Here is a 57,671-nt window from a genome sequence, read left to right on the forward strand (position 1 = left end):
TAAGTAATGAAGGTAAATTTATTTGCCCCCGGAGTGGTGGAGATGGACCTGTACGACGCTGGGCCGTATCCCCCTCTCTGGGGGTACGAAGATAATTGCAGTGAATAGCGTCGGGATTTAAGATTCCGGCGCTTTTCTGTTTTCCACCAGAATCATGCACATCGCATTCGTATCCCGCTGTCGCCAAGACAGCCGCACACCACGGTTGCCAGTTCCGACGAAGATGTCATGGCACCGTGGCGAAACGGCAATAATCTTTCCACTGTTTGGCTTCTGATTATCATTCGAATTCGAAGCCAAACAGCGAAGAAGGAGTTGTACTGCCGGGAGGAACGACATGGCCAGCAAAGTACGGCTAGTAGATTGGCTGAGGCAGGAACGCGACCAGCACGTAGGCGGCGGCCTGTACTACAACACCCAGATTCTGTTCGCCTACAACTCGAATCATATGGAGGGCTCCACACTCTCCCCCGAGCAGACCGCGCAGCTGTACAATACCGGAGCCCTTCTGCCCCACGATTCCGACGACGAAATCCGCGCCGATGACGTGGTCGAGACACGGAACCATTTCCGCACGTTCAACTGGATACTCGACCATGTTGACGACCCCGTTGACAAGGACATGGTCTGCGATCTACACGCGATGCTCAAACGCGGCACCAGCCAGGAACTCGACCCGAATCGCAACGTAGGTGGCTACAAAATCCTGCCGAACGTCATCAGCGAAATCCTGGAAGTGCATACCGCCCTGCCGCAAGACGTACCCGCTGCCATGGAGCATGTGTTCGAATTGTATCGAACTCTAAAGGATGACCCGTTCCTCATAGCAAACGCCCACTGGATGTTCGAAACCACGCACCCATTCTCCGATGGTAACGGGCGCATCGGTCGTCTGATCATGTTCAAGGAACTGCTACGGCTAGACAGCGTCCCTGTGATCATCCATGACTCCCGCAAGAACTTCTACGTGCGAGGCCTGGACCGTTTCCCGGATGAACCCGGATATCTCATCGATACGCTACTGTCCGAACGAGACACCTATCAGTCCATAATCGAACGTCTCGCCCCGGACGCATCTCATATTCATACGTATCCGAATGGAACCGGAGCGAGGTGGAGGACCGCATCCATCAAACGCCTATCTCGAATCCTTACGTGAAGCAGGACTGGACCGACGCGGACATTCGAGGAGAATCCGGCCGGGCACAATGATGAGCACACGCCTGAGACCGCAACGGAAACAACACGTTCAGTTATGTTCATAGCCATGGTCTCATTCCCCGACCATTTTCAATGTCTTTCACCAGCGTATTTGTTTCTTAGACGGACGTGGATATCATCGCCGAAGCCCTCGCCGGCGAGGTGTCCTTGACGCTCGGGGAACATACACGCTCCCAGCTTCTGCAGGATGAGCGGCTTATCGCGGATTTCGGGCTTTATCAGGACGAGTAGCCGGCGACTCCCCATCGCATAGACGACAAACACCTCGCATACCCCCATACCTCCACCGCGGGCGTTATCCTTGACAGGTTGTTTGAGCAGCTCGACGGCATGCATGAGAGCGACACTTCTCGCTCTCGTAGCACAGTCGCTGACTGCAAGATAGGCCGATGCCGTGTTCCGTAGGCACCGCAAAGGCTTGACGGAGAGGAGGATTCAGGATGGCCACCACCACTTCAGTGTCGGCTGAAGCACCTGTGCACGATAGTCAGGATTCGATTGGTACCGTTCCCGATCCCACCCAATCCCCGCGCATCGCGGCGCTGAAGGCCGCGTTCCCGCTGACCGTGCCGATCTGCATGGGATTCCTGTTCCTCGGGGCCTCCTACGGCATGCTCATGGGCACGAAGGGCTTCTCCTTCGTCTGGCCGATGTGCATGAGCGCGTTCATCTTCGCAGGCTCGATGGAGTTCGTCACGGTGAACCTGCTGCTTTCCGCGTTCAACCCGATCGCCGCGTTCCTGCTGGCCCTGATGGTCAATGCGCGCCACCTGTTCTACGGCCTGTCCATGCTCGGCCCGTTCAAGGGTCTTGGCTGGAAGCGCCCGTACCTCATCTTCGGCATGTGCGACGAGACCTTCGCCATCAACTCCTCCGCCCGCATCCCGAACGGCGTCGACCGCGGTTGGTTCTACCTGTGGGTCACGCTGTTCAATCAGTCGTATTGGGTGATCGGCGCCACGATTGGCGGCCTGATCGGATCCCATCTCGATTTCAACACCGACGGTCTCGAATTCGTGCTCACCGCGCTCTTCCTGGTAATCTTCCTCGACCAGTGGCTCGGTGGCAAGCATCGCGAGCGCCTGTCCGCCGTCATCGGCGTGCTGGCCTCGCTCGCATGTCTCGTGGTGTTCGGCTCGGACGATTTCATGATTCCCTCGCTGATTGCGATGCTGGTGCTGTTCATGGTGCTGCGCCCGTATCTGGATACACTCAAGTCCGATGCCGCCGACATCGCCGACGATGGCAGTGACGGCAATGACACCGTAGCCAATGTACGCAACGCCGGCGATCAGCCCACCGCCACCGCGGCCGCCGAGACCAAGGAGGAACGTTAATCATGACCATGACCGTCTGGCAGGGTGTGCTCACCGTTGTCGCCGTGGTGATCGGCACCATGCTCACGCGATTCCTGCCGTTCATCGTGTTCCCGGAGTCCAAGCAGCCGCCGCGTCTCGTCGAATACCTTGGCTCCGTGCTGCCGTACGCCATGACCGGTCTGCTGGTGGTGTATTCGCTGCGTAATACGCCGATTCTCACCGGCTCGCACGGCGTCCCCGAACTCATCGCCTGCGCGACGATCGTGTTGCTGCACTACTGGAAGCGCAACATGCTGCTGTCAATCGCCGGCGGCACCATCGTGTACATGCTGTTGGTGCAGTTGGTGTTCTGATACATGTTCTGATGCAATAAGGTCTTCGTCCCTGCAAAGAGACGAAGACCTTAGTCAATATGGAATGAGACACACCCGATATGACGGGTGCTCCCCTCAGTCCGCTTTGCGGCCAGCTCCCCTCAGGCGGGGAGCCAAAAACCACTCATAAGCCAGCAAACAACGGACGTACCTAGTCCTTGAGCTGCTTCTCCACCCAGTCCACGATGTACGGCGCGACCTCCTCGATTTGGTCGATGGCCACCTCAAACTCGTGCTGGCCTCCATACCACGGATCCACCAGGTCAATCTGGTCCTCGTGACCCGGCTTCGGCTTGGGCAGGTTCGGATCGAAGCTGCGGTACATGTGCACTTCGGCACGCTTGCCGGGCGGCAGCATGCGCAACAGGGAGCGCATGTGGGATGCGGTCATCGGCAGGAACAGATCCGTGCGCTCGATCTCGTCGCGGGAGATGCGGTGGGCGAAGTGGTCTCGCGGGATCTCGTCGCCATAACCGCGTTCGCGCAGCACGCGCACGGCTCGCGGGTCGATCGGATGGCTCCACTCCTCGTCGGACACGCCGCTGGATTCCACGTTCACGCGGTCGGACAGGCCGCGCTCGTCGAAGAAATGGCGCAGGATGATCTCGCCCATGGGAGAACGGCAGATGTTGCCAGTGCATACGGTCATGACGGTGTAGGGCTTGTTGGTGCTCATATCACCTTTCATAGGTCGGGAAACGGATATAACGGACGTAGCGGACGTGGCACGGACGCAACCGCCATTCGAAAGACTGACCCCGGCAACGGAACGGCAATCGTCCGCATGCCAGGGTCTGTCGATTCTCTCGTTTTTTACTTGGTCTTCGTCAGCAGGACGAATCGGTAGGCGTCGATGCCGCTCTTCGGATTGGCGGGCGTGTGCCACTCCCCCACTTCGGTCTCCTGCCACAGTCCGGCTTCGACCAGCGCGGCCATGTCCGGAGCGTAGGTGTCGGCGTCCACGTTCGCGGCCAGCATCGTGATGTAGGCCTTGTCCGCGAACGGCAGGGCCTCGGAGAACAGCTGCGCGCCGCCGATGATCCAGATTTCGGAACGATCCAGACCATCGTCCGGAATCGCCTCCTGACGGGCCATATCGAGCGCATCGTCAAGACTGGTGACCACCGTGGCACCCGGCGCACGGTACAGCGGGTCACGCGAGACCACAATGTTGTCTCGGTTCGGCAGCGGACGGTACTTGAGATCCAGCGACTCCCAGGTCTTGCGGCCCATGATCACCGGATGGGATACGGTCAGCTCCTTGAAATGCTTCATATCCTCGGACAGATGCCAAGGCATGCCGCCGTTGAGACCGATGGCACCGGCGCGACCTTCCTTGTCGCGGGCTTCGGCCCAGATCAGATTCACCGAGAAGGTCTTGGGGAAATCGTCACCCCAGTCCTCCTCAGCGGCAGACAGCCCGGCAGATCCGGGCTCGGGTTCGTGATAGCCACTACGGCTACTGTCATGCTCCATTTCGCTTACTCCTCCTGGATTGCGGAACTGCCCTTAGTGTAGTGGGTATGTCAGACGGCCCGTTGTCGTAGGCGCACCATGGCACGAATGGCTCCCCGGCGAGGGGGAGCCGAGCCGATATCAGACGGCGACCGGTGCCTTGATGGTGGGGTGATGCTGGTATCCGACGATGGTGAAGTCGTCGTAGTCGTAGTCGAAGAGCGAATCGGCCTTGCGAATCTCGATCTGCGGGTACGGGTACGGCTCACGCGAGAGCTGTTCGAGCACCTGGTCGATGTGGTTGTCGTAGACGTGGCAGTCGCCGCCGGTCCACACGAATTCGCCGGGCTCCAGGCCGGCCTGCTGGGCCATCATCAGCGTGAGCAGCGAATAGGACGCGATGTTGAACGGCACGCCGAGGAACATGTCGCACGAACGCTGGTACAGCTGGCAGGAGAGCCGGCCGTCCGCCACATAGAACTGGAACAGCGCATGGCAGGGAGGCAGGGCCATCTGCTCCACTTCGGCAGGATTCCATGCGGAGACCACCATGCGGCGGGAATCCGGGTGGTGCTTGATGAGGTCCATCACATTGCTGATCTGGTCGATGGTACGGGTCGGGTCCTCCGGCGTGGGGGCCGGCCAGGAACGCCACTGCACGCCGTAGACCGGGCCGAGGTCGCCGTTGGCGTCCGCCCATTCGTCCCAGATATGCACGCCGTGCTCCTGCAGCCAGCGCACGTTGGACGAGCCCTTGAGGAACCACAGCAGTTCGTAGGCCAGTCCCTTGAAGAAGACCGTCTTGGTGGTCAGCAGCGGGAAGTACTGCGAAAGATCGAATCGCATCTGCTGGCCGAACAGGGAGATGGTGCCCGTGCCGGTGCGGTCGGACTTCAAGGTGCCTTCGGTCAGGATCTTGCGCACCAGGTCCTCGTACGGCATCGGAATGGCCGTTTCGGGGCGCGCGGGGATACGGGTACGGATGTCTGCGAGCTGTTCTTCGGTCAAAGCCATGCGCAACATGGTATCTGCAGAGCCCTACCTAGGCTGTCGCACTGATGTAGCGACCCCACGGAAAGCCTCATTTTCCGGCCATTCGAGCCGTAAGCGTAACGAACGCGATGCATAGGGGCATAATGGAGAGGTCAACAATGCCATGAGATGCCGTAAGGAGGCACACTATGGGTAAGCGACTGTGGGTTGAGCGCAACAAGGACGGTTCGTGGGATGCTTTCAGCGATGACGGCGCTCACATCAAGTTCGGTAAGGATCGCGGCCAGTTCACGCCGGGCGATCTGATGAAGGTCGCGCTGGCCGGTTGCGCGGCGCTGTCCAGCCAATTCGCCATTGAGCATACGCTTGGCGAGGGCAAGGGTGCCAAGATCGTGGTGGACGGCTCCTACGACCCCGAGAACGACGCCTACACCGCCTTCGAGGAGCATGTCGTGGTGGATGCCGCCGACGCTGGCCTGTCCGAGGAGGACGCCGCGAAGCTCAAGGAGCGCATCACCCGTCACATCGAAAAGGGCTGCACGGTGAAGCACACGTACGTGCAGGAGACCCCGGTCCGCATGGATGTGACCATCAAGCACTGATTTTTGCCGTGCGACATACGGCTCTTTTGCCGTAAGACAGCACATACGCTACTGGCTCCCCTCTTGGAGGACATTGCCGTGAAGCGAACAGCAGAGCTGTTTGTAGGCAATGTGCGAGACGACAGTCGAGCCAGAAAAACGCGAACGAAGTTCGTCCGTAATTGCCGGACGAGCTGTCGAACGAAGTGAGACTGAGGGGAGCACCACGGTTATCCGCGACTCCCCTCAGTCAGCTCCGCTGACAGCTCCCCTCGGCGAGGGGAGCCAGTTTCTTATTGTTTTAAACCCATCAATCACTGCCTATCAGGATCGATGGTCTTTTCGATCTGCTGGGCCACTTCCGGCTCGGCCTTATCCACCGGGATCTCCTCGACGCCGGCGATGTCCTCCAAGGACTTGGTCGGCACTTCGGCGGGCGAGCTCGGCACGGTGTCGAGGCGGGATTCCGCGGCCTCCACGTACTTGCGCGGCACCACGTACACCGGACCCACCGCATGCTGCAGCAGTCCCTGGCTCGTGGAGCCCAGCAGCAGGCCGGTGAATCCGCCGCGGCCACGCGAGCCCACGACCACCACGTCATGGTCGTAGCTGGCCTTGGTCAGGGCGCTCACGGCCGGTCCGGACACGATCTGCTTGTTGATCTTCAAGTCCGGATGCGATTCCTGCAGCGGCTTGATACGAACGTCAAGGTCTTCCTTGTAGGACTCCATCACGGCATCCTCGCCATCCACGCCCTTGAGGTTCGGCACGGCGGAGATCACGTCGAGTTCGGCGCCCCAGCAGGAGGCGAAGTCGGCGGCGATGTCCAAGGCCTTGAGTCCCCACTTGGATTCGTCGGAGCCCACGGCCACCTTGGTGATGGTGTTGTTGAGGTGCATGAGGTTGCCGTCGTCGTCGGTGTAGGGCACCACCACGATCGGACAGTAGGCGTACGCCGGCAGCGAGGAGGACGTGGTGCCGAGCAGTCGTTCGGCCAGACCGCCCTTGCCGCGGTTGCCGATGACGATGAGGTTGTAGTTGCGGGACAATTCCACGAACACGGACGCCGGGTCTCCGGTGACGATCAGCGTGGCTGCCTCCACACCCTGTTCGTCCGCGATGGCCTTGGCCTTGGACAGGATCTCCTGGGCATCGGAATGCGCGGCGTTGTCATCCCCCATCGCCGTGTATGTGGCATCGAACGAGACGGCGGCGTAGCTCGGCAGGGAATACGCGCAGACGATCTGCAGCGTGAGTCCGGCATGCTTGGCATAATTCGCGGCCCACCATGTTGCCTTGTAGCTGGCATGCGACCCGTCAACGCCGACGAGTATGGCCTTGTCGTTAATCATGACGACCTCCTTGAAGTTATTACGGGATAGCCCCGCACATCACCAACAATACCCCGCGACACTCGGTTTCGGCGGTAGCCTACGCGCAAAAAGAACAGGCAGATATGCAAAAAGGCGCGCCCGCAATGGGACGCGCCTTGGCATAACGTTAGGCAGTTCTAAATGGTTTCCAGTTGATTTCGGCGACCTGCATGACCCGCCGGAATCGACTACAGGAGACGGCGAATGGCGTATCCGGCGCCGCCGAAGACGGAGACGTCGACGATCTGCGTGCCCTGCACCGGGTTCATGGCGTTGACCACCATGCCGTTGCCGATGTAGATGGCGGCGTGGGTGCCGTTGGCCAGGATATCGCCCGGCTGGGCCTCGGCGAGGCTGGCGACCGGCGTACCCATGGCGGCCTGCGCACCGGAGGAATGAGGCAGGGAGATGCCGAACTGGGCGTACACGTACTGCACGAAACCGGAGCAATCCCAACCGGCCGGGGTGTTGCCGCCGGCGACGTACGGATAGCCGGTGAACTGGCTGGCGTAACGGGCGAGGTCGGCGCTGCTGCCGGTCATGGATCCCAGATCAATCTGCGGGATGGCGGTGCGCTGCTCGGAACGGCTGGCCGCGTATTCCTGGGTTTGGGCCTTGGCGGCCTCATCGGCGGCTTTCTGCGCGGCTTCGGCGTCCTTTTCGGACTGGGACTTGGTCTGCGGCACGTTCAGTGTCTCGATGCCGCCCCAATCGGAATTCTCATCCACCGAGGTGGAGGTGGACTCTGCCAGAAGGTTCGCCTTGGCGGCGGAGGCCTTCGGGAAGGAACGGGAGGACACTACTGCGGTGGTGGTGCTGGCGGTGTCTGCGGCATTGGCGGCAGGCACTACGCCGGCGAAGAGAGTGGCGGCCGCTACGACCGCGACGGAAGTGGAAAGAATCTGCTTAACGTTCATCATCAACGCACCACCTTACCACAGACGCTGACGCTTTCCCCGGCCTGCTTCCGCACAGCACAAAGCCCCGGACACATCCGTGCCGGGGCCTTGGGAAGAGCCTGTTAAACCAGGATTGGCATGTCCCCATTCTCGGCTCCCCTTGTCAGGACATTGCCGCAAAGCAAACAGCGGAGCTGTTTGCAGGCAATGTGCGAGACGACAGTCGAGCCAGCAAAACACGAACGAAGTTCGTCCATAATTACAGGACGAGCTGTCGGCGAAGCCGACTGAGGGGTAGTCCGATGGAATTTTGTCAATCTTGGTTTAACGGAGCCTGGAGAAATCCATATGTAGTTCAGCGCAGGTGCGCCACGTGCATCACGGGATGCGCACCACGATGGTCACCTGGTTGAGCATGGCATCGGCCAGCGCCACGGTGTAGCCGTTCCAGCCGCCGTGCACGGCCTGGCCGTTGCCCACGTACAGCGCCACATGATCATAATGGGCGCCGCCGTTCCAGCCGCCGGTGTTGGCGTAGATGAGGATGTCGCCGGGCTGCAGGGAGCCGTCGGTGACGATCTGGCCGCCGGGCACGTTGGCGTACTCCTCGGGCCAGCCATGGAAGTTGATGCCGCGCGCGGCAAGTGCGTAGCTCACCAGAGCAGTGCAGTCCATGCTCTGGCCGATGAGCGAATATGCACGATCGATGGATGCGGCGGCGCCGGCAGATACGGAACCGTCCGTTTCGGTGTAAGACAGGGTGCTGCGGGCCTGGCCGCGGCTGGCGGATTCCATCTGGCTCTGCACCTGGGCCGCTTCGGCCTCGTCCTGGACCTTCTTGGCCGCTTCGGCGGCGGCCGCGTCCTTCTCGGCCTGGGAAGCGGTCTGCGGTACGTTCAAAGTCTCGATGCCACCCCAGCTGGAGTCGCCCTCGACCTCGGTAGCAGTGGATTCGGCGGTCAGGTTCTCACGGGTCTGGCTGCTCGTGGGGAACGACTTGATAGAAGTGACGATACCCTCATCGGCATTGGCCGCGGGGGCGAAGGCAAGCAGGCTGGCCGTGGCTGTGCACGCGGCGATTGCTGAAGCGATTCGGGGAAAAGTCCTCATGAAACCTGAACGCTAGCCGGCAAACATGAACAGAAGCTGGGAGTCAATGGACAAATCCGCACAATAATGGGGATTATGTCGGCGTGTCGCTAATTGACAATCACCAAAAATACACTTCGTTTTTCAACAAAACGGTGACCGGCGTCACATAAGACAAACTCGCGAATCAGTAGTGCACGTACTGGAACTTCGCGGCCTCGTCGGCGGTGAAGGTGCGGTGGGAAATCACGCCAAGGCCCTTGGCGTTGGACTCGGAGATCTCGATAGAGCCGTCCGCGTTGATCTTCTCCAGCACGGCCACATGGCCATAGACGGGATCGGCGTTGGCCTGGCCCTGCGTGAAGACCACGGCATCGCCCACGTGGCGGGGCGTGTTGTCCACCCAGTAGCCCAGGGCACGGGCGGAATCGGCCCAAGCGCCACCGTTGCCGAAGTTGCCGCTGCTCGGCAGGCCGAGCTCGGCGCGGCGGTTGTACGCATACCACGTGCACTGGCCCCACGGGTAGTTGTTGCCGCTGGTGCCGATGTCATGATTCGGATTGAAACCGGCCGGAAGTGCCGCGGAATCCTGGTCCATAAGCACGGAGACCACCGGGTTGTTCGCGGTGTTGCGGTTCATCAGCGTGGTGTTCAAGGAGCTTTCGGAGTTGCTCAGCCCCCAGCCGCCTTCATTGGTGGACTGCTCGGTCACGGAAGAATTGAGTTCGGTACGGGCCTCGGAACGGGAAGCGGAGGTCACGTCGCTCACGCGCTTGATTTGCGTGGTCGTGGTGGCCGGATCGGCGAACACGGTGGTGGTGTCGTCGTTCTGGGCGAAGGCCATGGAGGTGGCCGCGGTACCCACCAGTGCCGCAAGGGACGCGGAAGCAAGGATATGGCTGCGACGTTCGGCCGCGCGAGCGGCCTCGCGAATGGAACGACGGGTCTGCGGGGCGATTTCGTTGATCTTTTCGGCCACAGCGGGATCAAGACCCAGCGCGATGGCATCGCCGCCGGCGGCCTGAGCCGCACGGACCGCACGAACGGAGTGGGAACCCTTTCCGGAGGCGAAGAGAGCCTTCGCTAAGCTGAACTTCTGGCGTGAGACCTTGGTCGCTTTATGCGAGGCATGCTTCATAACTGATTAACTCCTTGGATGGGTCGGACGCCTCTTCGTGAGAGCGTCGCCGTACCGTCACAATTGCCCACTGTACAACGTGAGTATGTCAATTGCCAACCTGACGAGGGGCCGTCCGGGCGTGTCAATCGATTGACGTACGCCCGTTCTCCCCGGAAAGCCACCGGTGTTTCACGGTCTGTTTCATGGTTTTTCACGGCGATTTTCCGCTGTATTCCCGCGCATTTCCGGGCTTGCGGCAAGATTGCCGATACCGCTTCGGAGCCGACATAATCAACCGGAACACTATTGCATTCCTCACATACCGTATATATAGGTATTTTCTATGCCCGGCTATGACCGGGCTGTCGGGTTCCTCTGGAATCGTCGGCCGCACCGATCGACAGCCCGCTTGCCGCGCCAGTTGCCCGGTGCCACCTTCCCGAGTACAGGACTCACCCCAATCAGAGGGACGCCCCGCCCCGTGGTCCCTTCCCGGTACGGAAAACCCGTTTCTGGAGTCAAATGACCGCAAATTCCTCTCCCCTGTCAGGACATTGTCGCGACAAAAGAAGATGAGCAATACACGGCAGAATCGCATCATTCCTTGGCTGGATAAGAGTAAGCGCAGACCCCCATTCCGGGATTCAAGAGATATTAGGGAATGGGGGCAAGCGCTTTAGTACACAGTTTCAGGCCCGAAAACCGAAAACGGCTTAATTCCAAGGATTTGACGGAACACCGACTTGTCCCTATCCGCGTATCAACCGATTGACGCCACAATGGTGGCACAGCGTCTTGCCACCAGTTCCGCAAAGAGCCAATCCAAACAAATGGGGACACGTTTTCTTGCCGTCATCTCACAAGAAAACGGTTTCAGAGCAAACAGGGACAAACTTCAACAGCAACAACATCGATTTCACGCGAAGACGCACATGAATCGACCATCGCATAACAGCATCACGCCCAATCCAAGCCAGAAACAAAACAAACGGCTCTGTTAAACCAAGGTTGACATGAATTCCCTTGGACTACCCCTCAGTCGGCTTCGCCGCCAGCTCGTCCTGTAATTATGGACGAACTTCGTTCGTGTTTTGCTGGCTCGACTGTCGTCTCGCACATTGCCTACAAACAGCTCCGCTGTTTGCTTTGCGGCAATGTCCTGACAAGGGGAGCCAAGAATAAGGGGGCATGTCAATCTTGGTTTAACAGAGCCTAACGAATTGTCATGAGTAAGTCCCCGGCCACGAATCCCGCCAATCAGTCCCCTCGGAAGCCCACCCAAGCGCCATGCTCCCGCCACGCCCGCCCATCACAGCACGAACGACGCCCCCTCAACCAGTGCATCCACGAAAATCCGGCAGTCGGGAGATTGCCTGCATTCGTTGCCGGCACGGGCTAGCCTTGGAGGCATGACTGTGAGCATTACCATTCCTGAATCGTTGAAGCCCGAGGACGGCCGTTTCGGATCGGGCCCGAGCAAGATCCGCCCCGAGCAGATCGCCGCGTTGGATGCCGGCGCCACCACACTGCTGGGCACCTCGCACCGCCAGAGCCCGGTCAAGCAGGTGGTCGGCTCCATCCGCGAAGGCCTCGCCGAGTTCTTCCATCTACCCGACGGCTATGAGGTGGCATTGGGCAACGGCGGCGCCAGCGCGTTCTGGGAAGTGGCCTGTGCCTCATTGATCACCCGTCAGGCCGCATTCGGCACCTACGGCTCGTTCAGCGCCAAGTTCGCCGCGTCCGCCGCCAACACGCCGTTCCTGGAGAAGCCGGTGATCTTCGAGGGCGAGCCAGGTACGTACCGCCTACCCGAACTCACCGAGGGCGTGGACACCTACTGCTGGGCCCATAACGAGACCTCCACCGGCGTGGCCGCCCCGATTCGCCGCGTGCCCGGCAGCCGTGAGGCCGGCGCCCTGACCGTCATCGACGGCACGAGCGCAGCCGGCGCCCTGCCCATCGACATCGCGCAGACCGACGTCTACTACTTCTCCCCGCAGAAGGCCTTCGGCTCCGACGGCGGCCTGTGGGTGGCCATCCTCTCCCCCGAAGCCATCGACCGCGCGGCCGGCGTGGAGTCCAGCGCCCATCTGGAGGGCGCACGCCGCTGGGTGCCACCGTTCCTCTCGCTGACCTCCGCGCTGAACAACTCACGCAAGGACCAGACGCTCAACACCCCGGCTGTGGCCACGCTGATCATGATGGCCAACCAGATCAGCTGGCTCAACGGCAACGGCGGCCTGGCGTGGGCCGCCGCCCGCTGCGCCAAGTCCGCATCCATCCTGTACACGTGGGCCGAACGCTCCGAGTATGCGCATCCGTTCGTCACCGATCCGGGCGCACGCTCGAACGCCGTGGTCACCATCGACTTGGATGAAAACGTCTCGGCCAGCCAAGTACTCGCGATTCTGCGCGAAAACGGCATCGTGGACGCCGCAGGCTACCGTAAGCTTGGCCGCAACCAGCTGCGCGTGGGCGTGTTCCCGTCCGTGGAGCCGTCCGATGTGATCGCCTTCACCAAATGCGTGGATTACGTGGTGGAGCACCTGCAGTAAGACAGGATTTCCCCGTCAATATCATTTATCCATCGGTCAATCGCCGCGTATCGCATCGTCGTGCGCGGCGATTGACGTTCCTGTTGACTACAGTGCATGACTATGAAGTTCGCGCCCATCATCGATCCCGCCGTCCGCAAGCCCACCCCGAAGCCAGTGCGCGTGGATCTGCGCAAGGTGTTCGGCATCGGCACCGGCCTATGGGCCGTGGCTTTGATCGTCGCGTTGATACTGACGACGCTCGACCATGACTTCGAACCGTTGGTGATCATGTGCTCGTCCGGCGTGATCATCGGACTGCTGCTGCTGATCTGGGAGTTCTTCGACCGCTGGGATTACCGGAGATTGGGTTTGTAGCCAAAGATGAGGTCACTGCGCCAAGGGCAAGGTGAGGGTGAAGGTGCTGCCCTGGCCGGGGGTGCTCCAGACGGCGATGTCGCCATGATGGGTCAGCGCCACGTGCTTGGCGATGGCCAGGCCCAGACCCACACCGTCCGCCGTGCGTTCGCTCTGGCCGGCACCGCGGTAGAACCGTTCGAAGATGCGCGCCTGGTCCTTCTTGGCGATGCCCACACCCTGATCGATCACTCGAATCGAGGCGCGGCCGCCGTCCTGGGTCTTGGAGGCGGACACGCTCACCACGCCACCCTCCTTTGAATAGCCGATGGCGTTCTCGATGAGTTTGGTCACCGCACTGTCGATCTGGCCGCCCTCGTCATTGACGACCAACGTATCGTCGCCACTCAGACGCAGCATGACGCCGGCTTGCTCGGCCTGTGGCGTGAGCCTATCCACGGTCTTGCGCAACTGATCCATGACCGCAAGACGATTCGCCGAGGACGGCGTGATTGGCTCCTGCGCGCGGATGAGCAGCAGCAAATCGGACACCATGTGATTGAGCTTGCCGCAACTGGACCGTACCTGACGGGCGTCCTCGGCGATGCGCTCACGGTCGGGCTCGCCCTGCTCCAGCGAATCGGCGAGCTTGGCGAGGGCCTCGGTCGGGCCAAGCAACTGCTCGGACACGTTGGTGATGAAAGCGTCACGTACTTGGGCGAAGCGGACCGAATCGCTGACGTCCTCCACCAGCACGATCACGAACTGCGCGTTGATGCGCCCCACCGTGACCTTCAGCCAGTTGGGCCGGCGCACGGACTGAGTCTTGACCGCACTCCCCTTGTCTCGTTCCGCCGCATACCGTTCAGGGGTGTCGGTGGTCAGGTCGAACTGGCGTTTGCCGCCGCGGGCGCGCGTCTCGTGAATCGCGTCCAGTATCTCCTTGCCTACGATGGCGTCCTCCTGGACCACGCCCAGACGGTAGGCACCGGGACTGCAACGGACCACCTCATCCTGCTCGTCCACCAGAATCGAGATATCCGGGAGCATGGACAGCAATGTGGAGGCCTCGTCCGGCAACTCCTCGTCATCCGGGTCGCCATCCCCCGCAGGCCGCCCGGACACACGCACACGGCGCGTCGCCACGCCGATAATCAGAACAACACCAACAACCACCAGCAACACGGCGGCCACGATCAGCGCGATCAGGGCCGCAATCGGCATTTCAGTCATGGCTCCTATTCTCCCACACCACACGGCACGCCGAGAACACGCCGAAAACATGAATTCGGGGTGAACAACCCAATGAACTTTGCAACAACTTGAGGTTGCCATTGTCTACGTTGAAGTGGCGCGTGAAAGCTGGAATAATACACTGAGAGAGGTTGCAATACCAAAAGCATGAAAGGCTAGAGAAATGCGCGTTATTTTCAACGAGGAGCTGAAGCAGGTTGCCGACGACCTCGACCATATGGCGCAGGACGTGCGTAAGGCGATCAACGGCGCCGGAGAGGCTTTGCTGAAGCAGGATGTCGAGGCCGCGCAGACCGTCATCGATGGCGACATCGAGATCGACGCCCTGGAGTCCTCCGTCATCGACCAGTGCGTGAAGCTGCTGGCCAAGCAGAACCCGGTGGCCACCGACCTTCGCGTGGTCGTCTCCACCATGCGCCTGGCCTCCACCTTCGAGCGTATGGGCGATCTGGCCCGTCACGTGGCCGAGGCCGCACGCCGCACCTACCCGGCGTCCCCGCTGCCTGAGGCCGCTCAGCCCGTGTTCGCCCAGATGATCGACTTCCTGAGCAACACCGCGGACCAGCTCATCGCCATGCTCTCCGATCGTGACGCCAAGACCGCCGAGCACATCATCCTCAACGATGACACGCTGGACGAGCTGCACCACAAGACCTTCGAGCTGGCGCTCTCCGACGACATCACCCGTCAGCAGACCGTGGACATCGTGCTGCTGGGCCGCTTCCTGGAGCGTCTTGGAGACCACGCCGTCTCCTCCGCCCGCCGCGTGGTGTACATCGTCTCCGGCTTCGATCCCTCCAAGAAGCCCTCGCGCGACGAAGGCACCGACATCGACTGATCGTTTCGATCCGTCGATACATGATTCCTATCCCCTCGGGGATGCCTGAAACGGCGATCCGGTTGCGACTGGTCGCCGTTTTCTTATGCCATTTTCGCACCGAATCTAGTCGAAAGATACGGAAAAGGGTACGAAAAAGGGAGCCGCACGGTGAGGTGCGACTCCCTATGATGCGTGTTCGACGCGGCTAGCCTATCGGTTTAGGCTCACTTCTGGCCCTGAGCGGCGACGGCGGCGGCACCGGCGGCGGCGGCCTCCGGATCCAGGTACTCGCCACGCGGCTTAATCGGCTTGAAGTTCTCATCCAGCTCGTAGAGCAGCGGGATGGCGGTCGGGATGTTGACCTTGGCGATCTCTTCCTCGGACAGGTTGTCGAGCATCTTGACGATGGCACGCAGCGAGTTGCCGTGAGCGGCGATCAGGACGGTCTTGCCGGCCTTGAGCTGCGGCTCGATGTCGGACTTGAAGTACGGCTCAACGCGCTTGACCACGTCGGCCAGGCACTCGGCTTCCGGAACCGGGTCGCCCGTGTAACGCGGGTCGTGGTTCTGGGCGTACTGATCGTTCGGATCGATCTCGGGCGGCGGGGTGGCGTAGGAGCGGCGCCACAGCATGAACTTCTCGTCGCCGTACTCCTCGCGGATCTCGGTCTTGTTCTTGCCCTGCAGAGCGCCGTAGTGACGCTCGTTGAGACGCCAGTTGCGCTCGACCGGGATCCACAGACGATCCGCGGCGTCCAGCGCGATGTTGGCGGTGTTGATGGCGCGACGCAGCAGGGAGGTGAACACGATGTCCGGAAGGACGTTCTTCTCCTTGAGCAGCTCGCCGCCACGCTTGGCTTCGGCTTCACCCTGCTCGGTCAGCGGGACGTCGACCCAGCCGGTGAACTGATTGGTTTTGTTCCATGCGCTCTGTCCGTGACGGAGCAGTACTAGTTTGTAAGACATACGGCCAGTCTACCGCCCGAACGCGCCAAACGCGACTGCGAATCTTACGTTTTGCGCATCGATTGGATAACGGTTGACGTTGCTGGACCAGAGCCAACATGCTCGTGAGGGACTACCCCTCAGTCGGCTACGCCGACGGCTCCCCTGACAAGGGGAGCCAAGGAAAGGAATAGATTGGATAACGGTTGACGTCACACGGCTGCGGCGATCACAACCACGACGGCGAAGAGCAGCGTCTGGAAACCGGCGTCGCTCAGGGCGGTGCGGAATCGGCGCTTGGGCACGCTGGACACCATGCGCACCGGCACGCCCACGCCGGAGATCAACAGCACACCGCCCCACGGCAGCCACAGCGTCATGCAGACGAACAGGCCGAGCACCCACGCCGCGATGCAGCAGGCGGTGAACAACACGGTGGCGCGTCGCTCGCCCAACCGCACGGCCAGCGTGCGCTTGCCATGACGCTCGTCCTCGACGATGTCGCGCAGATTATTGACCATGAGCAGCATCACGGCGTTGAGTCCGCAGCAGACGGCCGCCGCCACGCCCATCGCATCGATTCCACCGGCCAGCGCGTATTCGGTGCCGAGCACCGCGGCCAGACCGAAGAACAGGAACACCGCGACCTCACCAAGGCCCGCGTATCCGTACGGGTGTTTGCCGCCGGTGTAGAACCAGCCGGCGAGGAGGCTCAAAGCGCCCACGGCCAGCAGCCACCACGCCTGTGAAACGACGACCGCGGCCAAGCCGCAGATGGCGGCGAGCGCCGCGGCGATGCCGGCTGCGGCAAGCACATGCTTCGGCGGCACCCCGGAGGCCACCAGGCGACGAGGCTTGGAGATTCCGCCGCCCCGTTGGGCGTCCGGCTCCGGCTCCGATTCCGCCATGTCCCGGCCTTCATCGGTGCCACGAATGCCGTCGGAGTAATCGTTGGCGAAATTGACCGCGATCTGCAGGAACACCGCCACGAGCATGCACAGTATGGCCACCGGCCAGAAATGGGCCTGCAACGTCTCGGCTATGGCCTGATTGGCAACGCATTCCTGCGGCACGGGATGGATTTCGACGCAGGTGCCGAGCTGGTCGATATGGCGGGACGCCAATGCCGCGCCGACCAGCACCGGGGCGATCGAGGCGGGCAGGGTCTTGGGGCGAAGTCCAGTCAGCCACAAACGTAGATCCACGGGAGATTCCCCTTTCCGTTACAAAGACGGCAGGCAATGCCTTTATGCCAAGACTTTGTTAAACCAAGATTGACGTGAATTCGATTGGACTACCCCTCAGTCGCTTTCAGCGACAGCTCGTCCTGCAATTGAGAACGAACTTCGTTCGTGTTCTGTTGGCTCGACTGTCGTCTCGCACATTGCCTACAAACAGCTCCGCTGTTTGCTTCACGGCAATGTCCTGACAAGGGGAGCCAAGAATGAGCGCCATGTCAATCTCGGTTTAACAGAGCCTATGTCGAACCGTCAGCAGTGCACATACGTCTCTGGCTCTCCTCAGAGAGGGGAGCCGATTTATCTCGCTTATTGAAAAAGGCTCCCTTCAGGGAAGGGAGCCGAAACAATCGCAGACAATCAGTTGAGCGGCTTGACCAGCGGGAAGGTGATGGTCTCGCGGATCGTGGCGCCGGTCAGGGCGATGAGCAGTCGGTCGATGCCCATGCCCATGCCACCTGCCGGCGGCATGCCCACGCCGAGGGCCTCCAGGAAGTCCTCATCGATGTCGCAGGCCTCCTCGTCGCCCGCCAGCGCGTCCTTAGCCTGGGCCACGAAACGCTCGCGCTGCACGACCGGGTCGTTGAGCTCGGAGTAGCCGGTGGCCAGCTCGAAGCCGCGCACGTAGAGATCCCACTTCTCCACCACGCCGGGCTTGGTGCGGTGGCCCTTGACCAGCGGGCTGGTCTCGACCGGGAAGTCACGCACGAAGGTCGGCTCGTAGAGCTTGTCCTCGTAGAAGTGCTCCCACAGGTGCTCGACGAGCTTGCCGTGGTTCTCCACGTCGTCGCGCTCCACGCCGAGCTTGTCGGCGATCTCACCGAGGTGCTCCACGGAGGTGCCGGGGTGCTCGGGGCCGCCATTCGGCACGATCTCCTCGCCGAGGGCCTCGGACAGGGAGTCGTACATGCTGATGGTCTTCCATTCGCCGCCGAAGTCGTATTCGGTGCCGTCCAGCAGCGTGACCTTGTGCGAGCCGTAGACGTCCATGGCGGTCTTCTGCACGAGCTCCTTGACCAGCTGGCCGATGGAATCGTAGGTGCCGTACGCCTGGTAGGCCTCGACCATGGTGAACTCGGGGGCGTGCGTGGCGTCGACGCCCTCGTTGCGGAAGTCGCGGTTGATCTCGAACACGCGGTCGATGCCGCCGACCAGGCAGCGCTTGAGGAACAGCTCCGGGGCGATGCGCAGGTAGAGGTCCAGGTCGAAGGCGTTCATGTGCGTGGTGAACGGACGGGCCGCGGCACCGCCGTGCAGGGTCTGCAGCATCGGGGTCTCGACCTCGAGGAAGCCGTGGTCGTCGAAGGTACGGCGCAGGGAGGCCACGGCCTTGGAACGGTTGCGGACCATGTTGCGGATCTTCTCGTCCGCGATCATGCCGATGTACGGCTTACGGGTGCGGGTGTCCTCGTTGAGCTCCTTGTGCAGGGCCGGCAGCGGCTGCAGCGCCTTGGAGGCGATGGCCCACTCGGTGGCGAACACGGACAGCTCGCCGGTCTTGGAGGCGATCACGCGGCCCTTCAGGTACAGGTGGTCGCCGAGGTCCACGAGCTGCTTGAACTGCTTCAAGGAGTCGGCGCCGATCTCCTTCTTGGAGATCATGCCCTGGATCTTGGTGCCATCGCCGGCGGAGAGCTGCACGAAGCACAGGCCGCCCGCGTTACGCAGGAACAGCACACGGCCGGCGATGCCGACCATGTCCTCGGTCTCCTGACCGGCCTCGAGCTTGCCGTCGTACTTGGCACGCACATCCTCGATAGTGTCGGTCACATCCAGGTGGACCGGGTAGGGGGCGATGCCGGCCTCAAGCATCATGGCGCGCTTGGCCACGCGCATCTGCACCTGCTCGGGGTGCGCCAGCGGGCCGAACTCCTTGTTGGAGGGGTCCACAGCCTCGTCCAGCGTGGCGCCGGACTTGATCTTCTCGGTGATGGTGGCGTCCTGCTTGAGCAGCATTTCCGCACGCTCGACGGTGCTCATCTGCGGGACGGCCGGGGTTTCGTTCTCGGTATTCTCAGTGTTTTCAACAACTTCAGCCATGGTTCTTCAGTGTACGCAAGACCGGCGAATTCTCTTGCCGAATCTTTTCGGCACCTCTAATCGGCCTTTATTCCGGCTCCTCTCGCTGAGGGAGCCCCACCATACGCCGAATCGGTCACTCCCCTCAGTCGGCTTCGCCGACAGCTCCCCTCAGAGAGGGGAGCCAAAAAAGAAGACTCATTAAACCAGGATCGACATGCCCCTTATTTTTGGCTCCCCTTGTCAGGGGAGCTGTCGGCGAAGCCGACTGAGGGGTAGTCCAAGGGAATTCACGTCAATCTTGGTTTAACAAAGCCAAACGAAACTGCCACCATTCACCGCAATCAGCCATGAAACCGTTGGAATTCCGCGCGACACGCCGTGGTTTGCATAATCAGGCACCCTTATCGTAAGCTATACGACGTTGCCAAAACGGGCTGTAGCGCAGCTTGGTAGCGCGCTTCGTTCGGGACGAAGAGGCCGCGGGTTCAAATCCCGCCAGCCCGACTGCAATAAGGGAATCAGTGGTTACCGCTGGTTCCCTTTCTTTTTGCCTGAACCGCGGTATCCCATCGCCGATCGCCGCGCGAAGGCACGAGTGGAGGCAAGAGTACCGATGAAGAAAAGTCTGCTCGCGCTCGCTTCGGGCGCGTTCATCCTCGGCGCCGCGGAATTCGTGATGATGGGCATCCTGCCGCAGGCCGCCGCCGCGACCGGCGTGGACATCCCCACCGCTGGCCATTACATTTCCGCCTACGCCTTCGGCGTGTGCTTCGGCACGCTGATTCTGGTGTTCGGCCGCAAGGTGCCGCCGAAGAACCTCATCATCCTGTTCATGGCCATCGCGCTGACCGGCAATCTGCTGTCCGCGGTCTCCGTCAACGGTCCGATGCTGCTCGTCGCGCGCTTCATCTCCGGCCTGCCGCATGGTGCGTTCTTCGGCACGGCCACGCTCATCGCCAAGACCTTGGCGGACAAGGGCAAGGAGGCGCAGTCAGTCGCCGCGATGGTGACCGGCCAGACCGTAGCCAACATGCTGGGCGTTCCCGCCGGCACGCTGATGGCCGAATTCCTGTCCTGGCGTCTCGCGTTCGGTTTCCTCGCCGCATGGGCCGCGATGACCATCGTGCTTGCGCTGACGTGGATCCCGTACGTCGCCCCCATCAAGGACGCGGGCATCGCCGGCCAGTTCCGTTTCCTGACCCGTCGCGGCCCGTGGGTGATCCTGGCCGCCGTGTTCACCGGCAACGCCGGCGTGTTCTGCTGGTGGAGCTACGTCTCCCCGTGGCTGCAGAAGTCCGGCGGTTGGTCGTCCGACCTGGTGCCGCTGCTGATGATGCTCGCCGGCTTCGGCATGGTGGTGGGCGGCCTGATCGGCGGCCGTATCACCGATCGCTGGCGTCACGCCGGTACCGCGGCCCTGGGTCAGGCGATCTCCTGCCTCGGTCTGATTATGGTGTTCCTCGTGCCCGCCAATCTGGTGACCACCGCCATCCTGACGTTCTGGATCGCGTTCGGCCTGTTCTTCATCTCCGCGCCGCAGCAGCTGCTCATGACCGAAGCCGGTCAGGGCGGTGGCGAGCTCATCGCCGGCGCGGCCGTGCAGGTGGCGTTCAACTTCGGCAACGCCGTGGGCTCCATCGTGGGTGGTGCCATGCTCAACGCTTTCGCCATGCAGTACCGGTTCACCGGTCTGGGCGGCGTACCGCTAGCGCTGACGGCCGTGGGGCTGCTCGCGTTCTACTCGTGGCGCTGCGAGACGAACACCGACGCCATCCACCGCATGCGCGAAGTGAAGGTGGACTGATTACGGCTGACTTCTCCCGGAGTGTCTAAAGAAATCGCTCCCTTCAACGTTGGCGTCGCTCTTTGAGGGGAGCCAATGTATATGAACAATCGCCTGCTGAGAGCAAACTCACAGGCGATTTTTCGTATGCGCCGGCCGCCTTGCCCATAGACTGTTACAGGAATCTGTTCAAGGAGGTACACGGTGGTTGACGAAGACGCGCTGCTCAGGCAATTCGCCGCACAATTCGCGCACGGACCGGAGGACGGCGACGACACGGACGAGGTGGCCGCCGCGCAATCGGCCATCGATGACGACGAGAACGGCGAGACGCCCGCGGACTTCGACGTCGATGACTTCCTGAAAGGTCTGGACGACATCTTCAACCGTCATGCGGCATCCACCGAAGCCGGCCCGTATCTTGAACAGGCCGCGGTGGATGCGGAGAACGCGGGCGACGCGGCCGGCCTGCTGACCGTGCTCAACGAGACGATGGGCTTCTACCGTTCCCAAGGGCGCCACAAGGAGAACCAGTGGATCGTGCAGCGGGCGCTGGAACTGGCCGCCCGCATGGGCCTGACCACCGGCACGTCCGAGGCGTGGGCCACCACACTCATCAATTGCGCTACCGCCATGCGCGCGGCCAAGCAGTACGACCAGGCCAAGGACCTCTACCATCAGGCGCAGGACGTGTGCCAGCGTGCCTTCTCCCCCACCGACCGCAGACTCGCGGCACTGCATAACAACCTCTCCATGCTCTACAGCGAGACCGACCGTTTGGACAAGGCGGAAACCGAGCTGCGCGAGGCCCTGCGCATCATCGAGGCGTCCAGCGTGAATCCGGATGCGGACATCGACGTGGCCAGTTCGCACACCAATCTGGCGTTGACGCTTCTCGCCGAACGCAAGTTGGAAGGCGCGCACTGGCATGCGGCCAAAGCGCTGGAGATCTACAAGACGGGCCATCTGGAGCATTCCGCGCACTTCGCCTCCGCTTTGGCAGGTTTCGCACAGGTATGCTTCGCTGAGAAACGGTATGCGGACGCGGTGGACGGCTATCGCCGGGCGCTCAAGGTCATCGAGGAATGCTACGGCAGGAACACCGATTACTGGCACATCACCGAGGAGAACCTGCACGAGGCCGAACGTCAGGCCGAGGCGCACGGCGAGCGTATCCAGCCGGCCGGAAACACGGCAGACGAAGCCATGGAGGCCGGCACCGATTCCGCGACCATTGGAATGGCCGATGACACCGGCCTGTCCGCAGTGGACCGCACATCTGAAACTTCCACCCACATTCCCATCGATGGCGAGGCGGGGACGAATCCGCTTACCGAGACCGTGGACGAATCCGCTCCCGCGACTGCCGGCGACGTCACGGACTCCCAGGTCTGTCCGGTGTCCGGCCTAAAACTTACGCGCGCGTTCTGGACGCAGGTAGTCCGACCGATGATCGAGGCGAAGCATCCGCAGTACGCGGGCCGCATCGCCGCCGGACTGGTGGGCCATGGGTCCGAATGCTACGGTTTCGACGACGCCTATTCGCAGGATCATGACTTCGGCCCGCGTTGCTGCCTGTGGCTTGCGGACGAGGATTACGCGGCGATCGGCGACCGTTTGCAGGCCGATTACGCGGCGTTGCCACGCGACTTCACCGTGGACGGACAGGGTCACGTCACGTTTGCGGCCACGGAGACCGGCGGCGAACCGGTGACGGAAGCAACGCGACGCTTCTCCCCCGTCACCCCTCGCGCGCAGGGCACCAACCGTCGTGACGGTGTGTTCCGCATCGGCGATTTCTTCACCGCCATCACCGGCTATCCTGCCGCTCCCGCGCCCACTGCAGCGCACGAATGGCTGATGCTTGACGAGGCCACGCTGGCAGCTGCCACCAACGGCGAGGTGTTCCAGGACCCCACCGGCATGTTCTCCAAGACACGTCAGGGCTTCAAGGACATGCCGGATGATGTGCGACTGGCGCTCATCTCCAAGCGTCTCGGCATGATCGCGCAGGCCGGCCAGTACAACCTGCCGCGGTCGCTGAAGCGCGGGGACGCCGCGGCCGCGTGGCTTTCCATCCGTGAGTTTGTGAACGCCACGGCGTCGCTGGTGTTTCTCATCAATGTGCCGATGGTGGTGGGGTACATGCCGTATTACAAGTGGCAGTTCGCGGCCCTGCGCAAGATGTCCGGTTCGATGTTCGCGCTGCTGCCGGGCGTGTGCGGACAGTTGGAGACCGTGATGCGGCTGAGTTCGGCGGCCTGCTATGGCGGCGCGGGATTCGGCGAGGGCGGCAAGGGCTCCGCGCCGGCCATCGAGCAGATCAACGGCATCGTGGAGGAGATCGCGCAGGCCATCGTCAAGGAGCTGCTGCGCGAGCATCTGACCACGTCCAACGAGACGTTCCTGGAATGGCAGCGTCCTTACGTGGAGGACCATATCGCTTCGGACGATCCGATTCTCAAGAGCCTGTAGAGGCCCAGCCGCGAATCGGATATCCGGGGAGAAGCTGCCCTCCCTCAGCCGGCTCTCTCTGTCAACTCCCTGGCAGGGGGAGCCGGCGGCAATACCTCTTATATGTCCGCGAACCCGCAAAGGAGCTTGAGATGACGGCGGAACAGAGCAATGCCTTGGATGAATTGCGCGAGGCCATCGTGCGGCATGAATGGGACCAGTTCCAGCGCACCAACAACGAGGGCGGCCGGGCGGCCTGCCAGGGCAACTGGCCGGTGTTTCATCAGATGCGGCTGGCCCAGTTCCTCACGTGGGAGCACCCGTTGCTGGCATTCTATGCGGCCGATCTTGACGAGGCGGACCACGTGGGCCGCAATCTCGTCACGGAAAAGTACGGCCGTATGATGGCCTCCACCGCACCGGCCGAATACGCGGCGAACATCGAACCGTACATTCCGAAGCTCACCAAGGACCGCGCGGCCCGGCAGGAACAGGTGATCACGCAACAAGTGTCGTGGGCCTCCGATTTCCGCGCCCGCTACCCCAAGCTGGGCGAGGCCATGCGCGTGCTCACCACCGCGGAGGACACCCCCACTGCCACATCGTTCGAAACCTATCTGCGCGGCGAACTGGGCACCTACTCCCCCGCCACCTTCGACCTGTATGAAGCGATGATCCGCGAGCGCGCCGATGCCGACCCACAGCGCAACATCACCGAAGAAACCTTGCTCAACACCGTGCGACTTGGCGGATTCAGCGATCTCGATGAGGCCGAAGCCGCGCAACAGGCCGCCTAACGCTTGGTGAGCGGGGTTAAACAGGCAGATACTCCCCGTTTCCCCTGCTTGCAAAGGCTCTGTTAAACCAAGATTGACATGCCCCTATTCTTGGCTCCCCTTGTCAGGACATTGCCGTGAAGCAAACAGCAGGGCTGTTTGTAGGCGATGTGCGAGACGACAGTCGAGCCAACAGAATGCGAACGAAGTTCGTCCTCAATTGCAGGACGAGCTGGCGGCGAAGCCGTCTGAGGGGTAGTCCCATCGGATTCACGTCAATCTTGGTTTAACAGAGCCTTTGCAAAAGGCCAGTCACTAGAACGGTATGGAGAAGAGTCCCCAGAAGGCCAGTGAGGTCAGGGATGCGAGTGCGGCGAGCGCCGTCACACCGCAAATGATCCGCCGCATACCGGTGATGCAGCAGCGGTATCGCCAGCAGTATTCCAATTGGCCGGCGAATACGATGACCAACAGCACGGTCAGCACCTGCAACACCGTCCAACCGGTGCCGAACAGTCGCGGGAACGGCCGGGCGTATACGGATGCCAATCCCACGGCAGTCAGATAGCCGTACGCCAGCATGGTGATCACCGTCGATGCGATGCCGAGCAGCCAGCACGGTCCGGCGATACCCGGCGATGTGACCGTCCAGCCGGCGGTTGCATACGCTCGCACTGCCGGGATACCGGTACCGGCTGATGCCGCATGTGCGCCGCCGGGCAGCATGCCAGGCCGGATATGCAAGGCCGCACGCTTGCCTTTGACGCGCACCTTCGACCCGTAATCCCGTATCAATGCCGCCGCCATCGAACCGAGTCCCAGCAGCGACGCGACAATCAGCAGCACCGGCCCCGCCGCCATGATGCCGACCAGCACGCCCAGCGAGCCGATGATGCCGGAATCGGTGCGTGTCGGCGCGGCAAACCGCTGATGCGGCTGCGCGCCGGCGATCTGCGGCGTGGCCCATGTTCCCGCCGCAGCCCAGGTTTTCGAGGTGTCGTTCACGGCGATGGCGGCAGGGCTGACGGCATCACCGGCGTTCTTCTCAGCAACATCGGTAACGTCGGTAACATCGGCAACATCGGCGGCATCAGCAGCTCCGGCACGGGCATCACGCACGCTTGCGTTCGCAACGCCCGTCCCGAGCTCGACCGCCACGCCGTTGATCCAGTTCTCCAACGCCTGCGTGTATCCGTCCGCCAGCGGCAGACCCGGCGTGAAGAGGCCCTGTCCGGCACGCATCTGATGGTTGCCGGCAAAGTAGCGTATGGTCACGTCGTCGTTACCCGCACGATGCGCTGCGGACATGATGCGTTGCGCGCCCTGTTCGATGGGCATGGCCGTGTCGTAGGTGCCGTAGCTGACGAGCAGTGGCATGGTCAGCGTCGACAGGTACCGGTCGGCGTCGAAGTCGGCGTAGGCCAGGTCGAAAGGCGCGTAGTCGAGCGACATGAGCTTGGCCATGTCCTTGATGACCGGCTTCGGCGCCCCGGCCTGCTTGGCATAGGCGCTGACGGCCATTGCCATCTGTTCGCGCCCTTTGAACACGGGTGCGGAGGTCAGTGCGGCGAAGGCGATGTCCTTGCGGGAGGAGGCCAGGATCGTGGCGATCCACGTGCCCTCGGATTCGGCGTAGATTCCGGTGGCGGCGGGGTTCACGCCGTCCGTGCCGCGCAGCACATCCAGTGCCCTGCTATATTCGCGGGCGAATCGTGCGTAGTCGCGGTGGAGCACGGTGTAGTCGTCGTTGCGTTTGGCGGGAACCAGGGTCACGATGCCGGCTGAGGCCATGGCGTTGGCGATATCGCCGAAATCCTCGGCCCCGCTGGTGCCGGAGCCGTGGATGAACAGGCAGGCGGGGCGCGGTCCGGGCGCGTCCACCGGTTCGCGCAGCACGGCGGGCAGTTTCACATCGTCGCCCACGTCCACGGAGATGTCGGTTTCCCTTGTCCGATACCGTCCCTCGTGCGGGATGCCGGCATTGGCGGGTTCGATATCGGGGTCGCTGGTGGCGACCGTGAGATGGTTGGTGTAAGGACGGATATCCCAGCGGGGCATCATCGCCCAGCCGAGTGCGGAGAACACCAGCAGCAGTGCCAGGGCGACCACCGTGATGCGCGCTATCCGTTTCATCCATCCTCCCGATCATTCAGATCCATCACACCGGCGAGCCGACCGTCCATACCGCGCTCGCCCATTGTCTATGGGCGGTCCGGGCCCCGAACGGTTCAGCTCTGTGAGGCCACCGACCACGACCCCAATAGGTGTACTCGCATCACTGCCCAGCCTGGGTTTTCCGCTGTTTCGCGGCTCCCATCACGGCCCAGACGATGGCCACGATCACCAGAATCACGCCGATGGAGCCGCATGCGATGGCCACCACCAGCTGCGGATCCGCGGCGAAGGTCGGAATCAGCGTGTTGGGGAACACCAGTCCGAACGCCAGCGCCGTCACTCCGATGATCAGGCCCAGTACGCCGAAGATGACCGTGAGCACGCTCACCCCGCGCTTGGCTTCGGGAGCGGCGGGCTTCCGGCCGGCAGCCGGCTCGCCGTACATCGGGACGTCGGTCGCGGGCGGGATCGCATCACCGTGCAGCGGTAGCTCACCGACCGGCATGCTCTTGGGATCGGGCTGCGCATCCGACGGTGTCGCCTTGGGCTCGGGCATAGGTCCGGCCGCCAGCTCCGCTGCAGGGCTGACGGTTTCGCGCGTGGGGGCATCGATGCCGGTGTCACCGTCAAAGGTCTCGGCCGGTTGCTGGGCAGACGCATCGTCGGTCGATTCGTCAGGCGAGTCGCTGGCCGGGTCGTCGGCCGATTCGCGGGCCGGGTCGTCGGCGGTCGTCTCGGCCGGTTCCTCGACGACATCGGCCACGGATTCCAACGCGATGGTCCGGGGTTCTTCGCCGCCGGACACGGGAGCCAACGTCTCGGTCACGGTGCCGTCCTGCACACCGTCCTGCACGGTGGGCATCGCCGTGGTCGCCACCGCATCCTCGGGCACCGGCAACACCGCGGTCGCATCCGGTTCGGTCACCGGCATCACTTTGGTTTCGGGTACGCTGTCAGGCATGGTTTCAGTCGCAGAGCCAGTCACGGGTGCGATGGTTTCGGTATCGGCCACCGGCATCACCGCGGTGTTCTCCACCGGCATCGCCTTGGTTTCGGTCACATCCTCGATGGTGTGGAACCGCTTGGTATCGCTGTTCATTGCTGTTCTCCTACTGATTCTGGTTGGAGTCTTCGGCATCGGGTCCGGGAGCGCCGCCCATCCATTCGGACGACATTCAACGGGGTCTACCGTCGTTCCTCACGGCCGGCCTCGGTGCTGTGCAGGTTCTCGTACTGGCTGAAGGTGAATCCCTCCCAGTTCGAGATGTACGTGACGTTCACCCGCGCCTCCAGCGCATAGGGCACGTCGATAAGCAGTTCCGGACCGTTGACCGGCGTGCTCTCGTAATTGTTGAGCCAGTCGTACTCGGAACCGCTCATGCCGGTGCCGTAGGTGAGCGGGGAGCTGGTCAGGGCCGTGGGCGTCATCGACATGATGCTGTAGCTGGTGCTCGTGGCGTCGTATTTGCCGCCGATGGCCTCGGCGATATGGTATCCGTCCCGACTGCTGCCGAAGGCGTACGAGCAGCCGTCCGGCAGGATGATATGCACCTGCGAACGGTAGGCGGACATCGTGATGGTGCCGGCCGGGCAATAGGACATGGTCTTCCTGCCGTTCTGCAGTTCCAGTTCGTGATCGGGATGCGAGTCCTCCCATGCGGACAGGTCGAGTATGGCATGGCTGTTCTCGAAACTGTCGCCCATGAAGAGCACACCGCCCTTGAGCGTCTTGAACGTGCGGTCGCTGGAATCGGCCACGAGCATGTGCGCGGTCTGGACCTCGTTCATGCCGTATGCGTTTTCCGAACTGGCTCCCTCGCCCAGGTCCACGGTGGATACATAGGTGCCGGTGTCATGGGTCAGGTCGTAGTAATAGGAGGAGTAGGTGCCGGAGACGACGATCATGGTCACGGCGCACGCGCCTGCCACCAGTCCCAATGGGATCAGTCCGCCCGTACGGCGTCCGCGTATGCCGAGAATCACGACGATCGCACCCATGACGATGCATACCGCCGCACTCCAGATGGTGACGAGCTCGATGATGGGGCCGAGTCCGAAGTCGTTGGCCTGAATGGCCGCCATGACGCCGGCGAAGGAGATGAACATGAGTCCCAGCACAGCCAGTACCATGATGGGGCCGGCCGGGCGGCGACGCAGCGATTTCACGGGCGTCGCCTCGGGTTCGGAAGTGGCATACCGGCTGTTGGCGGCGGGCGCGGCGGCGGCCGGTCCCGGCATGAATGGGCTGGCGTATGCGGATTGTGGAGTCGGGCGTGAGACGGACGGCCCGCCGGGCATGGTGCCTTGTCCGAGATTCCGTGCAGTCGGCGGCATCGGCTGTCCGATGTTCGGCGTCGCGGCGGCCGCGACGGCGGGACCGGCGTACGGAGCGGACGCGGGCGCGGGGGTTCCCATCGACCCCGGACCGGCGACGTTCGGGGCGACGGCAGGACCGACGTACGGATTGGCCTGACCGGTCGGGCCTGCGTACGAACCGTATGGGGCGGCTGGATTGGGGACGCCGGCTGGACCGTATCCGGGATTCATCGGACCTGCGTACGGGGGGCGCCAGCTGGCATACGGACCTTGCGGACCGGCATACGGACCGGCCTGGCCAGCCGGCCCCGCAACGGGCGGCTTACCGCGCATGCCACGGGCGCCGAACCCGTACCCCTCCTGCTGTCGGATGCCGCTTTTGGCGAGCACCCACAGCGTGACGGCCGCGAGCGCGATGCACACCCAGCCGGCACCCGGAATCAGTACCGCCACGGCCATGAACAGGAAGCAGCCGAGGCAGTTCCAGTTCCATTGGCCGGCGATGAGGTCCTCGCCGAGGATGTGGCCGCCGCGCACGTCCGGCAACAGGAACCAGCCCAAGGCGTATAGGGCCGCGCCGAAGCCGAAGAACAACGTGGAGACGATCATCAGCGCGCGGACCAGGGTAGGGCTCCAGCCAAGTCGGGCAGCCAGTCCGCTGCACACGCCGCCAATCCAACGGTCGTCGCCGCGCATGATGCCGCTCGACCTGATCCAGGCGAAGAAACGCCGCGAAGCCTTGTTCGGCTGCGGCTCATAGGAATTCATGGGATTGCTCATGGTTCCATTACAGCAATGCGACGCTGCCACAATCCCCCGGAAACACCCTGATTGTTCCCTGAACCCGGGTTGAAACCCCGGTGCCAAAGCCCTGAACGCGGCACAATGGAGGCATGACCTTCCCCATGCAGACCGGCACGCCCGGACGGACCCCTTCCGGTCAGGCTTCGCGCCCCTTGCCGCCGATGCTGCCCGCGCAGCTGCCGTTGATGCGGCCGAAGCGCGGCCGTTGGCTGACCGGCGTATGCAAGGGCATCGCGCTGCATCTCGGTGTGTCCGTGGCGTGGGTGCGGCTGGCGTTCGTCCTGCTGACGATGGTGTACGGGGCCGGCATCGTCGGATACGTGTTCCTGTGGATCTTCATGCCGGCCGGCGACCCGGTAGCGGCCGCCGCTGCCTCCTCGGCATCGGTTCCGGTGGGTCAGGCTCCGCTCTCGCGTGGTAATGCGGGGACGGCCGGCAATGCGGTGGACGGCGAGGGCAATGGCGACGGTAGCGTCACGGCAGCCCCGGAATCGTTGGCGGATGCGGTCAGGCGCGCCCCCAAACCGGCGTTGGTGGCGTTGAGCGGCGTGCTGCTCATGGGCATCGGGCTGCTGCTGGTGAGCACCGGCGTGGACAGCGCGGTGATCCTGCCGCTGCTGCTGGGCATGGCGGGCATCGCGTTGGCGTGGATGAACCTTACGCCGCATGGCACGCAGCTGCTGTCCATGATCGGCGGCATCGTGCTGATTTTCTGCGGATGGGCGTTGTATGTGTCCAATGTGACGTTCGTGGGATGGGGCACCTCGCCCCGGCGCATCATGTTCTCGGGGTTCGTGATGCTGGTGGCGACCGTGGTGGCGGTCATGCCCTGGGCCAATGCGATGCTGCAGCAGCTGTCGCATGAGAAGGCGCTGAAAGAGCGTGAGGAGGAGCGTGCGGATATGACCGCGCACCTGCATGACGGCGTATTGCAGACGCTGGCGCTGATCCAGCTGCATGCCAAGGAGCCGGACACCATCTTCACGTTGGCCAGGGCCCAGGAGCGTGAACTGCGTGAATGGCTCTATCAGGAGCGGTCAACCTCGGACCGTTCAGTGAGCGCCGGCCTGAAGAAGATCGCGGCCGAAGTGGAGGACGGGCATGGCAAGCCCATCGAGGTGGTCATCGTGGGGGATGCACGCCCCAGCGCCCAGACGGATGCGTTGTTGGACGCCACGCAGCAGGCGCTGGTCAATGCCGTGACGCACGGCGGCGAGCCGATATCGTTGTACTGCGAGGCCGGTGCCACGCTGGTGGAGGCGTTCGTGCGCGACCATGGTCCAGGCTTCGATATCGACGCGATACCGCCGGACCGGTTAGGCATCCGCGAGTCGATCATCGGCCGCATCAAACGGCGCGGCGGTACAGTGGAAATCGTGTCCAGACCAGGTTGGGGTACCGAAGTCCGCATGCATATGCCGATTGCGATGCACGCCGCAGCGCAGCCTGCGGCACAGACCACGGGGCAACCCGCGACGCAGCAAGGAGAGACAGCATGAACGAGGAGCAATCCACGAAGATTCGCGTGGCCGTGGTGGACGACCACGAGATGTTCCGCGCGGGCGTGATCGCCACGTTGCGCGATTCCTTCGATATCGTGGGGCAAGCCGCGGATGTGCCCGGTTCGGTGGCGATGATAGCCCAGACCAAGCCGCAGGTGGTGCTGCTGGATGTGCATGTGCCGGGCGGCGAGGGTGGCGGCGGGGCCGAGATCCTGCTGAAGTCGCGCCCCTACTCCCCCGATACGGTGTTTCTGGCATTGTCCGTCTCGGACGCGCCGCAGGACGTGGGCGCGGTAATCCGCGCCGGCGCGCAAGGGTATGTGACCAAAACCATCACCGGCGCGGACCTGATTTCGTCCATCAAGCAGGTGCATGAGGGGTATGCGGTGTTCTCGCCGAAGCTGGCGGGGTTCGTGCTCTCCGCATTCCAAGGCTCGGGCAGCGGAACCGGATTCGGTACCACCGGCGGGTTCGATGCGCAGGCCGGCGGACCGGTGCGCGACGAGGAGCTGGACCGGCTTTCCGCCCGCGAGCAGGAAGTGATGCGGCTCATCGCCCGCGGATACACCTACAAGGAGGTGGCGGCTGAGCTGTTCATCTCCATCAAGACCGTGGAGACGCATGTGAGCTCGGTATTGCGTAAGTTGCAGCTGTCCAATCGCACCGAACTGACGCGCTGGGCCGCCGACCGGCGCATCGTGTGAGTTGGTGTGAGTTGGTGTGAGTTGGTGTGAGTTGGTGTGAGCTCGAGCTTATGTGAGCTCACGAAAAAAGAACAGCGGGCCTCCGCCGCGTACGACATGCGTCATGCGTACGCGGCGGAGGCCCGCTTTCGTCTCATCGGACGAAATCACTTGGTGGCGTCACGGAAACCGTTCGGGTTCTTGATCTGCCAGTTCAGGGAGGATGCGGCCATGTCGTCGATGGTCAGTTCGGCCTTCCAATCCAGCTCCTTGGCTGCCTTGGAGGCGTCGGCGTAGCAGGCGGCGATGTCGCCGGGGCGGCGGGGCTTGATCACGTAGGGAATCGGGTGGCCGGCGGCCTTCTCGTAGGCCTTGATGACCTCGAGCACGGAGTAGCCGTGGCCGGTGCCCAGGTTGTACGTGAACACGCCGGGCTTCTCGATGTGGTCGATGACGGCCACGTGGCCCTTGGCGAGGTCCACCACGTGGATGTAGTCGCGCACGCCGGTGCCGTCCGGGGTGTCGTAGTCGTCGCCGAAGACCTGGACGGCCTTGAGCTCGCCGATGGCCACCTTGGCCACGTACGGGGTCAGGTTGGCCGGGATGCCCTTCGGGTCCTCGCCCAGCAGGCCGGAGGCGTGGGCGCCGACCGGGTTGAAGTAGCGCAGCAGCACGATGGTCCACTCCGGGTCGGCCACGTGCACGTCGCGCAGGATCTGCTCCTGGAACAGCTTGGAGGTGCCGTACGGGTTGGTGGTGCCGCCGGTCGGGGTCTCCTCGGTGATCGGCAGCTCCTTCGGGTTGCCGTACACGGTGGCGGAGGAGGAGAAGATGATCTTCTTGACGTTGTGGGCGCGCATGACCTTGAGCAGCACCAGCGTGGAGTACAGGTTGTTGTCGTAGTACTCGATAGGCTTGGCCACGGACTCGCCCACGGCCTTGAGGCCGGCGAAGTGGATGACCCAGTCGATGGGGTTCTCGTCGAAGATCTTGTTCATCAGGGCTTCGTCACGCACGTCGCCGTCGTAACGCTTGATCTTCTTGCCGGTGATCTGCTCGACGCGATCCAGCGCGACCGGCGAGGAGTTGCCGTAGTTGTCGACGGAGACGACGTCGTATCCCTTTTCCAGCAGCTCGACATCGGTATGGGTGGCGATGAAGCCCGCGCCGCCCGTAACCAGAACAGTGGTCATGTTTCCTCCTTGAAGTATCTTGCCTTCGCCTCTTCATTGTACTACAAGAAGTAGCAAAAATGTGCGTTTTTGTAATTTTCTGTTCGCTGTTTTTCGGATAGCCGGCAATCGAACATTCGTTATGATACTTTTCCGCACATGTCGTGGTTCCGCTCGTCCCGCCGCGGCCCTTGCGCTCTACGCAAAAGGGGTTCCGTCCATCACGAACGAAACCCCTCGGCTTGCGGACAGAGCGAGATTCGAACTCGCGGAGGGTCGCCCCTCAACGGTTTTCAAGACCGTCTCTTTAGACCGCTCAGACATCTGTCCTTGTGCGCACGACGGCCCAAGCCGAAAGCGCACGATGTTCAATTATACAGCTGGGGTGGCCAGCAGGTTTGATCCATACATTTCTTTGCGTCCGGATTTACCTGATGCACAAGGCTTTATTCACTGCGACTACCCCTCAGTCAGCTACACTGACAGCTCCCCTGACAAGGGGAGCCGGGAAAGAGGAATCAGGCCTCCCACTTCGTGGGCTCGATGACTTCCTTGCCGCCCATGTAGGCGCGCATGGCCTTCGGAATCTCGATGGAGCCGTCCTTCTGCTGGTGGTTCTCCAGGATGGCGACCAGCCAACGGGTGGTGGCCAGCGTGCCGTTGAGGGTGGAGACCGGACGGGTGCCGCCGTCCTCCATGCGCTCGCGGATGTTCAGGCGGCGGGCCTGGTACTCGGTGCAGTTGGAGGTGGAGGTCAGCTCGCGGTAGCGGCCCTGGGTCGGAACCCAGGCCTCGCAGTCGAACTTGCGGGCCGCGGAGGAGCCCAGGTCGCCGGCGGCGGTGTCGATGATGCGGTACGGCACCTCGACCTTGGCGAGCATCTCCTGCTCCATCTCGAGCAGGTGCTGGTGCTCGGCGTAGGAGTTCTCCTGCTTGGCGTAGACGAACATCTCCACCTTGTCGAACTGGTGGACGCGGATGATGCCGGAGGTGTCCTTGCCTGCGGCGCCGGCCTCGCGGCGGTAGCAGGAGGACCAGCCGCAGTAGCGCAGCGGGCCGTTGGACAGGTCCAGGATCTCATTCTCGTGCATGCCGGCGAGCGCCACCTCGGAGGTGCCGACCAGGTACTGGTCGTCGGGCTCGCGCAGGCGGTAGATCTCATCGGCGTGGGAGTTCAGGAAGCCGGTGCCGCGCATGACCTCGGGGCGCACCAGCGTCGGGGTGATGGCCAGCGTGAAGCCATGCTCCTCGGCCTGGTCCACGGCCATGGTGAGCATGGCGATCTGCATGCGGGCCACCTGGCCACGCAGGAAGTAGAAGCGGGAACCGCCGACCTTGACGCCGCGGCGCATGTCGATGCCGGCCACCTCGGTGCCCAGGGTCAGGTGGTCCTTCGGCTCGAAGCCCTCGGCCGCGAAGTCGCGGATCTGGCCGACCTTCTTGACGACCACGTAATCGTCCTCGCCGCCTTCCGGGGCCTCCGGCTCGACGATGTTGGACAGCTTCCACATGGCGGTGGTGTATTCCTCGGCGGCGGAATCGGCCTTGGACTTGTACTCGGCCACCTTGGCGGCGAGTTCCTTGGTCTCGGCGATGAGCTTGGCCTTCTCGTCGGCCGGGGCGGCGGCGACCTTCTTGCCGATTTCCTTCTGCTGGGCGCGGGCTTCCTCGAAGGCCTTCAGCGCTTCACGACGGGTGGTGTCGGAGGAGAGCACCTCGTCGACGAGTTCCACGGACTCGCCGCGCTTGCGCTGGGATTCCTTGACGATGTCGGTGTGTTCACGGATGAATTGAATATCAAGCATGCGCCTAACACTACCGCCGCAAGCCGACACGCGGCAATCGCTTTGCCCCGGTTCCGGACGGGTGCCGGCATCCGTCGGACGAACCGGCTTGCGCCGCCTCTGGCAGGCAAACCGCACAACGTGCACAAACTGTTCATGTTCGCGCAACTTTCGCCGCTTGCTCCGACGGTCACGCTAACAATAGGAGTCATGTCTCAGCCTGCCGTCACCGCGCTCATCGTCGCCGTCGTTATCCTCGTGATCGTGGCCATCGTCGCCGCAGCCCTTACGCTGCGCGCGCGTCGTCGCCGCAAACTGGCGGAATCGCTGGAAAAACGGCGTGACGACGAGGTGCAGTACGCCTTCGTGATCAACCCCTCCAAGCCGCAGGCGGAGGCCCAGCGACTGCACATTCAGGAGTTCTGCGCGTCCAAGGGGCTCGATCGCATCCGCTTCTACGACACCCAGCTCGACAAGGACGGCCGCGTCTGCGCGCTGGAGGCGCTCCATGACGGCGCGGATGTGGTCATCGCAGTGGGAGGCGACGGCACCGTGCGCACGGTGGCGAGCGCCGTCTCCGGCACCGGCCACGCGCTCGGCATCATCCCGATCGGCACCGGCAACCTATTCGCCCGCAATATGGGCATCCCCGTGGACGACATCGACGCGGCGCTCACGGTGGCCACCTCGCACGGCTCACGTCTGGTGGACATGGGACGTCTCACACTCCTCGACCATCCGGAGGACGACCACGGCCATGCCTTCCTCATCATCGCCGGCGTGGGCTTCGACGCGGCCATGATCGACGACACGGACCCCGAACTCAAGCGCAACATCAGCTGGCTCGCGTACTTCGCGGGTGGCATCAAGAACCTGTTCGCCCCGAAGTTCCGCGGCGATCTGACCATCACCAGCGCCGACGGCTCGAACCACACCATCAACAACCTCAAGTTCCGCACGGTGATGGCCGGCAACTGCGGCCAGATTCCCGTGTTCTCGCTGATGCCCGCCGCATCCTACGACGACGGCATCCTCGATTTCGAGATCATCGACACCACCGGCGGCATTCTGGGCTGGGCCAACCTGTTCGGCGACGTGGTGCACCAGACCATCACCGGCAAGCCCGAGCAGAACCCGTTGTCCACGAACTCCACGATGGAGCAGGTGCAGGGCGTTTCCGCGGAGATCACGCTGGAGAAGCCGGCCAAGGCGCAGGTGGACGGCGACATGCTGCCCGAGACCCGCCACATCCGCTTCTCCGTGGATCATCGCGCGCTCATCGTGCGCGTGCCGGCCTCCTCGCTGTCCTCGCTGGAGAAGACCGCGCAGGTGGCCGCCGCGAACGCCACCTCCGATTTCGCGGAGAACACCAGCATCCTCGAACCGGTGCGGTGAGCGACAGAGCATAAAACCCACGTACAAGCGACAAAACACATGGCTCTGTTAAACCAAGATTGACATGAATTCCCTTGGACTACCCCTCAGTCGGCTTCGCCACCAGCTCCCCTGACAAGGGGAGCCAAGAATAAGGGGCATGTCAATCTTGGTTTAACAGAGCCAAACACACTCGATAGTCCGACAAACCGTCCGGCAACGAAGAAAGGGCGGGTTTCCTGCCAAACGGTAGGAAACCCGCCCTTTCTTCGTGGGGCCGCCGAGTCAAAGAATAGGAGGAAACCTCGGCGGTCCCAAGTATGGATATGGCCGCGGGATCAGAGCAAATCCAGCAGCATCGGCTCGGCCAGCGCGATCACGGCGGCGCGGGCGTCGGCGGCGGTACGCGCGTCGACGGCGTAGGCGGCCATCTGCTGGCAAGTGGACATGTCATGCAGACGCAGGGCGGCACGCACGGCGTTGACCTTCTTGGGGGCCATGGAGAGCGACTGCACGCCAAGGCCCGCGAGCACGAGCGCCAGCAGCGGATCGCCGCCGGCCTCGCCACACACGCCCACATACTTGCCGGTGGCCTTGCCACCGTCGCATGCGGCCTTGATCATGTTGAGCACGGCGGGCTGCCACGGGGTGAGCAGGTTGGCCAGATCGCCGTTGAGCCGGTCGGCGGCCATCGTGTACTGCGCAAGATCGTTGGTGCCGAGCGAGGCGAAGTCCACCACGGACAGGATCTGGGCGGAGCGGATCGCGGCGGCAGGCACCTCGATCATCACGCCGACCTTGGGCAGGCCATACGAACGGACCTTGTTGGCGAACCATTCGGCCTCGTCCACAGTGGCGACCATCGGGGCCATGACCCACAGGTCACCGTGCGTGGCCTCATAGGCGTTGGCGAGCGCCTGGAGCTGGGTGTCGAGCAGGTCCTCACGACGCCGGCTCAGACGCAGTCCGCGCACACCGAGAGCCGGGTTCTCCTCCTCGTCGAAGTTGGCGAAGGCGAGCGGTTTGTCGGCACCGGCATCGAGCGTGCGGACCACCACGCGGCGGTCGCCGAACGCCTGCAGCACCTTGGTGTAGGTGTCGGTTTGCTCTTCGAGGGTCGGGGCGGTTTCGCGGCCGAGGAACAGGAACTCAGTGCGGAACAGGCCGGAGCCTTCGAGGTCGAACTTGGCGGCGCTTTCGGCGTCGGCCAGCGTGCCGATGTTGGCGAGCAGCTTGACCTTGTAACCGTCGCGGGTGGCGCCTTCACCGCTGGAACCGGCGAGGGCCGCGGCACGGCGGCGGGAGCGCTCGGCCAGCTGATCGGCCTCTTCCTTGGTCGGCGAGACGATGATTTCGCCGACGCCGCCGTCAAGTGCGATCGTATCGCCTTCGGACACGGCTTCGGTCACGCCGGCGACCTTGACGGCCGCGGGGATGCCGAGCTGGGCGGCAAGGATGGCGGTATGGCTGGTCGGGCCGCCTTCCTCGGTGATGATGCCGAGCACGTTGTCCGGGCTGAGCGTGGCGGTTTCGGCCGGGGCGAGGTCGCGGGCCACGAGCACCACGGGGCTGGTGATGTCCGGCACGCCGGGCGCGGGCATGCCACGCAGCTCGCTGATGGTGCGGTCGCGAACATCGTGCAGGTCGGTGACGCGCTCGGCCATGTAGCCGCCGATGTTCCGGAACATTTCGGCGTATCCCTCGATCGCGTTGGACACGGCGTGGGTCACGCCGTCGCCGGCTTCGAGGCGCTTGACGATGGCCTGGACGAGGCCCGGGTCTCCCGCCATCATGGCGGTGGCCTCAAGCACGGCACGGGACTTGTCGCTCGCGATCTTCGCGGCGCGCGCCTGAAGGTTCGCAACGACCGCGTTCATCGCGGACTTGACACGCTCGGTGTCGGCCGCAACGTCGGTGCAGACCGGCTCGTTCTCATCCACTCCCGGCGCCTCGCGCACGAGGGCCACCGGACCGCTTGCGGTGCCAGCGCATACGCCGATGCCATGCAGTACCTGATGTTCACTCATAGATGATGCTTCTCCTATTTGATTACTGTGCTAAAGATGAATTCCGTTGTTGATGCCGCGGGGATTGCCCTGCTCCGTTTCCCGCGCCGGAACGGCTTCTGCTCATCTGATTGGTGACCCTGGCCACGTGCAGGGTCAGGTAGGCGATCTCGTCCTCGGTCAGCGTGGCGTCCAGGCGCAGCTCGATGAGGGAGGCGATGAGTCGCGCGCATTCGACGGCCTTGGGATAGGACTGCATAATCGAGGAGACGATCGACTCCGGTTCGCTATCAAGCTGGTCATGCTGGTGGATGCGGACGAACAGGTACCTCAGATGGGTGATGAATCGGCCGACATTGACCGAATGCTCATCCAAGGTGATGCCGTAGCTGCTTTCGATGACGTCAAGCAGCTGCTGAATCATGCCGGTCATCGTGTAGGTATGGGACAAGTCGCCCGTCGAGAACCCGGCATTGACCAGATGCAGCGCGAAGGCGATGCTCTCGCCGGGAGCCAGGGCGTTGTCCAATTTGCGGTTCAGCGCGGCAAGCAACATGCAGCCCTGCTGATATTCGTGCTCGTACAGCGAGCGGACCTCGGCGCCCAGAGGATAGGGCACGGCGGGGATTCCGTTCTTGGCGCGGCGCAATGCACCGCACACATGGTCGGCGAGCGCCATGACCAATGTGGGGCTTTGCGCCGCCTCATCGCCCATGCCGATCTCGTCCATCGTCTCGGAGACGAGACGAATGATTTCGGGAGGGATGTCGCCCAGTAACTGGGCCATATGGTCGGGGTCGCGGCCCGGGGCCGGCACGAACATGCGTGCGACCTTGGACCGGTCGACCTCCATGCCGGGCTTGGCCTTGAAGCCGAGGCCCCGACCGGTCAGGATGACTTCGCGTCCCCCATCCTTCGCCAGGACGACGTTGTTGTTGAAGACGCGAAGTATTTCCATGACACCCCTCCCGGATGACTCCGGGTCAGTTATTGATCCGAACCGTTGTTACTTTTCGATGGCGATGACGCTGTCGCCGGCCTTGACGTCGGCGCCCGTCTTCGGAGTGACGGACTTGAGCGCCGCGGTGTTGAGCACCGTCACCAGGGTGTTGGTGCTGAAACCGGCCTGCTTGACCTTGTTGAGATCCACGGTGGCGAGCAGGTCGCCGGCGTTCACGCGCTGGCCCTTGGCAACCTTCACGGCGAAGCCGTCGCCGTTCAGCTTGACCGTGTCGATGCCGACGTGCACCAGCACCTCGACGCCGTCATCGGTCTTGATACCGAATGCGTGGCCGGTTTCCGCGACGGTCTGCAGCACACCGGAGACCGGGGCCTTGACGGTTCCATCGACGGGCTCGATAGCAACACCCTCACCGAGGGCGCGGGAGGCGAACACGGGGTCGCCGGAAGCGTCGAGGGTGATGACATGACCGGACACCGGGGCGGACACGGCGGTGGTGGCGACCGCGGTCTTGGCGGGAGCCTCGGCCACGGCGACCGGAGCGGCAGCGGTAACCGGAGCGGCAGCGTGCGAGCCCTTGGCGGCCTTAGCCGCAGCACGGGCGGCGACCTCGGCCTTCTGCTCCGGGGTGCGGTAGTCGAGCGTGATGATGAGGAACATGGAGGTCAGGAACGCGGCCGCGATGGACACCGCATAGACCCACATCTGGTTGAAGACCGGGATGGTGAGCAGCGAGGTGAAGGCGAACGTGGTGGTGGTCACGCCGTGCACGCCGGCGGAGGACGGGAACAGCCAGCCCATGACGGCGATCACGACACCGCCGACGGCGCAGCCGACCAGCATGCGGGAGTAGACGAGCTTGTAGCGCAGGTGGATGCCGTAAAGGCTCGGCTCAGACACACCACCGAGCAGACCGGCGGCAAGGGCGCCGATGGAGGTCTGGCGCATCTGATCGTCATGGTCGCGGATGGAGATGAACAGCACACCGGCGGTGGCGCCGAAGCAGGCGAAGTTCCACGTGCCCATCGGGCCCTGGATGAAGTCGTAGCCAAGGGTCTGGATGTTCATGAGCATCAGGGCGTTGAGCGGCCAGTGCAGGCCCAGCGGCACCAGGAACGGGTACAGCAGCGGGATGATGATGGCGAAGACGAACGGGGCGTGGCCGTTCATCCAGGACAGTCCGGCGCCGATGCCGTTACCGGCCCACACGCCGATCGGTCCGAGCAGGAAGGCGGTAAGCGCGCCGACGATGATCATCGAGAGGAACGGCAGGAAGACCAGCTGGACGCTGTCCGGGATGACCTTCTTGAGTCCGTGGTAGACGAGCGCCAGCACGGCGGCCATGAGCAGCGGCACGAACACGTTGCCGGAGTAGTCGGACAGCTGCATCGGCAGACCGAAGATCTTGGCCGTGCACTGCGTGTTGCCCATCACCTGATGGCAGACCGTGTCGGACCAGGTCTTGGTATCGGACAGGGAGGCGAACTGCGGGGTCATGAGCATGGCCATGATCGAACCGCCCAGCCACGGATCCACCTTCAGCTTCTTGGATGCGTTGTAGGCGATCATGATCGGCAGGAAGTAGAACACGCCCTTCCAGATGGCTTGGATGAAGACGAGGCCGGCGGTCGCGGTATCGTTCGGGATCATCTTCAGGGAGATGGCCAGGTTGACCAGGGCGATGATGATGGACGCGCCAAGCAGCACGCCCAAGATCGGGCGGAAGGAATCCGCCAGGTATTCGAAGAAGTTGTCGAGCCAGGCGAACTTGCCGCGAATGCCCTTCTGGCGTTCGGCGGCTTTCAGCTCGGCATTGGACATGTCGGAGATGTCATCGTTGTCGACGGTGCCGGCGCCACGGCCGGCCATTTCGGGCAGATGCATAATCTCGTCATATACGGAGGCGACCTGGCCGCCGATGACGACCTGGTAGCGGTTGCCGGACTGCGGTACAACGCCCAGCACGAGCTTGTTACCGTCGAGCTCCGACTCGTTGACCTTGCCGGCGTCGTTCAGTTCAAAACGCAGTCGCGTGGCGCAGTGAGTCAGCGACTTGACGTTGGCGGCACCACCAACATTGGTGATGATCGCCTTGATATCGTCTTGATGCGACATCTATATACTCCATTTCCTTTTCCATCATTCAGCCAGCGCATATCAGGCATCCGCATCCGGGGCCTTCCACGCCCCCGATTGCCGGATGCTGCTCCGAAAACAGAAAAGACCCGAGACGTACGGGGCGGTCGAGGAAGACGGATACGTCTACGACTGCGCCAACGTCTCAGGTCTTGCCTCGAAATTCTGGAGTAGCAACCCTGCTAATTACTGACTGTTCAGTTACTATAACACGGTGTCAACTTCCCGGCAAACCGACCCCGCGCGGGCGGTTCCGTCATGATGAGAAATGCCAGTCATACGTAGTGGTGACGGAATCTTGCGGGCACGATGATGCCGGCGTGTCCCCGCGGATGTCCGGCACCGTCGGCCGTGCCTTACATCGCCTTATATCGGCATCGCGATGTCTTCCGACGGCACCGGCGAGTCATCCCGAAATACTTATTCGCACAAAAGTTGACAACTCTTAACATGACTGCGCCCGAAAACCGCGAAAAACGTGGCACAATAGGGAGCATGGTAGCAAAAAATGCGGGCATGCCCGCCACCCCAGCAGATCTGATCAACGTCGATGAGGTCATCGGCAAGTACTATGACCTCGTCCCCGACCCGTCCGTTCCCGAGCAGCGTGTCATCTTCGGCACCTCCGGTCACCGCGGATCGTCCCTGAAGACCTCGTTCAACGAGGCCCACATCATCGCCATCTCCCAGGCCATCGCCGAATACCGCAAGAAGGCCGGCGTGACCGGCCCGCTGTACCTCGGCTCCGACACCCACGCGCTGTCCGGCCCGGCCAAGAAGACCGCCATCGAGGTGCTCGTCGCCAACGGCGTGCACGTGCGTGTCGATTCCCGCGACGACTTCGTGCCCACCCCCGTGGTCTCCCAGGCCATCCTGACGCACAACCGCGCTGCCGACGGCACCCAGCGCTTCGAGGGCGAGGGCCTGGCCGACGGCATCGTCGTCACGCCTTCCCACAACCCGCCTACTGACGGCGGCTTCAAGTACGACCCCGTCACCGGCGGCCCGGCCCCGGCCGAGACCACCAACGCCATCGCCGCCCGCGCCAACGAGCTGCTCGGCGACTTCAAGTCCATCAAGCGCGTGCCCTACGAGGAGGCCATCAAGTCCGAGTACGTCGAGGGCTTCGACTTCCGCGAGCACTACGTGGATGATCTGGCCAACGTCATCGACTTCGACGTGATCCGCAACTCCGGCGTGCGTCTGGGCATCGATCCGCTCGGCGGCGCTTCCGTGAACTACTGGCCGCTCATCAACGAGAAGTACGGCCTGAACATCGGCGTGGTACGTCCCGAGGTCGACCCGACCTGGCGCTTCATGACCATCGACCACGACGGCAAGATCCGCATGGATCCGTCCTCCCCGTACGCCATGAAGGGCCTGGTGGACGAGCTCAACGCCGGCGCCTGGGACAAGTACGACCTGGTGGGCGGCACCGACCCTGACGCCGACCGTCACGGCATCGTCTGCCCGAACTGGGGCGTGATGAACCCGAACCACTACATCGCCGTGGTCGTGGAGTACCTGTTCGGCGGCAACCGTCCGGATTGGCCCGCGGGCGCCGGCATCGGTAAGACGCTGGTTTCCTCCTCCCTCATCGACCGTGTGGCCGCCTCCATCAACGCCAAGCTGGTCGAGGTGCCGGTCGGCTTCAAGTGGTTCGTGGACCCGCTGTTCAAGGGCGAGGTCGCGTTCGGCGGCGAGGAGAGCTCCGGCATGAGCTTCCTGCGCAAGGACGGCCGCGTGTGGACGACCGATAAGGATGGTCTGATCCCCGACCTGCTGGCCGCCGAGATCACCGCCAAGACCGGCAAGAACCCGGCCGAGCTGCACAAGGACCAGGTGGCCCGCTTCGGTGAGTCCTGGTACAAGCGCGTGGACACGCCGACCACCCTCGAGCAGAAGCAGAAGTTCGCCAAGCTTTCCGGCGACGATGTGACCGCCACGCAGCTTGCCGGCGAGGACATCACCGCCAAGCTCACCGAGGCTCCGGGCAACCATGCCAAGATCGGCGGCCTGAAGGTCACCACCAAGGACAACTGGTTCGCGGCTCGTCCCTCCGGCACCGAGAACATCTACAAGGTGTACGCCGAGTCCTTCGAGAGCCCCGAGGCCCTCGACAAGGTGCTCGACGAGGCCAAGGTCGTGGTGGACAAGGCCCTGAGCGAGTGACCGTCTAAGGCTTAGGCGCTTCTCACGTTTACGAGTGGGGTTGCGATGCGGTGCCGTGTGCGCGAATCGCAACCCCACTCGCGTATTTACATGTCTCCACGTGTATTCGGTCGCTTTCCGACGCATGGTCGCGCGAGTTTTTAGCCAGTTCCGTTTGCCGACCGTCAGTGAAGGATTCCGTTCATTTGACGGGCATACGCATATATGTCAAATACCCAGGCTTGTTCAACCAGGATTGACATGAATCCGATGGAGCTACTCTCAGGCGACTGTGCCGACGACCCTGACAGGGGAGCCGAGAATGGGGATCTGAGAGGCGTATGCGCGTACAGCTTCCGCGTGCACTTGCATTTGCGTATTCGCGCATCCTCTATGCATGAATGCTGTAATTCACAGATATCGACGCTGCTTCATCGTGCCCCTATTCTCGCTACAAACGATTGACGCTTAAATGGGGACATAAATCTTTGCCCCCATTGCGGGATTTCGACGTTTTTCTGGAATCGGGACAAGATGTCTCTGACCGGTTCAACATGAGGTTCAGGAAAAATGGCCTTATTCTGCGCTTTTGTGAATCAAGGCATTGCCCCGACTCACGTGTGGAACGATTCATTCGATAATGGGGACAAGCCTGTTTGTCCCCATTTCTCGCAATTGGCAAATAAACAAAATAGGGGCAAGAAAACTTGTCCCTATTCCTCATGTAACGAGCTTCAACGGCAATAGGGGCAATCGTCAGTGGAAATCAGCCAGATACCCCGTAAATTTCACCGCATATCGTTTGGCTCTGTTAACCAAGATTGACATGGTCCCCCGTTCTCAACTCCCCCGTGTCAGGGGAGCCGGCGTTGAAGCCGCTTGAGAGGCAGTCCCATCGGATTCATGTCAAATCTTGGTTGAACAGAGCCTATCGTTTTCTCTATCATCTCCGTTGTGTCGCGGCTAATTGCTCGACAGTCATGGCAACAACCCGAAAATCGAACTCCATTCCGCGTATTGCCAGTTGCCGAGCTACGGAGAACGCCAATTCAGAACGCGCGGAATCATCGACAAGATTCGCAGCAGTCACCGAAAAAATCATCCAGCCACGGACCCGCAGACGGTCACGCTTCCCCTGATCACGCCTCCATTGAGCCTTGTCGGTGCGATGCTGATCGCCATCGTATTCAACACCGACACGATACTCGGGCCACGCCATATCCAAAGTCATCGATACCCCGGATTTGAAACTCATGCCAGGTATCGTATAGTTCACGACCGGGCAGGGGATGCCATGACGCTGTAACGCCAACCGGCATTCAGTCTCTTTCGGTGAATCAACGTTTGGCATTACCAATGCCGCAGCACGCACACATGCGGTCTTGCCGTTGAATGAGGCCAGGCCATCCACGAATACGGCAAAATCACGGTGGATGTCGGAAGCGTCACGCCCTTTGGCCAGCGAGGGCTGTTGAGCCGTGGCGGTGATGATCGAATCACCGAGAGCGATCAAGGACAGCAACGGCACATGCACCGCAAGCTGGGCCCACGCATGGAACAGGTCGATGGCGAATACATGCTGATTCATGCGCACCCGGCCCGCAACCGATACGGCCTTCCAGGTATGCGCGCGAAGTGGCGAATTCCGCACTCTGATGCGCTTCGCCTTCGTGCTGGATACCGTATGCAGAACCTCGGCATCAAGGTCGCAATCAGCAGGCAATGGCACGGATTGCAGTGTCAATGCAGTAATCATGCCGAACAACAGTTGTCGTCCCAAACGCTTGGCTTCCTCGGTGCAACGCTTGAGCGTATCGCGCTTGCGCTGGGCAAGATCGTCCCGCATGGACACCGAAGTCAACACCGATTCCGTACCATTCGCACGGCCGTTCGAGACAGTCTCGTTCCCCGGACCGCCGAAGACCTCGAAACCGTCAGGCGCCGATTCCACGTCCGGCCATCCCAAATACGCGGAATCGGCTGAATTCCGCGGTGTTGAGGCGATTCCATCGCTTGCATCCCCATTGATGATTTTGCTCATGGCCTCACCCTAACGGTCTGAACGATACGCACAAAAGCAGGGGTGTCCATGTGGATACAGCTTGCCCCGCATAAGCAGCTGTGGATAACTCGGGGAGAGGGTGTCCCGGTAACGTCAAGGTTGCGTACGCCGTGCGTTAGGGTGGAGCGCATGACGATTGTTGTATCGACGGACGGATCGGCACTGGGCAATCCGAATGCTGAGCCGTCAAGCGGAAAGTCCGGTGGATTTTCCGTAGGCGAAGTGAGCGGGCCCGCCCGCGAAGGGGCCGTTCGGATTGACCGGAAAGCGAGCATGGCATGACCATTACAGTATCCACGGACGGCAGCGCACTGGGCAATCCGAACGGCCCTATGGGCTGGGCATGGGCCGATCATGAGAAGAACGCCGGCGGAAAACCCGGTCATGAGCACGATGACCACGGCTATGACTCGGGCGGTGCCACGAACGGCACGAACCAGATCGGCGAGCTGTGCGCGGTGCTGGAGGCGTTGCGCGCACATCCCGGCAGCGAGCCGCTGCTTATCGAATCCGACTCGCAGTACGCTATCAACTGTTCGACCACATGGGTCAAGGGCTGGAAGCGCAACGGGTGGAAGAACTCGCAGAAGAAGTCGGTGAAGAACGTCGAGCTCATCAAGGCCATCGACGCGGAGATCTCCCGCAGGCCCGGCCCGGTGAGCTTCAAGTGGGTCAAGGGGCACGCGGGCAACGCGGGCAACGAGCTGGTGGATGAGCTGGCACGCACGTATGCGGGTGACTGTCGGTCGGGTGCACGTGACGGATACCTGCCCCTCGAGGGTTGGCAGTCGTTGCTGCATTCCGAGTATTCGCGTGGCACCGATGTTCCGCCGGACGTGCAATTGGTGCTGGACGGCCAAGCGGACGCATCGAGCCTGCGCAAGCCCGTCGAATCGGGTACGACACAGACCGGTAAGGTCGGCGAGTCCGGCAAGAGTGGCGGCTCCCCCGCCAAATCACGCGGTGGGCAGTCGCTGGCCGATCTGCTGGCCGAACCGGAAGGCGTGCCGGATCTTGATTTCGGCGACCGGCAGACCGGTGACGCCACGGACCCGACGGATGCGATGCGACAGGCCGGCACCGGCACTGCGACAGGTACGACGTTCTCGGCGGCCGACCAGCAGACATCCTTGAGTCCCGCCACGACTCCCAAAGTTACCAGCGTGAACGATAATGCGGCGACTCCGGCAGGACGGCAGTCTCACAGCTCCGCTCCCACCGCAACCGCACCCGTAACGACAGCCACGACGACATCCGCGAAACCGAGCGGGCTGACGGTTTCGGGAACGCTGGTCTTCTCCCCTGCGCCCAAGACCAGCCCGTACTTCAATGGCCAGCCGATGCCGATCTCCGGCATCATCGCCATCGAGGGGTACGTGGACGGTGACGGCAATCTGACCATCACGAACGCACCGTTCATGCGTCAGTGACGGCCGGTCAATCGGCCACCTAATCGGTCGCCCGACCGGTCGCCAAGTAACCAACATCACAAACGCCGACCAAAAGCGGACACGACGGCACAACTTCGTTCACGCGCGTTAGGATAGGAATCGGACTTCACTGCGTTAATGCATTCGTGAAGCGTTGCAGGCAAAGGAGAAAACGCAATGGATAAGGCACAGCAGGATGCCCTCAAGAAGGCGGCCGGCATCGAAGCCGCCAAGCTCATCGAGAACGGCATGATCGCCGGTCTCGGCACCGGTTCCACCGTCAAGTTCCTGGTGGACGAGCTGGGCCGCCGCGTGCAGGAGGAGGGTCTTGAGTTCACGGGCGTGACCACCTCCCGTCGTACGCAGGAGCAGGCCGAAAGCTACGGCATCAAGATCGTGGACATCGACGACGTGGACCACATCGACGTGACCATCGACGGCGCCGACGAGGTGGACAAGAACTTCAACGGCATCAAGGGTGGCGGCGCCGCCCTGCTGTGGGAGAAGATCGTGGCCACCAACTCCAACAAGATCGTGTGGATCGTGGATGAGTCCAAGGTCGTGGACACCATCGGCAAGTTCCCGCTGCCGGTCGAGGTCATTCCGTTCGGCGCCGGCCACGTGGTCAAGGAGTTCGAGGCCAAGGGCTACAAGCCGGTGCTGCGTCTGGACGCCGAGGGCAAGGAAGTCCGTACCGACGAGAACAACTTCGTGGTGGATCTGCACCTGGGCCGCATCGACCACCCGCAGGAGCTGGCCGAGGACCTTATCAACACGGTCGGCGTGGTGGAGCACGGCCTGTTCCTCAACATGGTGGACAAGGTCATCGTGGGCGATCCGAACGGCCCGCGCGTCATGACCAACTCCAACAAGTGAGTCGGTTGACGATTCGGCCTGATTCCGTCTGACGAAACAGAAGCCGTCTTCCGCGTGATTTGCTGCGCGGAAGACGGCTTTTGTTTTTTGGGTGACAACAACAAAAAGGAAACCCCGCGGCCGAACGGCTCACGGGGTTTTCAATGCCTTGATTGCAGGTAAGACTACTTACGCTGGTGGCGGGTCTTACGCAGCAGTTTGCGGTGCTTCTTCTTGCTCATCCGCTTGCGGCGCTTCTTGATGACAGAACCCATCTGAAGCCTCCATTTCGATTAATCGTAAAAGTTGCAACTCGCACAATACTACACATCCAGCCAGACAGCGGACAATCGCATGTTGGCTGTGTCGCCGGAGACGCCTCGGCAAGGCCACCAAAACCTTACGGAATCAATGGTTTTGCAATGGCGAACGCATCCGGCGAATTCCGTTTAGCGGATTGCGGGTCGTTTGAGTCGCAAGGGCAGGTCATGCGGAAATCACATCGGGAACTTCTGGTAGAAGCGCTCGACGGCCTCCTTGGTGCCCGTCGCCTGGAAAACGACCGTATCGTTCTGCCAGATGGCCACGGACTTCTTGGCGTCCGAAGCGTCCGCTTTGACCACATAGGCTCCGGTCACGTTGCCGGAAACCTTCACGTTGCCGGAGGCCTGCTCGTCACCGGTCTGGGCGGCCACCAGCGCATCGTACTGCGTCTTGGCGCTGTCCGAGGTGGACCATTGGGCGGCCACCAGCGTGACGTTCTTGGCCTTCTCGCCAGTGGAGTAGGTCAGCGTGTACTCTTCGAGCGGCGAAGCGGCGCTCCACGTGGTGGAGGCATCCGCCTTGGTGCGCGCGTAGTTGAGCACGCTGTCCGGCATGGCCTTGAGCAGCTCGGTGGCGTCGTCCGGAAGGGCCGTCGCCTCGATGGTGGGCGTGGTCGGCTCGGTTTCCGCGGACTGCTGCTGGCTGCTGCTTCCGCCCTGGGCGGTGGTGCCGGCATCCTTCTTGATGGCCCAACCCGGCCAGACGAAGGCCGACAGCACTGCCAAGATGATGACGACGGCAGCGGCGATCACCACTGCGATGAGCTTGCCATGGGACTGCGTGGTCGAAGAGTTCTCGGTGTTAGTCATGCCCCTGATTCTCTCACAGCGGCGTGACGCTGGCCGGCCGTGTGATCGCGGGTTTCCGCGCCGCAGGTGAATGTATGGTGAATCGATGGTTTTCGGCTTGATTCCGTCGGGTTCGGTAAAATTTTACCGTCTCGCAAAACCCGGGTTAGGGTGGAGTCATGGCGAAAACGACTGTGCAGTATGTGTGTTCCGAATGCGGCTGGAACGGGACGAAATGGTATGGCCGGTGCCCCGAGTGCGGACAATGGGGCACCGTGGAGGAGTTCCATGAGTCTCGTCCGGCCGCAGGTTCGCGCACCGCGGCACCGGGGCGCACGTCGCGTACACAGTCGGCCGTGGTACCGGCGGATGCCCGTGCCGCGGCTCGCCCCATCACCGAGATCGGCACGGAAAGCGTGGAGCGGCTGGAAACCGGGTTCTCTGAGTTCGATCGTGTGCTGGGCGGCGGTGTAGTGCCCGGCTCGGTTACATTGATTGCCGGCGAACCGGGCATCGGCAAGTCGACGCTGCTGTTGCAGACCGCAGGTAATATCGCGCGGGCCGTACACCAAGCCGATTCGCAACGCCCGTCACATTCCTCCAGCTCGGATACCGTGCTGTACATTTCCGGCGAGGAATCACAGTCCCAGGTGAGATTGCGGGCCTCGCGCATCGATGCGGTGGAACCGAACCTATTGCTGGCATCCACTACCGACCTGTCCACGGTGCTGGGACTCATCGAACAGCACAAGCCGGCGTTGGCGATCGTGGATTCCGCACAGACCATCGTCTCGCAGGAGGTCGATGGCATTTCGGGTGGCTCCACGCAGGTGCGCGAAGTGGCGAGCGCCCTGATCGATACCGCCAAGACGTTGGATATTCCGGTGTTCCTGGTGGGGCACGTGACCAAGGACGGCTCGATCGCCGGCCCACGTACCCTGGAGCATCTGGTGGATGTGGTCTGCCAATTCGAGGGAGACAGCGAGACGGCGTTGCGCATGCTGCGCGCGGTGAAGAATCGTTTCGGCCCCACGGATGAGGTAGGTTGCTTCGATATGAGTGGCGAGGGCATCGAGGAGGTCACCGATCCGGCCGGACTGTTTCTGTCCGGTTCGGGGCCGAATGCGGCAGACGATGCGCCAATCGAGGGTACGTGCGTCACGTTCACGCTGGATGGGCATCGCAGCCTGCCCATCGAGGTGCAGGCATTGGTCACCACGTCGGTGCTGCCTACCCCGCGGCGTGCGGTCAATGGCGTGGATCCGAGCCGCATCGCCATGCTGACCGCGGTGCTGTACCGCCATAGCAAACTGAATCTGCTGGCGAACGACCTATACGTTTCCACCATCGCCGGAGGTCGGGCCAAGGAGCCCGCTTCGGATCTGGCGATTGCGAGCGCGCTGGCGAGCGCGGCCACGTCAAGGCCGATAGCCCGCGCCACGTGCGCCATCGGCGAGATCTCCCTGACCGGGCAGATACGTCCTGCGCCCCGCATGGAATACCGCCTGCGTGAGGCCGCACGCCTCGGGTTCACCACGGCCGTCATCGCGCCATTGCGCAAGCCCCTGCACATCGACGGGTTGCGGCTCGTGGAGGCCGGCACGCTGCAGGACGCCTTGGCTTCATTGGGGTTGACATCCGGCACGAAGTCATCGAAACGGTAGACATGCAGGAATGTAGGATAGCCAACATCGCAACCATCAGACAACGGGAACGGTGATGATATGACTGGAATGGATTTTGCCTCCTGGGCGATGACCTATTCACAGCGGACGAATCGGTCTGTGGCCGGCTCCCGCATGACGGTGCCGCAGACGGCGGACGTTGATGCCTTCGCCGAAGCGGCGGGCCAGTGGGGCGTAGTCGTCCGGCGAACGGACCGGGGCGATGCGCCAGCGAATGGTTCGGCCGGCATGCCGGTGGACATCGGCGGCCCGGCACATGGAGACAGCCCTACCAGTGGAGACAACCCGGCAAGTGAGACAGTCATGGCGACCGATGCAGACGTCGCCGCTGATCTGTACGAAACCATCGAATATTCGGATTCCGTCCTGACGTTGCAGGATGCGCGTGAACTGGACGGCAGAAACGCCATCGATTACGCCGAACGGCATATGACCGTGCTGCGCACACTGATGGACGAATTGCGTCGAGACACGGATTTCACGGATGTGCGTATCGCCGTGTGTCTGGTGCTGGAGCCGAAAACAGCGGTGTTGCTGCGCCAGCTCAAGGCGGCTGGTGCCATGGTCGGCGTATTCGCCGACCCGTCGGAAACGGATCAGCGTGTGGCGGAGCAGCTTCGCCGCGAAGGCATTGTCGTCGAGGCCGACGCGGGATGGTCCCCGCAGCAGACGCAGGAGGGTGCGCTGCGACTGCTGGATGAGATCCGTCCGCAAATCATCATCGATGACGGCGCAAGTTTCGCCAGGCTTGCAGCGGCCCAACGCCCGGAGCTGCTGGACGGGTTGATTGGCGTGGCCGAGGAAACGACCAGCGGCGTGCGAGCCTTCCAGGCCATGCAGGAAGCGGGGGTGCTGCCGTTCCCCGTGGTCGCCGTCAATGACAGTGTGCTCAAAACCGGCTTCGACAACATGCATGGAACGGGTGAAACCTGCGTGACCACCATGCAGGAACTGCTTGGAGCGCATTGTTTCCAGGATAAAACCGTGGCGGTGATCGGATATGGGCCGGTCGGCAAGGGATTCGCGTTGCGCGTCCGAGCCTTGGGCGCGCAGGTGCTGGTCTGCGACACGGATCCCGTCGCGGCATTGAAGGCCGTGTTCGACGGTTTTGCCGCCTGCGACATCAATGATGCAGCGGCCAAGGCAGATATCGTCGTCTCCGCCACCGGCGTGCGGCACACCATCGCGGTGGAGCATATGCGGCTCATGCGCGAGGGTACGGTGCTTTCGGTGATCGGCGGCATCGCCAATGAAATCGCGCTTGACGACATTCCCGGTTTCCGGCATGACAATACGCAATCCGTCAGTGTCATCAATGTTCCGGACGGTCCTACGCTTACCCTGCTCGCGCAGGGCGACGGCGTCAATTACACGGCCGGCGGCGGCAATCCCATCGAAATCATGGATCTGAGCTTCGCCGTTCAGGCGAGCGCGGTCCGTCACCTGCTCGCCCATCACCGTGACGGTCATCCGCTCGATGCTGGGGTGCACCACCTCGACGCCGAGTCCGACCGCCGCATCGCCACCGTCGCGTTGCGTACACGAGGACAATCGGCCAGCCATGCCGTGGCCGACAACGGGTACGCCTGGAATCTCACCCGTTTCGACGATATGGCCTGAACGCCCAACGCAACGGCCAGCCACGACATGCCCACACCCCATCGCGATGAAATGATTGCCGCGGAGCCGGTATAAAGGAGGGATGACCATGACCGATGATTCGTTCGACCCGTTGTATGCGGCAGCGCACCCGGCTCCGCTTGACTCGGTGACGCTGTATAGCGCGCCGCTCATCATTCCCGTCACCGGACCGGTGATCATGGACGGTGCCATCGCGGTGGCCGGCAGCCGTGTGGTGCATGTAGGCACCCGGCGTTGGGTGCTTGACACGCTCAAACAGGATCTGGCTCCGCAGGGGCGCATCGAGGAGCACCATTGGCATGGCGTGATCACCCCGGGCCTCATCAACGCGCATACGCATCTGCAGTACACGAATATGGCCGAAGTAGGCAAGGGCTCCTATTCGAGCTTCCGTGATTGGGAGCTCGGGTTCAATCCGGTGTACGAGAACCTGTGCCAGGAAGGCGACTGGAAGCAATCCGCCGAACAAGGTGCCCGGATGATGGTCGAAGCAGGTGTCACGGCGGCCGCCGATATCGTCACCGACCCTGAAGCGGCCGGCGCGCTTGCCTCCCAAGGCATGCACGGTGTGGCCTACTGGGAGGTGATGGACTGGCACAACGACGATTGGCGCAAGGTGGGGGTGCGCGAACTCGTCCGGCATCTGGGCCGTATGCGGCAGGAGGACCTGCCCAGCATCGGCATCAGCCCGCACGCACCCTACACGTTGGAAACCGCGCCGTTTGTGGATTTGCCGGATATCGCCCGCCAGCTCGACATGCGTCTGCATATCCATCTGGCGGAGACGCCGATGGAGGCCGGCGACCGCGAAACCACACTGTCCACGTATTCGGCGGCTTCCTGGCGCGACCAGGATTGGACCAGCTATCAGCAACTCAGGGAAGCCGGCCAGGGCGCGTCCGCCATCCAATTCCTCGACCAGCTCGGCTCGCTTGGCCCCGACGTGCATATCGCGCACGGCGTCTGGGCGGATACGGAAGACCGGCGTATCCTTCGCCAGCGCGGAGTCGGCGTCGCCTTGTGCCCCCGGTCGAACCGCATCACGGTGACCGGCCGGGATGCCCCGATCAGGGAATACCTCGAGGAAGGCAATCTGCTGGCCGTCGGCACCGATTCGCTGTCGAGCTCGCCCAGTCTGGACGTCCTCGACGATGTGGCGATGCTGTACGACCTGGCGCGTGAACAGGGGTATATGAAGGACGATCTGACGCATCGTTTGATTCGCATGATGACGCTGGGCGGCGCCCAGGAACTCGGCATGCACGTGGGCGCGGGCCGTATCGGGCAGATCAACGCCGGCGCAATGGCCGATCTCGCCTTCTTCGACGTACCCGTGTACGTGGCCACCCCGCGCGGCATCGAGGACACGTTGGAGGAGCTGGTTCGCAACGGTGCCGGCACGAACCGGGCAACGGTGATTTCGGGCCGTGTGGTCTACAACAACGGCGCATGGTGAGTGAAAGGAGCAATGCATGAGTGTCCCATTGGAAGAGATGAGCCCGTACGCGCGTTCCGTGGTGCAGCGTCTCGGACTTGAGGCCCATCCCGAAGGCGGCTGGTATACGCGCGACTGGCAGTCGCCGCTGCCGGAACCGGACAGCGGACGACCGCTCGCTTCGCTGATCTACTTCCTGCTGCCGGAGGGTGACGCCAGCGCCTGGCACAAGGTGGATGCCGATGAGATCTGGCTGTGGCACGGGCCCGCCACCGTCACGCTGGAGCTCGGCGGCGACGGCGAGCAGCCGGCCGACGATCCGAACGAACGACAGGCCATCGTGCTTGGCGGCGGCATCGCACAGGAATCCGGGACCGAAGAACACGGCCAATCGCCGGACGGCACTCCCGTCGGGCATGCGGTCGTTCCCGCCGGGGTCTGGCAGCGCACGGTTCCCGGACGCGGTGACGCATTGGTCTCCTGCGTGGTCTCCCCCGGCTTCACCTTCGCGGGGTTCACGCTGCAGTAGGAGACGACGACGTCCGACCGTTTCCACCGGGCACATGCGAATCGCAGAATCCTCGATAACCCGCCATCGTGGAAACCGATAGCGCCGGCAACATGTCGCATACACCGAATAACTATCTTGTACTAGGACAGGAAGCAAGAAAGAAGGAGAACAACCCCATGTCATTCAAGTCCGCCGCCCGCGTGTTCGCCGCCGGTCTCACCGCCGCGACGCTCATGTTCACCGCAGCCTGCGGTGCATCCAGCAACTCCTCCGATGCCAACGCCGGAGGCAGCGACAGCTCCGACATCACGCAGCAGACCGTCACCCCCGGCACGCTCACCATCGCCACCGGCGACCCGGCATACGAGCCGTGGGTCATGAACGACAAGCCGGAGTCCGGCGAGGGCTTCGAGGCAGCTTTGGCCTACGCCGTGGCCGACAAGCTCGGTTTCAAGAAGGACAACGTGAAGTGGATCCGCACCACGTTCGACTCCGCCATCGCCCCGGGTGCCAAGGATTGGGATCTCAACATCCAGCAGTTCGGCATCACCGACGAGCGCAAGCAGGCCGTCGACTTCTCCTCCGGCTACTACAAGGACACGCAGTCCGTGGTTGTCAAGAAGAACGGCAAGTTCGCTTCCGCCAAGTCGCTGTCCGATCTCAAGGACGCGGTGATCGGCGTGATGGTCGGCACGCAGGCCTACACGATCGTCCAGAGCAAAATCAAGGACGACATCCAGACCTTCAATGACGACGCCTCGCTCGCCCAGGCGCTCGATGCCGGACAGATCGACGCACTGGTGACCAACACCGTCGAAAGCGTGTACATGGTCCAGTCCGAGCAGGTCAAGGGCGCCGAAGTGCTCGGCCGTATCGCCGGCTCCGAGGACAAGGACGGCCTGGGCATCGTGCTGCCGAAGGATTCCAAGCTCACTTCGGCCGTCACCAAGGCCGTGGACGATCTGAACGCCGACGGCACGCTCAAGCAGCTGCAGGACAAGTGGCTGGCCGAGTACACCACCGATCTGACCGAGCTTAAGTAAGGTCAGCCGGGCAAATCCAGTCCAATCAGGTGCCGTACGACCGCATGACGGCCCGTCCGCACCAATCCGAACCCGTCGGAGGAGATTTCAGCATCTCAGCCGGCGGGTTCGTCGTCTCGCGTTCCACATTGCGCGACACCAATCTCAAACCCGTTCGGACACTGCAATACAATCCACATATGGTCGATTCTCAATCCACGCATGATTCCGCCGCCGGAGCATCATCCACGCCGCCGGTGAGCGAGATCGAACTCTCCCGCCGTGACTATCGGCGCAAGCAACAACTCAAGTCGGTGGTCACCAGCCTGGTCAGCACCATCGTGCTGGCCATCATCGTCGTCACGGGATTGAAGATGTCCCCCGGCTGGCCGCGCGTCAAGCAGACCTTCTTCTCCCCCGAATACTTCGTCAAGTCCCTGCCCAAAACCATCGACGGCCTCTGGCTCAACCTCCAGGTGCTGGTCGTGGCCGTAATCGGTGTCGCCATCTTCGCCACGCTTATCGCCCTGGTGCGTACCAGCAAGAACCCGGTGATGTTCCCGTTGCGGGTGTTGGCCGCGCTGTACACCACGGTGATGCGCGGCATCCCGATGATCGTCGTGCTGTACCTCATCGGCTTCGGCATACCGGGACTGGGCCTGTTCGGCCGCATCAACCCGGCCATCCTCGGCACGATCGCCGTCATCATGGGTTACAGCGCCTATGTGGCCGAGGTGCTGCGCGCCGGCTTCAACGACGTGCACCCCTCGCAGCGTGCCTCGGCACGTTCGCTGGGCCTGACCGCCGGTCAGACGACGCGCATGATCGTCATTCCGCAGGCCCTGCGCAAGGTGGCGCCCGCGCTGATGAACGATTTCATCTCGATGCAGAAGGACGTGGGCCTCATCTCCGTACTGGGCGCGGTGGACGCGGTGCGTGCGGCCCAGATCGAGGTGGCCAGCTCGTACAACTTCACGCCGTACGTGGTGGCGAGCCTGCTGTTCATCCTGATGAGCGTGCCGTTCATCCTGCTGAACGACTGGTATACGGCGCGACTGCGCAAGCGCGAACTGAGTGGAGGCACGGTATGAGCACGGATCAGAACATGCAGCAGGACGCTCTCGTGCAGTCCCCGGCAACTACGCAGAAGGGCGACACACAGCCGGTGCTGCGACTGGACAACGTTCGCAAGTCCTTCGGTTCCACGCAGGTGCTGCGCGGCATCTCGTTCGATGTCAAGCAGCATGAGGTGGTGGCACTGCTCGGCCCGTCCGGTTCCGGCAAGTCCACACTGATGAAGTGCGTCAACCTGCTTGAGCAGGTCGATGACGGTCAGATCTGGCTCGGTTCCACGGACATCACCGATCCGCGCGCGAACCAGGACCGCATCCGCGCGCGTATCGGCGTGGTGTTCCAGCAGTTCAACCTGTTCCCGCACATGTCGGTGCTGAAGAACGTGACGCTGGCCGCCATCAAAGTGCATCATTGGTCGAAGGACCGCGCCGAGGCGCGTGCGTTGGAACTGCTGGACCGTATCGGCATGCGGGCCAAGGCCAAGGCCTATCCGGACCAGCTGTCCGGCGGCCAGCAGCAGCGCGTGGCCATCGCCCGTGCGCTGATGACCGATCCCGAACTGCTGCTGCTCGACGAGATCACATCGGCGCTTGACCCGATGCTCGTGGGCGAGGTGCTGAACATGGTGGCCGAACTCAAGTCCCAGGGCACCACGATTCTCATGGCGACGCATGAGATGAGCTTCGCGCATGATGCGGCCGACCGCGTGGTGTTGATGCGCAACGGCATCATCGCCGAGAACGGCACGCCGCGCGAGGTGATGGATGAGTCGGACGATCCGCAGACGCGCGAGTTCTTCGCGCATTTCCGCCATTGACGGTTCAGACCATCAAATGAATTAGGCTCTGTTAGCCCAAGGCTCTGTTGAGCCAGGATTGACATGAATCCGATGGAACTACCCCTCAGTCGGCTTCGCCGCCAGCTCCCCTGACAAGGGGAGCCAAAAGTAAGGGGCATGTCAATCTCGATATAACAGCGCCTTATGGAATGGCCCCTGATGAGGAGATCTTCATCTCCCTCATCAGGGGCCATTACTTTTATTCACCAGGCTCGGTGATGCGCTTGGTTTCCTCGACGTTGCGCTTGAGTTCGTCCACAAGCTGGTCGGGGCCGTCGAACTTGACCTGCGGGCGCAGGAAGCCGGCGAATTCCACGCGGACCTTGTGGCCGTAGAGGTCGATCCAATCGTCGGTGATGCAGTAGGACTCCACTACGCGCTCGTGGAGACCGGTCT

At 62.5% G+C, this 57,671-nt stretch carries 46 protein-coding genes, 2 tRNA genes and 1 pseudogene (1 of these 49 running past the window's edge); 25 read left to right on the top strand and 24 right to left on the bottom strand.

Translation table 11 applies throughout. The annotated features are described in order from the left end of the window. The first annotated feature begins 337 nt into the window (after positions 1 to 337). The 4 genes from DF196_RS02760 to DF196_RS02775 all read left to right on the top strand — a co-directional run bounded on the left by DF196_RS02760 (position 338) and on the right by DF196_RS02775 (position 2,893). Positions 338 to 1,159, top strand: a complete 822-nt coding sequence (locus DF196_RS02760; RefSeq protein WP_241519555.1) for a Fic family protein — start codon at positions 338 to 340, stop codon at positions 1,157 to 1,159. A gap of 170 nt (positions 1,160 to 1,329) precedes the next feature. Next, positions 1,330 to 1,452 carry a hypothetical protein gene (locus tag DF196_RS14025; RefSeq protein WP_277745237.1) on the top strand — a complete coding sequence of 41 codons (123 nt, stop codon included), beginning with the start codon at positions 1,330 to 1,332 and terminating at the stop codon, positions 1,450 to 1,452. 209 nt (positions 1,453 to 1,661) lie between these two features. After that, the gene (locus DF196_RS02770; protein WP_109056377.1) at positions 1,662 to 2,558 is read left to right on the top strand and encodes an AzlC family ABC transporter permease; all 897 of its coding nucleotides are present in this window, start codon (positions 1,662 to 1,664) and stop codon (positions 2,556 to 2,558) included. Between the two features lie 2 nt (positions 2,559 to 2,560). Next, entirely contained in the window at positions 2,561 to 2,893 is a 333-nt protein-coding gene (locus DF196_RS02775; RefSeq protein ID WP_109056378.1) for a branched-chain amino acid transporter permease, read from the top strand. A 172-nt stretch (positions 2,894 to 3,065) separates the two neighbouring features. Here the strand turns inward: DF196_RS02775 and DF196_RS02780 are convergent, their stop codons facing one another. From DF196_RS02780 to DF196_RS02790, 3 genes are all read right to left on the bottom strand, one after another. Next, positions 3,066 to 3,590 carry a low molecular weight protein-tyrosine-phosphatase gene (locus tag DF196_RS02780; RefSeq protein ID WP_109056379.1) on the bottom strand — a complete coding sequence of 175 codons (525 nt, stop codon included), beginning with the start codon at positions 3,588 to 3,590 and terminating at the stop codon, positions 3,066 to 3,068. 137 nt (positions 3,591 to 3,727) lie between these two features. Continuing rightward, the gene (locus tag DF196_RS02785) at positions 3,728 to 4,390 is read right to left on the bottom strand and encodes a dihydrofolate reductase (protein ID WP_109056380.1); all 663 of its coding nucleotides are present in this window, start codon (positions 4,388 to 4,390) and stop codon (positions 3,728 to 3,730) included. 120 nt (positions 4,391 to 4,510) lie between these two features. Continuing rightward, positions 4,511 to 5,311, bottom strand: coding sequence for a thymidylate synthase (locus DF196_RS02790; protein WP_193852557.1), 801 nt, complete (start codon positions 5,309 to 5,311; stop codon positions 4,511 to 4,513). A gap of 239 nt (positions 5,312 to 5,550) precedes the next feature. Between DF196_RS02790 and DF196_RS02795 the strand changes: the two genes are divergently transcribed. Next, on the top strand, positions 5,551 to 5,964 hold the full coding sequence (locus DF196_RS02795; protein WP_109056381.1) for an OsmC family protein: 414 nt from the start codon (positions 5,551 to 5,553) through the stop codon (positions 5,962 to 5,964). Between the two features lie 293 nt (positions 5,965 to 6,257). Here the strand turns inward: DF196_RS02795 and DF196_RS02800 are convergent, their stop codons facing one another. The 4 genes from DF196_RS02800 to DF196_RS02815 form a co-directional block, all read right to left on the bottom strand. After that, entirely contained in the window at positions 6,258 to 7,295 is a 1,038-nt protein-coding gene (locus tag DF196_RS02800) for a universal stress protein (RefSeq protein ID WP_109056382.1), read from the bottom strand. A gap of 209 nt (positions 7,296 to 7,504) precedes the next feature. Continuing rightward, the gene (locus DF196_RS02805) at positions 7,505 to 8,236 is read right to left on the bottom strand and encodes a C40 family peptidase (protein WP_109056383.1); all 732 of its coding nucleotides are present in this window, start codon (positions 8,234 to 8,236) and stop codon (positions 7,505 to 7,507) included. A 357-nt stretch (positions 8,237 to 8,593) separates the two neighbouring features. Further along, positions 8,594 to 9,325, bottom strand: coding sequence for an NlpC/P60 family protein (locus tag DF196_RS02810; RefSeq protein ID WP_109056384.1), 732 nt, complete (start codon positions 9,323 to 9,325; stop codon positions 8,594 to 8,596). A gap of 166 nt (positions 9,326 to 9,491) precedes the next feature. Next, positions 9,492 to 10,442: a CHAP domain-containing protein gene (locus DF196_RS02815; protein ID WP_109056385.1), complete on the bottom strand. Its 951-nt coding sequence runs from the start codon at positions 10,440 to 10,442 to the stop codon at positions 9,492 to 9,494. 1,391 nt (positions 10,443 to 11,833) lie between these two features. Here DF196_RS02815 and serC point away from each other — a divergent pair. Both serC and DF196_RS02825 read left to right on the top strand, forming a co-directional pair. Continuing rightward, a complete protein-coding gene (serC, locus tag DF196_RS02820) occupies positions 11,834 to 12,979 on the top strand; it encodes a phosphoserine transaminase (RefSeq protein WP_109056386.1) in 1,146 nt (381 codons plus the stop codon). A gap of 102 nt (positions 12,980 to 13,081) precedes the next feature. Continuing rightward, the gene (locus tag DF196_RS02825; protein ID WP_170114963.1) at positions 13,082 to 13,336 is read left to right on the top strand and encodes a DUF2530 domain-containing protein; all 255 of its coding nucleotides are present in this window, start codon (positions 13,082 to 13,084) and stop codon (positions 13,334 to 13,336) included. A gap of 12 nt (positions 13,337 to 13,348) precedes the next feature. On the opposite strand, the gene DF196_RS02830 is transcribed toward DF196_RS02825, so the two are convergent. Next, a complete protein-coding gene (locus tag DF196_RS02830) occupies positions 13,349 to 14,548 on the bottom strand; it encodes a sensor histidine kinase (protein WP_109056388.1) in 1,200 nt (399 codons plus the stop codon). A 184-nt stretch (positions 14,549 to 14,732) separates the two neighbouring features. Here DF196_RS02830 and phoU point away from each other — a divergent pair, with 184 nt between their 5' ends. Next, positions 14,733 to 15,407 (top strand): phosphate signaling complex protein PhoU, encoded by a 675-nt coding sequence (gene phoU / locus DF196_RS02835; RefSeq protein ID WP_109056389.1) that lies wholly within the window; start codon positions 14,733 to 14,735, stop codon positions 15,405 to 15,407. 206 nt (positions 15,408 to 15,613) lie between these two features. Here phoU and DF196_RS02840 read toward each other — a convergent pair whose 3' ends face one another. From DF196_RS02840 to lysS, 3 genes are all read right to left on the bottom strand, one after another. Beyond that, positions 15,614 to 16,354 carry a phosphoglyceromutase gene (locus DF196_RS02840; RefSeq protein ID WP_109056390.1) on the bottom strand — a complete coding sequence of 247 codons (741 nt, stop codon included), beginning with the start codon at positions 16,352 to 16,354 and terminating at the stop codon, positions 15,614 to 15,616. Positions 16,355 to 16,545: 191 nt separating this feature from the next. Further along, positions 16,546 to 17,538 carry a 1,4-dihydroxy-2-naphthoate octaprenyltransferase gene (menA, locus tag DF196_RS02845; RefSeq protein WP_109056391.1) on the bottom strand — a complete coding sequence of 331 codons (993 nt, stop codon included), beginning with the start codon at positions 17,536 to 17,538 and terminating at the stop codon, positions 16,546 to 16,548. Between the two features lie 393 nt (positions 17,539 to 17,931). After that, positions 17,932 to 19,611: a lysine--tRNA ligase gene (gene lysS, locus DF196_RS02850; protein ID WP_109056392.1), complete on the bottom strand. Its 1,680-nt coding sequence runs from the start codon at positions 19,609 to 19,611 to the stop codon at positions 17,932 to 17,934. A 412-nt stretch (positions 19,612 to 20,023) separates the two neighbouring features. Between lysS and DF196_RS02855 the strand changes: the two genes are divergently transcribed. The 4 genes from DF196_RS02855 (at position 20,024) to DF196_RS02870 (ending at position 24,627) form a co-directional block, all read left to right on the top strand. Then, positions 20,024 to 20,097, top strand: a tRNA-Pro gene (locus DF196_RS02855). A 109-nt stretch (positions 20,098 to 20,206) separates the two neighbouring features. Beyond that, positions 20,207 to 21,397 carry an MFS transporter gene (locus DF196_RS02860; RefSeq protein ID WP_109056393.1) on the top strand — a complete coding sequence of 397 codons (1,191 nt, stop codon included), beginning with the start codon at positions 20,207 to 20,209 and terminating at the stop codon, positions 21,395 to 21,397. Positions 21,398 to 21,580: 183 nt separating this feature from the next. Next, the gene (locus tag DF196_RS02865) at positions 21,581 to 23,851 is read left to right on the top strand and encodes a DUF4037 domain-containing protein (protein WP_109056394.1); all 2,271 of its coding nucleotides are present in this window, start codon (positions 21,581 to 21,583) and stop codon (positions 23,849 to 23,851) included. Positions 23,852 to 23,982: 131 nt separating this feature from the next. Next, positions 23,983 to 24,627, top strand: a complete 645-nt coding sequence (locus DF196_RS02870; RefSeq protein ID WP_109056395.1) for a DUF4125 family protein — start codon at positions 23,983 to 23,985, stop codon at positions 24,625 to 24,627. Positions 24,628 to 25,743: 1,116 nt separating this feature from the next. On the opposite strand, the pseudogene DF196_RS02875 reads toward DF196_RS02870, so the two are convergent. The 3 genes and pseudogenes from DF196_RS02875 to DF196_RS13775 form a co-directional block, all read right to left on the bottom strand. Continuing rightward, positions 25,744 to 26,739: pseudogene (locus tag DF196_RS02875) on the bottom strand (alpha/beta hydrolase family protein); the annotation flags it as partial. Positions 26,740 to 26,881: 142 nt separating this feature from the next. Next, positions 26,882 to 27,820: a sodium/calcium exchanger protein gene (locus DF196_RS02880; RefSeq protein ID WP_109056396.1), complete on the bottom strand. Its 939-nt coding sequence runs from the start codon at positions 27,818 to 27,820 to the stop codon at positions 26,882 to 26,884. An 86-nt stretch (positions 27,821 to 27,906) separates the two neighbouring features. Further along, a complete protein-coding gene (locus DF196_RS13775; RefSeq protein ID WP_241519556.1) occupies positions 27,907 to 29,817 on the bottom strand; it encodes a PspC domain-containing protein in 1,911 nt (636 codons plus the stop codon). A gap of 125 nt (positions 29,818 to 29,942) precedes the next feature. On the opposite strand from DF196_RS13775, the gene DF196_RS02890 reads away from it, so the two are divergent. After that, a complete protein-coding gene (locus DF196_RS02890) occupies positions 29,943 to 31,340 on the top strand; it encodes an ATP-binding protein (protein ID WP_109056434.1) in 1,398 nt (465 codons plus the stop codon). Next, the gene (locus DF196_RS02895) at positions 31,337 to 32,047 is read left to right on the top strand and encodes a LuxR C-terminal-related transcriptional regulator (protein ID WP_109056397.1); all 711 of its coding nucleotides are present in this window, start codon (positions 31,337 to 31,339) and stop codon (positions 32,045 to 32,047) included. The genes DF196_RS02890 and DF196_RS02895 overlap by 4 nt, the downstream gene beginning before the upstream one ends. 146 nt (positions 32,048 to 32,193) lie before the next feature. On the opposite strand, the gene galE is transcribed toward DF196_RS02895, so the two are convergent. From galE to serS, 3 genes are all read right to left on the bottom strand, one after another. Beyond that, positions 32,194 to 33,219, bottom strand: a complete 1,026-nt coding sequence (gene galE / locus DF196_RS02900; protein WP_109056398.1) for a UDP-glucose 4-epimerase GalE — start codon at positions 33,217 to 33,219, stop codon at positions 32,194 to 32,196. Between the two features lie 224 nt (positions 33,220 to 33,443). Then, a tRNA-Ser gene (locus DF196_RS02905) sits at positions 33,444 to 33,528 on the bottom strand. A 188-nt stretch (positions 33,529 to 33,716) separates the two neighbouring features. Next, the gene (gene serS / locus DF196_RS02910; protein ID WP_109056399.1) at positions 33,717 to 35,003 is read right to left on the bottom strand and encodes a serine--tRNA ligase; all 1,287 of its coding nucleotides are present in this window, start codon (positions 35,001 to 35,003) and stop codon (positions 33,717 to 33,719) included. A 189-nt stretch (positions 35,004 to 35,192) separates the two neighbouring features. Here serS and DF196_RS02915 point away from each other — a divergent pair, with 189 nt between their 5' ends. Continuing rightward, positions 35,193 to 36,377, top strand: a complete 1,185-nt coding sequence (locus DF196_RS02915) for a diacylglycerol/lipid kinase family protein (protein ID WP_109056400.1) — start codon at positions 35,193 to 35,195, stop codon at positions 36,375 to 36,377. Positions 36,378 to 36,694: 317 nt separating this feature from the next. On the opposite strand, the gene ptsP is transcribed toward DF196_RS02915, so the two are convergent. Genes ptsP through DF196_RS02930 form a run of 3 tightly spaced genes read right to left on the bottom strand, consistent with a single transcriptional unit; the run spans position 36,695 to position 41,438 of the window. Further along, positions 36,695 to 38,383 (bottom strand): phosphoenolpyruvate--protein phosphotransferase, encoded by a 1,689-nt coding sequence (gene ptsP, locus DF196_RS02920; RefSeq protein WP_109056401.1) that lies wholly within the window; start codon positions 38,381 to 38,383, stop codon positions 36,695 to 36,697. A gap of 22 nt (positions 38,384 to 38,405) precedes the next feature. Then, positions 38,406 to 39,320 carry a PRD domain-containing protein gene (locus DF196_RS02925; RefSeq protein WP_109056402.1) on the bottom strand — a complete coding sequence of 305 codons (915 nt, stop codon included), beginning with the start codon at positions 39,318 to 39,320 and terminating at the stop codon, positions 38,406 to 38,408. 48 nt (positions 39,321 to 39,368) lie between these two features. After that, a complete protein-coding gene (locus DF196_RS02930; RefSeq protein WP_109056403.1) occupies positions 39,369 to 41,438 on the bottom strand; it encodes a glucose PTS transporter subunit IIA in 2,070 nt (689 codons plus the stop codon). A 516-nt stretch (positions 41,439 to 41,954) separates the two neighbouring features. Here DF196_RS02930 and pgm point away from each other — a divergent pair. Beyond that, positions 41,955 to 43,631: a phosphoglucomutase (alpha-D-glucose-1,6-bisphosphate-dependent) gene (gene pgm, locus DF196_RS02935; RefSeq protein ID WP_109056404.1), complete on the top strand. Its 1,677-nt coding sequence runs from the start codon at positions 41,955 to 41,957 to the stop codon at positions 43,629 to 43,631. 922 nt (positions 43,632 to 44,553) lie between these two features. Here the strand turns inward: pgm and DF196_RS02940 are convergent. Next, entirely contained in the window at positions 44,554 to 45,651 is a 1,098-nt protein-coding gene (locus DF196_RS02940) for a hypothetical protein (RefSeq protein ID WP_241519557.1), read from the bottom strand. Positions 45,652 to 45,950: 299 nt separating this feature from the next. Between DF196_RS02940 and DF196_RS02950 the strand changes: the two genes are divergently transcribed. Together DF196_RS02950 and rpiA are read left to right on the top strand one after the other, a co-directional pair. Then, positions 45,951 to 47,102: a ribonuclease H family protein gene (locus tag DF196_RS02950; RefSeq protein WP_109056406.1), complete on the top strand. Its 1,152-nt coding sequence runs from the start codon at positions 45,951 to 45,953 to the stop codon at positions 47,100 to 47,102. 177 nt (positions 47,103 to 47,279) lie between these two features. After that, positions 47,280 to 47,978: a ribose-5-phosphate isomerase RpiA gene (rpiA, locus tag DF196_RS02955; protein ID WP_109056407.1), complete on the top strand. Its 699-nt coding sequence runs from the start codon at positions 47,280 to 47,282 to the stop codon at positions 47,976 to 47,978. A 164-nt stretch (positions 47,979 to 48,142) separates the two neighbouring features. Here the strand turns inward: rpiA and DF196_RS02960 are convergent, their stop codons facing one another. Together DF196_RS02960 and DF196_RS02965 are read right to left on the bottom strand one after the other, a co-directional pair. Continuing rightward, entirely contained in the window at positions 48,143 to 48,232 is a 90-nt protein-coding gene (locus tag DF196_RS02960) for a 30S ribosomal protein bS22 (RefSeq protein WP_004268639.1), read from the bottom strand. A gap of 222 nt (positions 48,233 to 48,454) precedes the next feature. Continuing rightward, the gene (locus tag DF196_RS02965) at positions 48,455 to 49,090 is read right to left on the bottom strand and encodes a hypothetical protein (protein ID WP_170114960.1); all 636 of its coding nucleotides are present in this window, start codon (positions 49,088 to 49,090) and stop codon (positions 48,455 to 48,457) included. Between the two features lie 158 nt (positions 49,091 to 49,248). Here DF196_RS02965 and radA point away from each other — a divergent pair, with 158 nt between their 5' ends. From radA to DF196_RS03000, 7 genes are all read left to right on the top strand, one after another. Further along, on the top strand, positions 49,249 to 50,733 hold the full coding sequence (gene radA, locus DF196_RS02970; protein WP_109056408.1) for a DNA repair protein RadA: 1,485 nt from the start codon (positions 49,249 to 49,251) through the stop codon (positions 50,731 to 50,733). Positions 50,734 to 51,057: 324 nt separating this feature from the next. Continuing rightward, a complete protein-coding gene (locus DF196_RS02975) occupies positions 51,058 to 52,374 on the top strand; it encodes an adenosylhomocysteinase (RefSeq protein WP_241519562.1) in 1,317 nt (438 codons plus the stop codon). Between the two features lie 88 nt (positions 52,375 to 52,462). Continuing rightward, the gene (locus tag DF196_RS02980; protein ID WP_109056438.1) at positions 52,463 to 53,851 is read left to right on the top strand and encodes an amidohydrolase family protein; all 1,389 of its coding nucleotides are present in this window, start codon (positions 52,463 to 52,465) and stop codon (positions 53,849 to 53,851) included. Between the two features lie 16 nt (positions 53,852 to 53,867). Continuing rightward, positions 53,868 to 54,359, top strand: coding sequence for a cupin domain-containing protein (locus DF196_RS02985; protein WP_109056409.1), 492 nt, complete (start codon positions 53,868 to 53,870; stop codon positions 54,357 to 54,359). Positions 54,360 to 54,517: 158 nt separating this feature from the next. After that, the gene (locus DF196_RS02990) at positions 54,518 to 55,384 is read left to right on the top strand and encodes an ABC transporter substrate-binding protein (protein WP_109056410.1); all 867 of its coding nucleotides are present in this window, start codon (positions 54,518 to 54,520) and stop codon (positions 55,382 to 55,384) included. 179 nt (positions 55,385 to 55,563) lie between these two features. After that, complete coding sequence (locus DF196_RS02995) at positions 55,564 to 56,454, top strand: amino acid ABC transporter permease (RefSeq protein ID WP_109056411.1); 891 nt, start codon at positions 55,564 to 55,566, stop codon at positions 56,452 to 56,454. 14 nt (positions 56,455 to 56,468) lie between these two features. After that, the gene (locus DF196_RS03000) at positions 56,469 to 57,254 is read left to right on the top strand and encodes an amino acid ABC transporter ATP-binding protein (protein ID WP_109056439.1); all 786 of its coding nucleotides are present in this window, start codon (positions 56,469 to 56,471) and stop codon (positions 57,252 to 57,254) included. 220 nt (positions 57,255 to 57,474) lie between these two features. Here DF196_RS03000 and ribF read toward each other — a convergent pair whose 3' ends face one another. Continuing rightward, positions 57,475 to 57,671, bottom strand: partial view of a bifunctional riboflavin kinase/FMN adenylyltransferase gene (ribF, locus tag DF196_RS03005; protein ID WP_109056412.1) — the end only. 937 nt of this gene lie beyond the right edge of the window; only the last 197 of its 1,134 coding nucleotides appear in the window; the start codon falls outside the window, past its right edge — the gene reads right to left on this strand; the stop codon is at positions 57,475 to 57,477.

The sequence above is a fragment of the Bifidobacterium callitrichidarum genome, from assembly GCF_003129905.1.
GTDB lineage: Bacteria > Actinomycetota > Actinomycetes > Actinomycetales > Bifidobacteriaceae > Bifidobacterium > Bifidobacterium callitrichidarum.

What these genes read in the sequence shown, in the direction of transcription:
- DF196_RS02925 (WP_109056402.1), bottom strand. Translation starts at nt 39,320, where the DNA reads ATGGAAATACTTCGCGTCTTCAACAACAACGTCGTCCTGGCGAAGGAT.
- DF196_RS02795 (WP_109056381.1), top strand. Translation starts at nt 5,551, where the DNA reads ATGGGTAAGCGACTGTGGGTTGAGCGCAACAAGGACGGTTCGTGGGAT.
- DF196_RS03000 (WP_109056439.1), top strand. Translation starts at nt 56,469, where the DNA reads ATGCAGCAGGACGCTCTCGTGCAGTCCCCGGCAACTACGCAGAAGGGC.
- serC (WP_109056386.1), top strand. Translation starts at nt 11,834, where the DNA reads ATGACTGTGAGCATTACCATTCCTGAATCGTTGAAGCCCGAGGACGGC.
- DF196_RS02760 (WP_241519555.1), top strand. Translation starts at nt 338, where the DNA reads ATGGCCAGCAAAGTACGGCTAGTAGATTGGCTGAGGCAGGAACGCGAC.
- serS (WP_109056399.1), bottom strand. Translation starts at nt 35,003, where the DNA reads ATGCTTGATATTCAATTCATCCGTGAACACACCGACATCGTCAAGGAA.
- DF196_RS02980 (WP_109056438.1), top strand. Translation starts at nt 52,463, where the DNA reads ATGACCGATGATTCGTTCGACCCGTTGTATGCGGCAGCGCACCCGGCT.
- galE (WP_109056398.1), bottom strand. Translation starts at nt 33,219, where the DNA reads ATGACCACTGTTCTGGTTACGGGCGGCGCGGGCTTCATCGCCACCCAT.
- DF196_RS02940 (WP_241519557.1), bottom strand. Translation starts at nt 45,651, where the DNA reads ATGAGCAAAATCATCAATGGGGATGCAAGCGATGGAATCGCCTCAACA.
- DF196_RS02775 (WP_109056378.1), top strand. Translation starts at nt 2,561, where the DNA reads ATGACCATGACCGTCTGGCAGGGTGTGCTCACCGTTGTCGCCGTGGTG.
- radA (WP_109056408.1), top strand. Translation starts at nt 49,249, where the DNA reads ATGGCGAAAACGACTGTGCAGTATGTGTGTTCCGAATGCGGCTGGAAC.
- DF196_RS02790 (WP_193852557.1), bottom strand. Translation starts at nt 5,311, where the DNA reads ATGCCGTACGAGGACCTGGTGCGCAAGATCCTGACCGAAGGCACCTTG.
- DF196_RS02965 (WP_170114960.1), bottom strand. Translation starts at nt 49,090, where the DNA reads ATGACTAACACCGAGAACTCTTCGACCACGCAGTCCCATGGCAAGCTC.
- DF196_RS02950 (WP_109056406.1), top strand. Translation starts at nt 45,951, where the DNA reads ATGACCATTACAGTATCCACGGACGGCAGCGCACTGGGCAATCCGAAC.
- DF196_RS02930 (WP_109056403.1), bottom strand. Translation starts at nt 41,438, where the DNA reads ATGTCGCATCAAGACGATATCAAGGCGATCATCACCAATGTTGGTGGT.
- DF196_RS02880 (WP_109056396.1), bottom strand. Translation starts at nt 27,820, where the DNA reads ATGAACAGCGATACCAAGCGGTTCCACACCATCGAGGATGTGACCGAA.
- DF196_RS02960 (WP_004268639.1), bottom strand. Translation starts at nt 48,232, where the DNA reads ATGGGTTCTGTCATCAAGAAGCGCCGCAAGCGGATGAGCAAGAAGAAG.
- lysS (WP_109056392.1), bottom strand. Translation starts at nt 19,611, where the DNA reads ATGGCTGAAGTTGTTGAAAACACTGAGAATACCGAGAACGAAACCCCG.
- DF196_RS02975 (WP_241519562.1), top strand. Translation starts at nt 51,058, where the DNA reads ATGGCGACCGATGCAGACGTCGCCGCTGATCTGTACGAAACCATCGAA.
- DF196_RS02840 (WP_109056390.1), bottom strand. Translation starts at nt 16,354, where the DNA reads ATGTCTTACAAACTAGTACTGCTCCGTCACGGACAGAGCGCATGGAAC.
- DF196_RS02990 (WP_109056410.1), top strand. Translation starts at nt 54,518, where the DNA reads ATGTCATTCAAGTCCGCCGCCCGCGTGTTCGCCGCCGGTCTCACCGCC.
- pgm (WP_109056404.1), top strand. Translation starts at nt 41,955, where the DNA reads ATGGTAGCAAAAAATGCGGGCATGCCCGCCACCCCAGCAGATCTGATC.
- DF196_RS02895 (WP_109056397.1), top strand. Translation starts at nt 31,337, where the DNA reads ATGAACGAGGAGCAATCCACGAAGATTCGCGTGGCCGTGGTGGACGAC.
- DF196_RS02805 (WP_109056383.1), bottom strand. Translation starts at nt 8,236, where the DNA reads ATGATGAACGTTAAGCAGATTCTTTCCACTTCCGTCGCGGTCGTAGCG.
- DF196_RS02800 (WP_109056382.1), bottom strand. Translation starts at nt 7,295, where the DNA reads ATGATTAACGACAAGGCCATACTCGTCGGCGTTGACGGGTCGCATGCC.
- DF196_RS02830 (WP_109056388.1), bottom strand. Translation starts at nt 14,548, where the DNA reads ATGACTGAAATGCCGATTGCGGCCCTGATCGCGCTGATCGTGGCCGCC.
- DF196_RS02780 (WP_109056379.1), bottom strand. Translation starts at nt 3,590, where the DNA reads ATGAGCACCAACAAGCCCTACACCGTCATGACCGTATGCACTGGCAAC.
- DF196_RS02825 (WP_170114963.1), top strand. Translation starts at nt 13,082, where the DNA reads ATGAAGTTCGCGCCCATCATCGATCCCGCCGTCCGCAAGCCCACCCCG.
- DF196_RS02890 (WP_109056434.1), top strand. Translation starts at nt 29,943, where the DNA reads ATGCAGACCGGCACGCCCGGACGGACCCCTTCCGGTCAGGCTTCGCGC.
- DF196_RS02995 (WP_109056411.1), top strand. Translation starts at nt 55,564, where the DNA reads ATGGTCGATTCTCAATCCACGCATGATTCCGCCGCCGGAGCATCATCC.
- DF196_RS13775 (WP_241519556.1), bottom strand. Translation starts at nt 29,817, where the DNA reads ATGAGCAATCCCATGAATTCCTATGAGCCGCAGCCGAACAAGGCTTCG.
- DF196_RS02915 (WP_109056400.1), top strand. Translation starts at nt 35,193, where the DNA reads ATGTCTCAGCCTGCCGTCACCGCGCTCATCGTCGCCGTCGTTATCCTC.
- DF196_RS02815 (WP_109056385.1), bottom strand. Translation starts at nt 10,442, where the DNA reads ATGAAGCATGCCTCGCATAAAGCGACCAAGGTCTCACGCCAGAAGTTC.
- rpiA (WP_109056407.1), top strand. Translation starts at nt 47,280, where the DNA reads ATGGATAAGGCACAGCAGGATGCCCTCAAGAAGGCGGCCGGCATCGAA.
- DF196_RS02985 (WP_109056409.1), top strand. Translation starts at nt 53,868, where the DNA reads ATGAGTGTCCCATTGGAAGAGATGAGCCCGTACGCGCGTTCCGTGGTG.
- DF196_RS02810 (WP_109056384.1), bottom strand. Translation starts at nt 9,325, where the DNA reads ATGAGGACTTTTCCCCGAATCGCTTCAGCAATCGCCGCGTGCACAGCC.
- DF196_RS02770 (WP_109056377.1), top strand. Translation starts at nt 1,662, where the DNA reads ATGGCCACCACCACTTCAGTGTCGGCTGAAGCACCTGTGCACGATAGT.
- phoU (WP_109056389.1), top strand. Translation starts at nt 14,733, where the DNA reads ATGCGCGTTATTTTCAACGAGGAGCTGAAGCAGGTTGCCGACGACCTC.
- DF196_RS02860 (WP_109056393.1), top strand. Translation starts at nt 20,207, where the DNA reads ATGAAGAAAAGTCTGCTCGCGCTCGCTTCGGGCGCGTTCATCCTCGGC.
- DF196_RS02870 (WP_109056395.1), top strand. Translation starts at nt 23,983, where the DNA reads ATGACGGCGGAACAGAGCAATGCCTTGGATGAATTGCGCGAGGCCATC.
- ptsP (WP_109056401.1), bottom strand. Translation starts at nt 38,383, where the DNA reads ATGAGTGAACATCAGGTACTGCATGGCATCGGCGTATGCGCTGGCACC.
- DF196_RS02785 (WP_109056380.1), bottom strand. Translation starts at nt 4,390, where the DNA reads ATGGAGCATGACAGTAGCCGTAGTGGCTATCACGAACCCGAGCCCGGA.